Origin of the sequence: Phyllobacterium sp., from assembly GCF_037994425.1 — a bacterium.
Taxonomy (GTDB): domain Bacteria; phylum Pseudomonadota; class Alphaproteobacteria; order Rhizobiales; family Rhizobiaceae; genus Phyllobacterium.
In genome coordinates this window covers 1-49,762 of the sequence record NZ_JBBNAM010000440.1, presented here as the reverse complement: position 1 = coordinate 49,762, position 49,762 = coordinate 1, and the positions used below count along the sequence as shown (strand labels likewise).

Below are 49,762 nucleotides of genomic sequence, written 5' to 3'. Positions count from 1 at the left end.
AAGCAGCTTGTATTCCAGGCAATGAAAGATCGATCCGCCTTCTCGAAAAAGCCGGATTTCAGAGAGAAGGACTGCTCCGCTCTTACCTAAAGATAAACGGAATGTGGCAAGATCATCTCCTCTTCGCCCTGATTGAGGACGATGTGCGGGCTGGCAAGTGAAGGTGTATCGGTGGCTTTATTGGGACGACAGATGCTGAAAGGCTTATCGCGGGCTCTGGTCCTTTTGTTTATGCTGGTTGCGGCCCACTCCGCTGCCAATGCCTTCGAAACCATCAAAATCACCAAGGAAAGCACGGCACTCGACCTTTCGAAGGCGGTCGAGGTTTATCGCAACCAGGGCGAGACATTCCAGATTTCCACAGCGCCGGGTACGGACGGAATTGTTCGGCGCATCGAGGTTCAGGCAAACGACAAGCGCTCGACCGGCGACTGGGCGGCGTTCTCGCTCGCCAATCCGACGGATGAGCAAATCGATCGTCTGATCGTGGCTCCTCATTTTCGGCTCGTTGGGTCGCGCTTCATCTGGCCCGATCTCGGCTCGACGCGTATCACATCGATTACACCGAGCGAGGGATTTGCCCTCGATCGCCAGGCAAGCGATGACGCGGATATTTTCCTCATCACCCTCAATCCCGGCTCGGTGATCACGCTTGTCGCGGAACTTGCCTCGCCCAACCTGCCGCAGGTCTATGTCTGGGAGCCGAACGCCTATAAGGATACGGTCAATTCCTACACGCTTTATCGCGGTATCCTGCTTGGCATCGCCGGCCTGCTCGCGCTGTTTCTGACGATCCTTTTCGTCGTCAAGGGAACTTCGCTTTTCCCGGCAACGGCAGCGCTGGCATGGGCTGTTCTTGCCTATATCTGCGTTGATTTCGGGTTCTGGAGCAAGCTTATCGAGATTGCGCCCGGCAATGAACAGATGTGGCGAGCGGGCACGGAGGTGGCGCTGGCGGCGACGCTTGTCATCTTCCTTTTCACCTATCTGAACCTCAACCGCTGGCACGACAATTTCAGTTATGGCGCACTGACATGGATCCTCGGCCTTGGCATCGTCTCGGGTGTCGCCATCTTCGACCCACCAATCGCCGCCGGCATAGCCCGATTTTCCTTCGCGCTGACGATCCTGGCAGGTACTGTCCTGATCGGGTTCTTCTCGTTCCGTAGCTATGACCGGGCAATCATGCTGATCCCGACATGGATCCTCCTGCTGGTCTGGCTGACGGGCAGCTGGCTGACAGTCGCCGGCATCCTTGCCAACGATATTATCCAGCCGGCGCTCGCCGGTGGTCTCGTCCTCATCGTCCTCCTGATCGGCTTTACCGTCATGCAGCACGCCTTTTCGGGTGGCGCACTGCAACAGGGGCTTTTCTCTGACGTCGAGCGGCAGGCACTCGCCATCATCGGTTCGGGCGACATTGTCTGGGACTGGGACGTTCCGCGCGACCGTGTCGTGACGACGCCCGACCTTACCAATTTCCTTGGCGCATCGGCGAGTTCCCTGCACGGCGCCGTACGCAACTGGTTGCCGATGCTGCATTCGGATGATCGCGACCGCTTCCGCACCACCCTCGACGTTATCCTCGAGAACCGCCGCGGGCGCATTTCCCAGACCTTCCGCCTGCGCGCCAATGACGGCCACTATTACTGGTATTCGTTGAAGGCTCGCCCGGTCATCGGTTCGGACGGTGAAATCGTGCGTTGCGTCGGTACGCTGATCGACGTTACCGAGCAAAAGAAGGCCGAGGAGCGCCTGCTGCATGATGCCGTTCACGACAATCTGACCGGCCTTCCCAATCGCGAGCTCTTCCTTGATCGCCTTGGTTCGGTAATCACCATGGCGCAAACGGAAAGCAAAATCCGCCCGACGGTATTCATCATCGATATCGACCGGTTCAAGCAAGTCAATGATGGCCTCGGCCTTTCTGCCGGAGATACCTTCCTTCTGACCATATCGCGCCGCCTGCATCGCCTTTTGCGGCCACAGGATACCCTGAGCCGCCTTTCCGCCGACCAGTTCGGCTTGATCCTCGTATCGGAGAGCGAGCCTGCCAAGATCGCCGCATTCGCCGACGCTGTGAAACAGGCCATCCGCGCCCCGATCGCCTTTGCCAAGCGCGAGATCGTGCTCACCGCATCGCTCGGCCTCATCACCTGGACAAGCGGCAGCGCTGCCTCGCCAGAGGATCTGGTGAAGGATGCGGAACTTGCAATGTACCAGGCCAAGCGCTTTGGCGGCGACCGTATCGAACCGTTCCGTCCCGCCTTCCGCGCCGTGGGCAGCGATCGTCTACAGCTTGAGTCGGACCTGCGACGCGCACTTGAACGGCGCGAAATCCACATGGTCTATCAGCCGATCGTTCGGCTCGATGACAACAGCATTGCGGGCTTTGAAGCACTCATGCGCTGGGATCATCCGCGCCGCGGATCCATACCGCCGTCGGAGTTCATCCCGATCGCCGAAAGCTCGGGCCTGATCGTCCAACTCGGCTTGTTCGCGATGCAGAAGGCGGCCGAAGACCTCGTCAATTGGCGGCAGACCCTCGGAGCCACGCCACTCTTCGTTTCGGTAAATATTTCAAGCAGCCAATTGATCCGCCAGGACCTGATCGATGACGTCCGCTCGGTCCTTCTCCAGACCCAGATCGAGCCGGGCAGCCTGAAACTCGAACTCACTGAATCACTCATGATGGAAAACCCGGAACGCTCCGGCTATGTGCTTTCGAGCATCAAGGCGATGGGTGTTGGCGTTTCTCTCGATGATTTTGGCACCGGTTATTCGTCTCTCTCCTATCTTACCTCCTTCCCGTTCGACATGATCAAGATCGACCGTTCGTTCCTGAAAGCCGATCAGCCGCAAAAGGTGACGCTGCTGCGCTCCATGATCAGCATGGCGCATGATCTTGGCCTGGCCGTTGTCTCGGAGGGGATTGAAAGCGAGAGCGATGCGCTGCAATTGCGTCAGATGGGCTGCGAATACGCCCAGAGCTTCATGTTCAGCCCGCCCCTGGCGCTTGACGTCGCAACCAAGCTTCTGCGCGAGCAATTCCAGCAGTCCAAGGCGTCGTAAGATTCCAGTAAGCCGCCCTCGGATTTGACAAGCACACCGAGGGAGCAGCCGGGAAATGTCAGGCGTGCCCGGCGACCATGGCGAGGCGCGATGGATCGATGCCCATATAGGCGAGCAGGCGATCGTAGGTGCTCTCGATCTTCGTGTCGAAAAGGAGATCGTGCGGCGCCTGACAGGTGAGCCAACCGTTATTGGCGATCTCATTCTCAAGCTGGCCCGAGGCCCAGCCGGAATAGCCCAATGTCATCAAGGCCCTGCGCGGGCCGCGTCCACTCGAAATGGCGCGCAAAATATCCACGGTACCGGTAAGGCAGATTTCTTCGGCGACGGGCATGGTCGAATCCGTCAGGTAGTCGTCGGAATGAAGAACAAAGCCGCGACGCATTTCAACCGGGCCGCCATTGCGCACCAGAAAATCACGCGTCCGCTCCGGCATCATGATGACCTGTTGTTCATCAAGCACGCCAAGCTGGACAAGTATTTCGCCAAATTCCATTTCCTGGGCGCGATTGATGATGAGACCCATCGCGCCGTTGTCTGAATGAGCACAAATGTAGATGACAGAGCGCGCAAACCGGCTGTCTTCCATTCCCGGCATGGCGAGAAGGAATTGTCCGTTAAGAAAACCGGCCTCGTTGCTCACGTCTCTTAAGTTTCCCATAAGTATGAGGGTACCAAGGATTCTATAAATGACAACGCCCTCTGGTAACGAATTGTAAACGATGGCGATGCTGAAGCCGAAAAGTTCACTTAAACACGGGCTCGTCACGTAGATATGATGGGCAAATCCGGCCATCTCCTTGATCGGAACGAAAAGCGTTGTAATTGTCGCCGCATGAAAACAAAATTCCTTTGCATCCTCGTCGCATTGCTCTTTGCTCTTCCGGCAGCCGCAGCCAATTCAAGCTGGACCAGCACGCCGGGCGGCAAAGTCAGGATCATCGTCGACAATCCCACTGAAGCGGCACCGGAGGTTCGTGGCGCCATCCAGATCAATCTCGACCCAGGCTGGAAGACCTATTGGAAAGAACCGGGCGACGCAGGCGTCCCGCCCGAACTCGACCTCAGCGCGAGCACCAATATCAAGGGTTATGCGCTTTCCTTCCCAACGCCGCACCGCTTCGAGGATGGCGGAACCCAATGGGCCGGGTATAAGAAGCCCGTGGCACTCCCATTCACATTGACACTTGCCGACCCTGCCAAACCCGCCCACTTCACGGGCCATGCATTTTTGGGGATTTGCGAGACCATCTGCATTCCGGTCACTGCCGAATTCGACATTTCTATCGACGGCACGCCCAGCGACGCTCTCACCAAGACGCAGGTTTCGACAGCGTTCGGCCAATTGCCCGCGCCGGCATCCACGGCATTCGGGGTTCGCAGCGTCGCGCGCGACGACGACCATCTGGACTTTACGGCCGATCTTCCGGCAGGTGACGAGGACATCGACCTGTTTGTTGCGGGCGATGGCGGGGCCAATTTCGGCATGTCGAAACTGAAGTCCCGAGACGAGAAAAGCGCAATCTTTGCCGTGCCGGTTGTTTCGGGCACCCAGGCCAAACCAGGGCCGCTATATTATACGCTGGTGCAGGGCAACAAGGCGGTATCCGGCACGATCACCGTCAAGGAATAGCCATTAATTCCTCGACTTTTTCCTGACCGCGCCCTATCTGCGGTAAGCCTTATGCAATTCTCAAAAGGAGCAATTCATGACAATCAAGGTAGGTGAGCGTTTGCCCGACGCCACGTTCAAGACGAAGACCGATGAGGGCGTCAGCGAAGTGCGCTCGGACAACCTTTTCAAGGGCAAGAAGGTCGTCCTCTTTGCCGTTCCAGGCGCTTTCACGCCCACGTGCAGCATGAACCATCTCCCCGGCTACCTCGAAAACCGTGATGCGATACTCGCAAAGGGTGTCGATGCGATTGTTGTGGTTGCGGTCAACGATCCGCACGTCATGGGCGCATGGGCCAAGGCGACCAATGGCGAAGGCAAGATCCAGTACCTGTCTGACGGAAATGCGACCTTTACGAAGGCCGTTGGCCTCGATATCGACCTCGCGGCCGGGAATATGGGCGTTCGCTCAAAGCGTTATTCGATGCTCGTCGAGGACGGCGTCGTCAAACAACTCAACATTGAAGAGGCGCCTGGTCAGGCGGTAACATCGAGCGCTGCAACCTTGCTCGGACAGCTCTGAGCTTTGAAATCAATGGCGAGGGTCGGTTTACCGGCTTTCGCCGCTTTGAACGGCCGGCTTGCGTTTGAAGGGGGCCATGCCTGTACGTGCGAGTTCGTCGGCACGTTCGTTTTCCGGATGGCCCGCATGCCCCTTCACCCAATGCCATACGACCTTGTGGCGCTTGCGTGCTTCATCAAGCGCCTGCCAGAGTTCGGCATTCTTCACTGGCTTCTTGGCCGCGGTTTTCCAGCCATTGCGCTTCCATCCTTCGATCCAGGCCGAAATGCCGTCGCGGACATAGACGGAGTCGGTATAGAGATCGACTTGGCAGGGTTCCTTCAGCGCGTTTAGCGCAGCGATCGCTGCCATGAGTTCCATGCGGTTGTTGGTCGTCTCCGCCTCGCCGCCGTAAAGCTCCTTCTCGTTCCCGTTCCAGCGCAGGACGACACCCCAACCACCCGGCCCCGGATTGCCCGAACAGGCGCCGTCAGTGTAAGCCTCGATCTCCTTCACGCCTTTTGTCCTTCGAGCAAGAGGCCGTATTCCTCAGCCGACTTGATCTGCCGGTGGAACCGCATGCGACGCAGATATTCCATCGGGTCCTTCTTGACGACGAGGCTGCCCTCCGGCGTGTTCAGCCAGTCGTAGAGGCGGGTCAGCATGAAGCGCAGAGCCGAGCCACGTGCTAGGATCGGCAGGCTTGCCGCTTCGTCCGCCGAAAGGGAACGGATCGACGTATAACCACGCAGGAGCGCCGTTCCCTTGGTGAGATTGAAGGTATTGTCCTTCTCGAAGCACCAGGCATTGAGGCAGACGGCTACGTCGTAGGCCAAGAGATCAGTGCAGGCAAAGTAGAAATCGATCAGCCCGGAAAGCTGGCTGCCGAGAAAGAAGACATTGTCCGGAAAAAGATCGGCGTGAATGACGCCGTGGGGCAGATGCGACGGCCAGTTTGCCTCCAAGAAAGCGAGGTCGGCTTCGGTCTCGTTGGCAAGGCCCGGTTCGACGCTGTCCGCGCCAGCTTTCGAATTTTCCCATAAGGGCCGCCATCCTTCGACGGAGAGCGCGTTCTTGCGGCGCATGGGGAAATCCTCGCCCGCAAGGTGCATCCGCGCCAGCGCCTCGCCAACGGCGAAGCAATGCTGCACGGTCGGGCGGCGCATCCACATGCCTTCGAGGAAGGTGACGATGGCAGCGGGGCGGCCGGCAAGCTCACCGATACTCGAACCGGACTTCTGGTTGACCGGTAGCGGGCAGTTTATGCCCTTGCCAGCGAGGTGACGCATGAGGCCCAGAAAAAAAGGCAGGTCATTGCTGTTCACCCGCCTCTCGTACAGCGTCAGGATGAACGAGCCAGTACTTGTGTGAAGCAGGTAGTTTGAATTTTCGACACCCTCGGCGATCCCTTTATAGGAGAGCAGTTCGCCGATCTCATAGTCTTTGAGAAAATGCCCAAGATCGATTTCATTGATATCGGTATAGACGGCCATGGTCAGCGGCTTCCATTGACGAAGGCCATGTCGCGGCTCGTCAGTTCCACGTCACGCAGGTCGCGCATTACATGGAAGTTCTCGGTCTCGATTGTCGTTTCGGCAAGTTCGATGGAAACGGCGTAGCGCTCCGAAAAGAACTGGATGATCTCATCCACAATGATTTCCGGGGCAGAAGCGCCTGCGGAGAGCCCGACGATTGATATGTCCCCGACCGCGTCCCATTCGATGTCGGAAGCACGCTGCACCAGCATCGACTGGCTTGCCCCCGAACGTTCCGCGACTTCGACCAGGCGCTTCGAGTTTGAGGAGTTAGGCGCTCCAACAACAAGGAAGAGATCGCAACCGGGTGCTGCCGCCTTCACGGCGTCCTGGCGATTGGTCGTAGCATAGCAGATGGACTCGGCAGCGGGCGCCGTCAGGGCGGGAAAGCGCCGCTGCAGCGTTGCGATGATCCCGGCCGTATCATCAACGGAAAGGGTCGTTTGGGTTACGAAGCCGAGATTGTCCGGATCGGTGGGCAAATAGGCTTCAGCGTCCTCGATCGTCTCGATAAGCGTGACTGCGCCTTCCGGCAGTTGACCCATCGTGCCGATCACCTCGGGATGGCCGGAATGCCCCACAAGAATGACGTGGCGCCCGAGCCTCTGGTGGCGCATTGCCTGCTTGTGCACCTTTGACACCAGCGGACAGGTCGCGTCGAGATAGAAGAGATTCTTGTTTTCCGCATCGGCCGGGACCGATTTTGGCACACCATGCGCGGAAAAGACCACCGGTTGGTCGCGGTGCTCTGCTGGAATCTCGTCGAGTTCCTCGACGAAAACGGCGCCCCGCGCCTGCAGGCCCTCGACCACGTAGCGGTTGTGCACGATTTCGTGCCGCACGTAGACCGGCGCACCATATTTCTTCAGAGCCAGGACCACGATCTGGATCGCCCGATCCACCCCGGCGCAAAATCCGCGCGGTCCGCACAGGCGGATTGTCAGTGGTCTCTTTTCAGGCATCTTTTCAAGTCTCGCGGAACCAGTTTGAGTGCTTCTTGGACTTGGGCGGCAATCAGCGGGAAGTCAAGTCGGAAGACGATGTTCCATCAACACCCAGCTCGTTTTCCGGTCGCAGTTTATATCTTCGCCACAGGGAGATTGCCAAAATAACGACCAGGGTTGCAGCAAGGCCATACCACGTGACAGCGTATTGGAGATGGCTGTTGGGCAGATCGATGATCGTGACGCCGCCGACCGGCGCGCCACCCGGATTTGGCGCCTTGTCAGCGTCAATGAAGAAGGGCACGAGCTTGGCAGCGTCGATCCCCGACTGCCCGGCCATCGTCACGAGGTCCTTCCAGTAGTAGATATTGGCCTTCAGATCGTTGTCCGGGACGAGCGAGGACGGTTTGGCCGCCAGCGGGTTCCGGGCAAGGCCCGTAATCGTTACCTTTCCTTCGACCTGTCCCTCCGAACGCGTCGCCGGTTCCTTTCGGTCATAGGGAACGAAGCCGCGATTGACGAAAACGGCGCGGCCGTCGTCGAGCAGCAGCGGCGTATAGACATAGAAACCGGAGTAGCCATCGTAGGTCGCAAAGAAATGCCGTTCCTCACCATTGAGCAGCCGGCCAGAGACCGTAACCGTGCGATAGTCGACATCATTGCCGTTGGCCCATATCTTCTCGATATCCGCGAGTGGAACCGGGGCTGCATGGGTTCGCGCCTCGATTTCGGCCAGAAGCCCCTCCTTCCAGTAGAGGCGTTCGACCTGCCACGTGCCGAGCGCAATGAGGACGGCAAAGACCAGAATGCCAAGGATGATCGTGATCCATGGGAATTTCTGACCGCGTGCTGGCTCGGAAATCTTACTCATGAGCGGCGGGACGATCGAGCTGCCCTTCAGCGGCCTTGTGCTTGTACTGAAGGGCGATCAGGGCGCCCTTCATCCAGCGAAGGGTGGACAGGCAAAGCACCAGCGCCAGAGGAATCCATAATACGAAGTGCACCCACAGAGGCGGATCGACGTTGACCTCCATCCACAGCGCCAGCCCGACGACAATGAACCCGATCAGGAGCATGACCAGCACCGCCGGACCTTCGCCGGTATCGATAAACGAATAGTCGAGGCCGCAGCTTGCACATTTCGGCGCGGGCTTCAGGAATCCGTCGAAAAGCTTGCCTTGGCCACAGCGTGGGCATCGGGCCTTAACGCCCGCAGTGATCGGATCGACCGGCGGATAAAGGGCTGTGTCTTCATTCATTGGAACATGCGCTCAAGGATTGGTTCAATAGGTGCCGTAATCCGAACAAGCGTCCAAATCGTGGCCATCGCGCGATTAGTGACGGCAACGCGACCGTCTGTCCAGCCGTTAGAGCGTTTCCTGCCCTCAGCGAAACATCCGGCCGGGATCCGCCTGCCTCTTCGCGTCCTTACAAGAGAAAAGGGCGGCCATGTCGCCATGCCCGCCCCTCTGATTTCGATGATGGCCGCTTATTCGACAGCGATCGGAGCGCCCCAACCTGCCCAAACATAGATGGAGAAGAAGAGGAACAGCCAGACGACGTCAACGAAGTGCCAATACCAGGCCGCTGCCTCGAAGCCGAAATGCTTCTGCGGGGTAAAGTCGCCGCGGATCGACCGCAACAGGCAGACTGCAAGGAAAATCGTGCCGATGATCACGTGGAAACCATGGAAGCCGGTAGCCATGAAGAAGGTCGCGCCGTAGATCGAATCCTTGAACGCGAACGGCGCATGCACGTACTCGAAGCCCTGCACGAAGGTGAACAGCATGCCGAGCAGAACGGTCAGCGTGAGACCCGTAATCAGACCCTTGCGGTCATTGTGCAAGAGTGCGTGGTGCGCCCAGGTGACGGTCGTTCCCGAGAGAAGCAGGATGATCGTATTGTACAGCGGGAGATGCAATGGATCGAGAACCTCGATACCCTTGGGCGGCCAGACGCCACCGGTAAATGCGGTCCGGGCAACCTGCTCCGCTTCACCGGGGAACAGGCTTGCGTCGAAGAAGGCCCAGAACCAGGCAACGAAGAACATCACCTCGGAAGCAATGAACATGATCATGCCGTATCGCAGGTGCAGCGAGACGACACGGGTGTGATGGCCCTGCTTGCTCTCCTTGATCGTGTCCGACCACCAGCCGTACATCGTGTAAAGGATGATCACGAGCCCGATGAGGAAAATCCACGGCGTCGTCAGGTTGGCTCTGAACAGCACGAGTTCGCCGCCAGCGTGATAACGCATGAATGCGATCCCGCCGAGGGCCAGGATGAAAGCACCGACCGAGCCGAGGAACGGCCACGGACTTGGATCGATGATGTGGTAGTCGTGATGTTTCTGGTGTGCTTCGGCCATTCTAACCCCCGCAATTTCTGTTCATCTGTTAGCACCGACCAGGGCCGGCGCAAGTTCAAAGCTGTCCGGACGCGTTTTCCTTCTTCGCATCGGTGTTGGCGGCCAGGGGGGCCGGCATGGCGATGGGGAAGAACGTGTAGGACAGGGTGATGGTATTGACGCCCTTTAGCTCAGGCGAATTGACGATGTCCGGATCGACAAAGAATACAACCGGCATTTCGAGGTCTTCGCCAGGTTTCAGCACCGTATCGGTGAAGCAGAAGCACTCGACCTTGTTGAAATAGGCGCCGGCCGCCTGCGGCGTCACATTGAATGCTGCGCGGCCTGCTGTCGGGCTGTCGGCAATATTCTTCGCCTCATACTTGATGAGTGTGGTCTCGCCAATGTTCATCGTGACGTCACGTTGAACCGGCTCGAACTTCCAGGGAAGTCCGCCAGAGGTGTTCGCATCGAAACGCACGGTGATCTTCTTGTCGAGTATCGTGTCGGACATCTGCTCGACACGCTGCGTTGTCCCGCCATAGCCAGTGACCTGGCAGAACATTGCGTAAAGCGGCACCGCGGCAAACGCGATGCCCACCATTCCGAAGAAGAACGCTAGGCACGAGATCGCGATGGTGCGATCCGAAACCTTGCGTTTCTGCTCGGCCGGAGCATTCACGCTCCCTACGTTTTCCTCAGACATCGAACCACTCATCACATCGGCCGGATAAGAATATTGGCGCCGAGCTTCGCCCAGGTACCGACATAGACAATGATCACGAACGCAGCGAGTGCCAGGGCGAGTGCGATGGAGCGGCTGCGCTGCGCCTTCTTCTGCTTGTCGGTAAGGGTCACACGATCATTGCTCATATCAGGCACCTGCGAGGAGAAGTGCTTTACGCACAAGAATTTCGCCGAGAAGAACGGCATAAATACCGAAAAGGTATAGAATGGAGAAACCGAACATTTTTTTGGCTGGCTTGATCATTTCCTTGCCCACCGGCGCTCGCCACACCCTCAAGGCATAGGTGATGAAGACAACGCCCATCGCGACGGCGAACAGTCCATAGACCGGACCTGCGAAACCCATGATCCACGGCAGAACCGCAACGGGTGCCACAAGGAGCGTATAGAGCAGGATCTGGAATTTCGTCGATGCCGGCCCCATGACATTCGGCATCATCGGGATTTTCGCCTTTTCATAGTCGTCCGACATGAAGAGCGACAGCGCCCAGAAATGCGGCGGCGTCCACAGGAAGATGATCATGAACAGCACGATGCTTTCCATGCTCACCGAATTGGTAACGGCGGCCCAGCCGATCATGGGTGGGAACGAACCCGCGGCGCCGCCAATGACGATGTTCTGCGGCGTCGAACGCTTCAGCCACATCGTATAGATGACCGCATAGAAGAAAATCGTAAAGGCAAGCAGGAACGCTGAAAGGACATTGACGAAGAGACCGAGCGTTACAACCGAGAAGGCCGAAAGCAACAGCCCGAAGGTCAGCACTTCCTCGCGGCTGATGCGTCCGGCGGGGATCGGACGCTTGGCCGTGCGCTTCATGATTGCGTCGATATCCGCGTCGTACCACATGTTGAGCGCGCCCGAGGCCCCTGCCCCGACCGCGATGCAAAGGATGGCGATGCCGGCCAGGACGGGGTTGATATGTCCTGGCGCAGCCAACAAGCCGACAAGGGCGGTAAAGACCACAAGCGACATCACCCGCGGCTTGAGCAGGACGACATAGTCCGAAGCACTGGCCTCAGAGAGGCCGATGCTCGTATCCATGCTCGCGTTTTTCTCTACCAATGCCATTTGTTCGATCTTGCTGTAGTCCGATAGATTTTCGTCAGGCCGATCCGGACCACTGGTATCAACGGTCCGGATGCCCATCGTCTTACTTGATGCGCGGGAGCTGTTCCCACTGATGGAACGGCGGCGGCGAAGAAAGCTGCCATTCCAGCGTGGTCGCACCGACGCCCCATGGATTTGCACCCGCTTCACGCTTCTTGGCGAACGCCTCCAAGACACCGAAGAGGAAGATCAGCACGGCAACACCGGAAATGTACGAGCCGATCGACGATACTTCGTTCCAGCCGGCAAATGCATCCGGGTAGTCGATGTACCGGCGTGGCATGCCGGCGAGCCCGAGGAAATGCTGCGGGAAGAACACCAGGTTGACGCCAATGAACATCACCCAGAAGTGCGTGTTGGCGATGGCGTGATTGTACATGTAGCCAGTCATCTTCGGGAACCAGTAGTACCAGCCCGCAAAGATACCGAATACGGCGCCAAGCGAGAGCACGTAGTGGAAGTGCGCGATGACGTAGTAGGTATCGTGCATTGCGCGGTCGAGACCCGCATTGGCAAGCTGAACGCCCGTCACACCGCCGATGGTGAAGAGGAAGATGAACCCGATCGCCCAGATCATCGGCGGCTTGAATTCGATCGAACCGCCCCACATCGTTGCAATCCACGAAAAAATCTTCACGCCAGTCGGCACGGCAATGACCATCGTGGCGAACACGAAGTAGCGCTGCGTCTCGAGCGAGAGACCGACCGTGTACATGTGGTGTGCCCAGACGATGAACCCGACGACGCCAATGGCGACCATCGCATAGGCCATGCCGAGGTAACCGAAGATCGGCTTCTTCGAGAAGGTCGAGACGATGTGGCTGATGATGCCGAAGGCCGGCAGGATCATGATGTACACTTCCGGATGCCCGAAGAACCAGAACAGATGCTGGAACAGCAGCGGGTCGCCGCCACCTTCAGGCGAGAAGAAGGTCGTGCCGAAGTTGCGGTCAGTCAAAAGCATGGTGATACCGCCAGCCAGAACCGGCAGGGCCAGCAGCAGGAGGAAAGCAGTGATCAGAACCGACCAGGCGAACAGCGGCATCTTGTGCAGTGTCATGCCTGGAGCGCGCATGTTGAAGATCGTCGTGATGAAGTTGATCGCACCGAGGATCGACGACGCACCGGCAATGTGCAGCGACAGGATCGCGAAGTCCATCGCCGGTCCGGGCTGGCCCGAGGTCGAATAGGGCGGATAGATCGTCCAGCCACCGCCGGTGCCGAAGCCGCCGGCAGGACCCGGAACGAACATCGAAAGAATGAGCAGGAGGAGCGCGGGCGGGAGCAGCCAGAACGAGATGTTGTTCATGCGCGGGAACGCCATGTCCGGTGCACCGATCATGATCGGCACCATCCAGTTGGCAAAGCCACCGATCAGTGCCGGCATGACCATGAAGAAGATCATGATGAGGCCGTGCGCCGTCGAGAACACGTTGTACATCTGCTTGGCGCCATCGATGGCCGCATCGCCTTCGTAGCCGTAGACCATCGACGCAAGGCCATGGAATATCTGGATGCCGGGCTGCTGCAGCTCGGCGCGCATGGCGATCGAAAGAGACCCGCCAATGAGACCGGCCACGATTGCGAAGATCAGATACAGCGTACCTATATCCTTGTGGTTGGTCGAATAAACCCAACGCGTCCAGCCTGTCGGCTTGTGAGCGTCATGGGCTTCGTGAGCTGCAGAACCTGCCATCAAAGTGCTCCCGTTCCTAAATCTAGTCGCGTAACCAGCTCAGTTGCCGGCAACGTTCACGTTCTTGTCTGCGTCGATTTTGGCGGTCAACGCCTTGAATGCGCCCGGAAGATCCTTCCCGGCGGCGGCGAACCACGTATCGTACTGTTGTTGCGAGACTACATGGATCGCGATCGGCATGTAGGCATGGTCCTTGCCGCAAATCTGCGAGCACTGACCGTAGTAGATGCCTTCCTTTTGTGCCTTGAACCAGGTCTCGTTGCTGCGGCCGGTGACGGCGTCCATCTTCACCCCGAAAGCCGGCATGGAGAATGAATGGATCACGTCGGCGCCGGTAACCAGAAGGCGCACAGTCGTATTGACCGGCACGACCATTTCATTGTCGACTGCCAGGAGGCGCGGAAAGGCCTCGCGATCCTCTTTGCCAAGGCCGGCCCGGTCGGCGTCCTTCAGGAGCACCGAATCGAAGGAGACGGGGGCCTCGCCTGACTGGTATTCATAGCCCCAATACCATTGATAGCCGGTGGCCTTGATGGTCATCTTGGGCTCTTCGGAAGAATACTGGGCTGTAAGGAGCTGGAAGGAAGGAATCGCCAGGAAAAGCAGGATGACGACTGGACCGACGGTCCAAACGATCTCGACGGCCGTATTGTGGCTGGTCTTCGAGGGAACCGGATTGGCGCTCGCACGATAGCGAATCATCACCCAGGCCAGAAGCACCATCACGAAAAGCGTGATCGGCACGATAAACCACAAAGTATAGCGCTCGAACCAAACGATCTGCTCCATGATTGCAGAAGCAGCGGGCTGGAACGTCATCTGCCAAGGCTCAGGCTTTGCTGCATGAGCAGCCGTTCCGGCACCGAGCAGGCCACCCAGGACACCCATCAGCGTGACAAAATTCTTCTTCACCTAGAAATCTCCCGAATGAAGCTTTGATTCCATACGTTAAGACCGGGCGCAGGAAAGGCCCGGTTATATGCCGCGTTCAAACCACACATTAGCTTACATCGCAAGGAAGGCGAACGTGATCTCATGCGGCATTTTTGCGCGCGGCTTTCCCTTCCGATGGCATATGATGGCCTGAGCGGGCATGTTTTTTCGCATTCGCGATGTTTTTGCTGCCCAAGGCACAAAAGGGCTCACAATCCGGCCATTATTGCATTACACGACACATTCCACAGCCGCTGTATGCTGGGGAGTATTGGTGCGGCATTCTTTTCATCTTCGACGGGGAGGTTTAACGTCTGGATGATTCGTTTTGGAGCCTATATGTCGTTTTTTCCGCTACGCAGCATCGCCATCGGCCTGCTTACCCTGTCGTTGACCGCCCTTGCGGGTGCTGCCATGGCAGCGCAGCAAAGCGGCACGGTCAAGTCCACCCATGGAGCATGGTCGATCCTCTGCGATACGCCCGCGGGCGCCAAATCCGAACAGTGCGCACTGATACAGAACGTCGTCGCTGCCGACCGCCCCGAAATGGGCCTGTCGGTCGTAGTGCTTAAGACGGCTGATAACAAGGCCAAGATCCTGCGCGTTCTGGCGCCGCTTGGCGTACTTCTGCCGAATGGCCTCGGCCTCAACGTCGACGGCAAGGACATTGGACGCGCCTATTTCGTGCGCTGCTTCGAAGACGGATGCTACGCGGAGGTCATTCTGGAGGATCAACTGGTCCAGACCTTGAAGACCGGCAAGGCCGCCACTTTCATCGTGTTCCAGACACCCGAAGAAGGTATTGGCATTCCCGTCGAACTAAATGGATTCGGCGAAGGCTTCGACGCCCTTCCCTAACCTTGCACAATATTAATGTTGTCGTGAGCCGATCGAAGGCCTACATCCGGGTTCATGCACCTTGAACCTGGATGTTTTGTCATGAAGAGCCTTATCGACAGTTTTGACGCGCCACGCGAAAAAGTCCTTGAAACCGTCAAGCAAAGCCTCGTTGGCGCGGACGATGGCGAACTGTTCCTCGAATACAGGGAATCGGAAGGCCTCGTCTTTGACAATGGTCGCCTGAAGAATGGCTCGTTCAACCAGGATCAGGGCTTCGGCCTGCGCGCGGTAGCAGGCGAAGGCGTGGGCTATGCCCATGCCGGCGAGTTGTCACTCAGTGCCCTGAATAGGGCGGCCGATGCAGCTTCCGCCATCCGGACAGGCCATGCAGGCACCTATACCGCCGCCCCGCCCGGAACCAATCGCAGCCTTTACAGCGATGAAAATCCACTCGGCTCGCCGACATTCGAGGCAAAGGTAAAGTTGCTGCAGGAGATCGACGCGTATTTGCGTGACAAGGACCCGAAGGTACGGCAGGTTTCCGTATCGCTTGCCGCGTCGTGGCAGCAGGTGGAGATTTTGCGTGCCGACGGCCACTTCGTCCGCGACGTGCGTCCGCTGGTCCGCCTCAACGTCAGTGTCGTCGTCGGCGAGGGTGAGCGCCAGGAAAGCGGCTCGTTCGGCGCCGGGGGCCGCAAGGGCTTCGGTGAATTTATCGCGACCGACAAATGGCACCACGCGGCAGACGAAGCGCTGCGACAAGCACTTGTCAATCTCGAGGCGATCCCAGCTCCGGCGGGCACCATGGACATCGTTCTCGCGAGCGGCTGGCCGGGCGTCATGCTGCATGAAGCCGTCGGCCATGGCCTCGAAGGCGATTTCAATCGCAAGAAGACCTCGGCTTTTGCCGGCCTCCTCGGACAGAAGGTTGCATCGAAGGGCGTGACGGTTGTCGATGACGGGACAATTGCCGAACGTCGCGGATCACTGACGATCGATGATGAAGGCATGCCAACCAACAAGACAGTCCTGATCGAAGACGGTATCCTCGTCGGATACATGCAGGACCGGCAGAATGCCCGCCTGATGGGAATGCAACCAACCGGCAATGGCCGGCGCGAATCCTACGCGCATGTGCCGATGCCGCGCATGACCAACACCTACATGCTCGGCGGCGACAAGACCCCGGAGGAAATCGTTGCCTCGGTCAAGAAGGGCATCTATGCCGTTTCTTTCGGCGGCGGCCAGGTCGACATCACATCCGGTAAATTCGTCTTCGGCTGCACCGAAGCCTATCTGATCGAGGATGGCAAGGTCGGCGCGCCGATCAAGGGCGCCATGCTCATCGGCAACGGTCCGGACGCGATGCAGCGCATCTCGATGATTGGCAACGACCTTCAGCTCGATACGGGCATCGGCATGTGCGGCAAGGCGGGGCAATCCGTTCCCGTCGGCGTCGGCCAGCCGCATCTGCGCATGGACCAGATGACTGTCGGCGGAACCTCGGTGTAGTCGTCCTACTTTTTGCTGAGCAGCGCCACCGCCTCGACATGCGGCGACCAGAGGAATTGGTCGATCGGAACGACCCGGTCGATCCGGTAGCCGCCCTTGGTGAGGATGCTCAGATCTCGCGCCAGCGTCACGGGATTGCATGACACCGCCGCCACTTTCGGCACCGCTGATTTGGCGATCTCGCTACATTGTGCTTCAGCGCCAGCACGCGGCGGATCGAAAACGAGACCGCTGAACGGCGCAAGTTCCCGCGCGAGGAATGGCCTGCGGAAGAGATCACGGCGCTCGACTGTGACTGGCTTCAGTCCCTGCACCTGACGAACACTGCGATCGAGCGCGCCGACCGCAGCCTCATCGCCTTCGACTGCGTGGACAGCCGACTTTTCCGCGATACGCAAAGCGAAAGTGCCCGAGCCGGAAAAAAGGTCGAGGGTTTTCTTGGCCTTGGCAAGGTGGGCCGTCACCAATGCGGCCATCGCATTTTCGGCATCGACCGTCGCCTGCAGGAATCCCCCGGCAGGCAGAAAGACCGGCACTCTGCCGAACTGAACCATGGGCTTGCGGGGTTCAACGATGATCTCGCCCTCATAGGTAAGGCGCGCAAAACCCTTCTTGAGGACGAGCGCTGTCAAAGCCTGTCGCTTCGCCGCGTCTGGGGCCTTGCATCCGGACACCATGATATCGAGGCCCGAAGCTGTCGCCGTCACCGTCAATCGAAAAGGCTTCATGCCTCCCCCGACAACGGCAACGAGATCGCGAAGATCATCGAGCCGCGACACGATCTCCGGCACGGTGACCGGACATTCCGAAATATCGATCAGTTCGTGGCTCAAGTGTCGATTGAATCCTAGGACCGCGCCGTGATCGCTCGTCCGCGCGGCAAACACCGTCCGGCGCCGCGTATGCGGAGCGCAGGGCACCAGCGGCTCGAGATCGAAGACGAGACCCCGTCCTGCCAACGCCTCATGGACCAGGGAACGTTTCCACTCCCTATAGGGCGCCTCCTGCCAATGTTGCAGTGCGCAGCCCCCACACTCTTCAAAGTGCCGGCAGGCGGGCGCGATTCGCTCCGGCGAAGCTTCGAGCAGAGCCATCAGCGTGCCGCGCCCATGGTCGAGCGCGATATTGGCGCTCTCGCCCGGCAGCGAAAACGGAACATAGGCGATCCCGGCGGCCGTCGAGGCAATGCCGTCGCCTCCTGCTCCCATTTTCTCAATCGTAACCCGTGTGCTCATCAAACTTTTCTTTTCAATCCGGCGAGAAGATACTCACGGTTGCCGTCACCGCCTTCGATTGGCTAAGGACAAATTCCAAGCGCCTTCCAGTCCGGCATTGCATCAAGCCAGTTTCTTAGATCATCCGCCACCCGTTCGCCATCCCTTGGGTCACGCAACAGGCCGCCCTTGCCGATTGCCTCGCGGCCGGCTTCAAACTGCGGCTTGACAAGGAGGACGCAGTGCCCGCCCGGTTCAGCCAGATCCAGTGCGGGCGGCAAAGCGAGTTTGAGCGAGATGAAGCTTACATCCGAGACAACGAGATCGACCTTAGAGCCGCCAAGATGATCGCGCGTCAGCTCCCGCGCGTTCAGTGATTCGAGATTGCTGACACGCGGGTCATCGCGCAATCGCTCGTGCAATTGTCCGTGCCCGACATCGATGGCGACCACGTAATTTACGCCGCGCTCGATCAACACCTGCGTGAAGCCGCCGGTCGAAGCGCCTATATCGAGAGCGTTACGCCCCGCAACCGGAACCGCGAAATGATCGAGTCCTGCAATGAGCTTCAAGGCGGCGCGCGACACATAGGGGCTCGCCGGATCGTCAACACATATCGCGATGGTCTCGCCGACCACGGCACCCGGCTTGGTAACGACAGTACCCTCTACCTTGACGGTTCCGCGCACGATGGCATCGCGGGCGCGCGAACGGCTGGCAAAGAAGCCCTTCTCGACCAGCAGCTGGTCAAGCCGCATCGTCACGCGCGTGCTGGCGCAACCAGTTGATCACGTCCGAGCGCGCTGAACACTGCCTGCACGATGCCGGAACTGTCGAGCCCGGCGCGGGCATACATGGCTTCCGGCTTGGCATGATCCAGATAGACATCCGGCAGGGTCAGCGCGCGAACGCGACCCCCCTGGTCGAGAAGACCGTCATGACTGAGGAAGTGCAATACATGTGAGGCGAAGCCGCCGACAGCGCCTTCCTCGACGGTCACCAGCACTTGATGTTCGCGGGCGAGGCGGCGGATGAGATCTTCGTCGAGCGGCTTGGCAAACCGCGCATCGGCAACGGTGGTGGAAAGACCGGCAGCGTCGAGTTCCTCGGCGGCGGCAAGGCATTCCTGCAACCGTGTGCCGAACGAGAGGAGTGCGACCTTGGCGCCCTCGCGAAGGATGCGACCCCTGCCGATTTCCAGGATTGAGCCGCGCTCGGGCAAATCGACGCCAACGCCGTCGCCGCGTGGATAGCGGAAGGAAATGGGACCCTCGTCGTACGCGGCGGCTGTTCGGACCATGTGGCGAAGTTCGGCTTCATCCGATGCGGCCATGACGACGAAGCCCGGCAAGGCGGCAAGAAAGCCGGTGTCGAACGAACCGGCATGTGTCGCGCCATCCGCGCCGACCAGCCCCGCACGGTCGATCGGAAAGCGCACGGGCAGATTCTGCAGCGACACATCATGTACGACCTGGTCATATCCGCGCTGCAGGAACGTCGAATAGATTGCGGCAAAGGGTTTGAACCCCTCGCTCGCCATGCCGGCCGCAAAGGTCACCGCGTGCTGTTCGGCGATGCCGACGTCGAAGGTCCGCTCGGGAAAGGCCTCCCCGAAGAGATCGAGTCCGGTCCCACCCGGCATCGCCGCGGTAATCGCAACGATCTTGTTGTCGTGGCGCGCTTCCTCGATAAGGCTCGTTGCGAAGACCTTGGTGTAACTCGGCGCATTTGCAGGCGGTTTTGCCTGGGCGCCGGTGATCACGTCGAACTTGTTGACGCCATGATACTTGTCGGCGGCCGCTTCGGCAGGCGCATAGCCCTTGCCCTTTTGCGTGACGACATGGATCAGGACAGGGCCGTCCATCGTGTCGCGCACGTTCTTCAGAACCGGCAGCAGGTGGTCGAGATTGTGGCCGTCGATGGGGCCGACATAGTAGAAGCCCAGTTCCTCGAACATGGTCCCGCCCGTCCAGAAGCCGCGCGCATATTCCTCGGAAAGCCTCGCCTTTTCCTGGAGGAACTTCGGCAGTTTCTTTGCCAGTTGCTTTGCCGTCTCGCGGAAGGTGCGATAGGCGCGGCCGGAAACGAGGCGTGCCAGGTAGGCGCTCATCGCCCCGGTCGGCGGCGCGATCGACATGTCATTGTCATTGAGAATGACGATAAGGCGCGCATCGAGCGCACCGGCATTGTTCATCGCCTCATAGGCCATGCCGGCCGACATCGCGCCATCGCCGATAACCGAGATTACGTTGCGTCTGGTGCCGGCAAGATCGCTCGCGACTGCCATGCCGAGACCGGCGGAAATCGAGGTGGACGAATGCGCGGCGCCAAATGGATCGTACTCACTCTCGCTGCGCTTGGTGAAACCGGAGAGGCCACCCTCCTGGCGCAACGTGCGGATGCGGTCGCGGCGCCCGGTCAGGATCTTGTGCGGGTAGGCCTGATGGCCAACGTCCCAGATGATGCGGTCATGCGGCGTGTCGAACACGTGGTGGAGTGCAACCGTGAGTTCGACAACGCCAAGCCCGGCGCCGAGATGACCGCCTGTCGTCGATACGGCATCGACCAGTTCGTTGCGCAATTCCGCCGCCAACTGAGGCAAATCGGACTCCGGCAATCTGCGCAGGTCCGAAGGGATCTTGACGCGATCGAGCAGCGGTGTGTCAAAATTCTTGGCCAAGTTGCGAGGCTCCGGTTTAGAAAGTCTGCCGTTCCCTAGAGCAAATCCACCTGTGCGGCAAGAAGACGAGATTTCCTGCGTTCACATCAGTTTTCCGGCAGCGGGATGAATTCTTCTTCGTCGCCAGGCACGATATCGAAGCGGCCGGTCCGCCACTCTTCCTTGGCTTGCTCGATGCGCTCTTTGGACGAAGAGACGAAATTCCACCAGATATAGCGCTTGGATGACAACGCCGCGCCACCGAAAAGCATGAAATGCGCGCCCTCCGGCGCACCGATAATGATCTCACCGCCAGGTCGGAATGCCAGCAGGCGGTCAGCCGGGAATGTCTCGCCGGCAACTTCCACCGGCCCCTCGAGCGTATAGATGGCCCGCTCCTCGGCCGCCGTTCCCGGTATCTGGATGCGCTTTCCCGGGGCAAGCCGGATATCGACATAGAGTGTTTCGGCATGCTGTTTCACTGCCGACCGCGCACCGTGGAACGTTCCCATGACGACCCGCACGTCGATGCCGTTTTCGTTCAAGGAAGGAAGCTCGGCAACGCCGGTATTGGCAAAGGCCGGATCGATCTCTTCGAGATGGTCGGGCAGCGCCAGCCAGGTCTGGAGGCCGGAAATCGGCAGCGGCTCCTTGCGCAGTTCCTCCGGTGACCGTTCGGAATGCACGATGCCGCGACCCGCCGTCATCAGGTTCACGTCGCCTGGCCGGATGACCATTTCGGTGCCGAGGCTGTCGCGATGGCGTATCTGGCCGTCGAACAGATAGGTCACGGTCGACAGACCGATGTGGGGATGCGGGCGCACGTCGATCCCGTCGGTCGGGCGCAGGATCGCGGGCCCCATGCGGTCGAAGAAGATGAAGGGGCCAACCAGACGGCGCTTGGCGCTCGGCAGCGCACGGCGCACTTCAAGGCCGCCAATATCGCTGGTTCGGGGAATGATCAGTGTTTCTATGGCGTCCACCGCCGTTGCGTCGCCAGGTTCTGGGTCCTTGCAAGGGAAAAAGCTCATGGGCAATGCTCCTTGGGGTCACTTCATGACCGCATTGATACCAACCATAGAATTCCGGCGGGCCTTTGAACAGCGCGCTTATGTTAGTCTGGATCGAGCGGCTCGGTACCGACTGGCTGGCCATCGCGGCCGAGGCGAATCTTCTCGACCTTGTCTTCGGCCGCTTTCAACAAGGTATCGCAATGTTTCTTCAGCGCTTCGCCGCGTTCGTAGATGCGAATCGACTGTTCCAGCGGAACGTCGCCGCGCTCGAGGTCATCGACGATCTTTTCCAACTGGTCCAGCGCCTGCTCGAAGCTCATGGCGGCGATGTCGGAGTTGTTCTGTGCGTCGGCCATGGTCACCCTTCCATCAAGCGTTTGATATGCACGCCCGCTGAGAGCGACATTCCCTTGAGGTCGTAGCCGCCTTCAAGAAGGCTGACAAGGCGGTTTGAAGCAAAGCTCCCAGCTCTTTCCATGAGCATGGCGGTCGCCCAGTCGAAATCATCCTCGTAGAGATTTATTTCGGCAAGCGGGTCGCGGTGGTGGGCGTCAAAGCCTGCGGAAATGATAATGAGTTCCGGCTGAAATGCGTCGAGCGCCGGAAGAATCCGTGTCGTGAACGCTTCTCGGAAATGATCGCCGCCGGTCATCGGCGCAAGGGGCGCGTTGACGATGTTGCCTGCCCCCGTTTCGGATTTCGCGCCGGTACCGGGATAGAGCGGCATCTGATGCGTCGAACAATAGAGCACCGAGGGATCGTCCCAAAAGATATCCTGTGTGCCATTGCCGTGATGCACGTCCCAATCGACGATGGCGACACGTTCGACGCCGTGGGCCCTTTGTGCATGAAGCGCAGCAATCGCGGCATTGTTGAAAAGGCAAAAGCCCATGGCCTTGTTGTGTTCGGCGTGATGCCCGGGCGGGCGCGAGGCGACGAAGACATTGTCAGCTCTTCCCGCGAAAACGTCGTCGACCGCGGCGTTTGCCGCGCCTATCGCAGTCAGCGCCGCTTCCCAGCTTTTTGGGCTCACTGTTGTGTCGGCATCGACGCGCGTCAGCCCCTCATCGGGAATGCTGCTGCGGACACGCTCGAGAAACGCTTGCGGATGCGCGTAGAGGATCGTTGCTTCATCGCCCATCGGCGCTTCAACCCTGTCGAGACCGTCAAAAGCACCGTCCTCCAAGACCTTGCTCAAGGCGCGCAGTCGGTCGGGACGCTCGGGATGTCCCATCGGCGTAAGGTGTTCGAGGTAAATCGGATGCGTGTAGAGACGGGTGACCATGGGGACTTCCTGCGCTGTCAAAAGGGCACGAGCATGACCAAACACGCGCCGCGCAAATTTGCACCGGCCGCAGTCGCATATTCAAGGTGAAAGTGAGTTGCTTGGTACGAAAGTCGAATTGACGCGACTTATCACGTGATCTCGAATCGCTTCAACTCCTTCGCGATAGGTCGAGTTCGAGGCACTTCCAGAACTGCGCGCCATTAATACGATCGACGATTTTGTTGCGCACCGATTAAACGATCCGGAAAATTCCCAGTACTTTCTTTGCGGACCCGAGTCTTTTAGCCAGGATCGCAATCGTGAAGGGCGATCTTGATAAGGCGACTTCGATCCTCAAGGCCGGACTAGCCGACGGGAGTCAGGACCACGTGCCTGTCTATTATCCTCTCCTTCTTGCCCGCGACCAGAAAGGCCTAATGGAATTTTTGCGCGAGCAGCAATTGCGCTCGATCAAGGTGTGCTCAAGCTCGAAAAGTATTTCGAGCCGACGCCATTTCCAGTCGAACTCAAGGAGGGGACCTGATCCGCTAAGCCACGCTCAGCGCCTGCGCGAGATCGGCCACCAGATCGTCCGGATGTTCGATGCCGATCGATAGCCGGATCGTCGAATCGAGAACGCCGATGCGCTGGCGCACATCGACCGGCACGCCCGAATGCGTCATTGTCGCCGGATGGCTGGCAAGCGACTCAGTGCCACCGAGGCTCACGGCAAGCTTCAATATCTGCAGGGCGTTGAGGAACTTGAAGGCGGCCGGCTGGCCGCCGACAATATCGAACGAGAAGGTCGATCCCGCTCCCGTGCATTGCGCGGCAAAGGTCTTGCCGAGCGGCGACGCTGCGTCGTGGTAGGGAAGATAGTGGATTTTCTCGACCTTCGGGTGCTCGCGCAGGAAGTCGGCAACAAGGGCGGCGTTGTTGTTGGCCTTTTCCATGCGAATGCCGAGCGTTTCAAGCGAGCGCCCGAGCATCCAGCACGAATGCGGGTCGAGCTGCGTCCCGATTGCTCCACGTAGCGCCTTGACCTGCTTCATCACGGCTTTCGACCCGAGAGCGGCCCCGGCAATCAGATCAGAATGGCCGCCGACATATTTGGTCAGCGAATAGAGCGAGATATCAGCCCCGTGCTCGATTGGGCGCTGGAACACAGGTCCGAGCAGGGTGTTGTCGCAGGCAATTATCGGACGGTGCCCCTGCGTCTCGCTGATGGCGTCGGCGACCCGGCGGATCATCGCAACGTCGACGAGACTGTTCGTCGGGTTGGCGGGCGTTTCGATCAGGATTACAGAGACACGACCACGCTTCATCGCCTCTTCGGCGGCTGCCTGTACGGAGGTCTCGTTTACACCATCCGCAAAGCCGACGGCCGCAACGCCCATATTGAGAAAGGTCCTGGCAAGCAACGTTTCCGTTCCCCCATAGAGCGGCTGCGAATGGAGGATCGCATCGCCCGGACGGACGAAAGCAAGGAGTGTCGTGGCGATCGCGGACATGCCGGAAGAAAACAGGGCGCAACTTTCCGTGCGCTCATAAACGGCGAGCCTATCCTCGACGATCTCGCTGTTCGGATGGTTGAAGCGCGAGTAGACAAGACCTGCGCCTGTGCCTTCCGGAGGTTCGCGGCGTCCGGAGACGAAGTCGAAGAAATCCCTCCCTTCCTCCGCCGACTTGAACACGAAAGTCGAGGTGAGGAATACCGGCGGCTTCACCGCCCCTTCCGACAATTCCGGGTCATAACCGTAATTGAGCATCAGGGTTTCCGGATGCAGTTCGTGATTGCCGATGCGGGTTTTGGAGGGATGGGGAGCGGTCATGGCAGTCTCCTCGCTGGTATGAGCCTTACCAGCGAGACTATAGCAAATACAGCGACGGTTCCTTGCGAATTTGACCGGCCAATCGCAACAGTTTGATCGCTAGAGAATGTCCGTCTTGATGATCTGGATACCGAATCCTTCGAGGCCGACATAATGGCGCTCGCGCGATGACAGGAGCCGGATCGATGTGATGCCGAGATCTTTCAAGATCTGCGCGCCAAGACCGATCTGCCGCCACTCCTCCTCGCGCACCTTCGCTTCGGCATGGGCTTCGCGGTCCTGCAGTGTGGCGCGATTGCGGTCGTCATCGCGGCCAACGCCGACGGAACCTTCGCGCAGGTAGACGATCACGCCACGTTTTTCCTCGGCGATGCGGTTCATGATGCTGTCGAGTGTATTGCGCGCACCGAACACATCGCTCAGCACGTCCTCGCGCTGCAGGCGCACGGGAACATCCTCGCCGTCGCGAATATCACCATAGACGATCGCCGCATGATGCATCGGCTCCCAGGGCAACGCATAGGTGATCGCCTTGGCCTTGCCGGCGCAGGTATCGATGTCGTATTCGCCGATGCGCTCGATGAGGGTTTCCTTGCGCTGGCGATAGGCGATGAGGTCGGCGACCGTTACCTGATGCAGCTTGTTCGTCTCAGCGAAGGCTGCGACCTGGGGGCCGCGCATGACCGAGCCATCATCATTGACGAGTTCGCAGATGACGCCGACCGGCGGAAGTCCGGCAAGTTTGCAAAGATCGACGGCCGCTTCCGTATGGCCGGAACGCATCAATACGCCACCTTCGCGGGCGACAAGCGGGAAAATGTGTCCGGGCCGGACGAAATCTGCCGCACCTGCATTGGGATTGGCGAGGTTGCGGACGGTGAGCGTGCGGTCGTCGGCGGAAATGCCCGTCGTCGTGCCATGCTTGTAGTCCACCGTCACGGTGAAAGCAGTCGCGTGCGGGGCATCATTATCGGCAACCATCGGCGCAAGATTGAGACGTCGGGCATGGTCGCGCGGCATGGGCGTGCAGACGATGCCCGACGTGTGCCGGACGATGAAAGCCATCTTTTCGGGCGTGCAATGTACGGCCGCCACAATGAGATCGCCCTCGTTCTCACGCCCGTCATCATCCATGACGACGACGATTTCACCGCGCTCGAAGGCGCGCAGCGCATCAACGACCCGTTTTTGATTGTAAGCCATGGAAGCGCCCCTTCAAATGCGGCCGGTCTGGCCGCGATGCCTTAGATAGTGGTCTGCAATGGCACAAGCGACCATCGCTTCGCCGATCGGTACGGCGCGTATGCCCACGCACGGGTCGTGTCTGCCCTTCGTCATCACATCCACCTGATGGCCGTCGGCATCGATGCTGCGGCGCGGCGTCAGGATCGATGACGTCGGCTTTACGGCAAAGCGGGCAACGACAGGCGCGCCGCTCGAAATGCCGCCCAGTATACCGCCGGCATGATTGGAGAGGAATATCGGCTTGCCGTCATTGCCCATGCGCATCTCATCTGCGTTCTCTTCGCCGCTGAGCTTGGCCGATTCGAAGCCATCGCCGATTTCAACGCCCTTTACGGCGTTGATCGACATGAGGTAGCTGGCAATGTCCTGGTCGAGCTTGCCATAAACTGGCGCGCCAAGACCCGCGGGTACATTTTCCGCGACAACTTCGATGACAGCGCCGATCGACGAGCCTGCCTTGCGAATACCGTCGAGATAGGCAGCAAAGGTTTCGACCGAGCCGGCATCCGGCGTAAAGAACGGGTTGTTGTCGACCTCGGCCCAATCCCAGCGAGCGCGGTCGATCGAATGGATGCCCATACCGACCAGCGCGCCGCGCACGACGAGGCCGGGCACGATCTTGCGCGCAATGGCGCCGGCGGCAACGCGCGCCGCGGTCTCGCGCGCCGAGGAGCGCCCGCCACCACGATAGTCGCGAATGCCATACTTCACGTCATAGGTATAGTCGGCGTGACCGGGACGATACTGGCGGGCAATGTCGCCGTAATCCTTCGAACGTTGATCCGTATTGTCGATCATCATCGAAATCGGCGTGCCCGTAGAGATCATGGTGATACCATCATCCTGAAGCATCACGCCCGAGAGGACCTTCACCTGATCGGGCTCGCGCCGCTGCGTCGTATATTTCGATTGGCCCGGCTTGCGCTTGTCGAGATAGGCCTGAATTTCCGCCTCGGTAAATGCAATTCCGGGCGGACAGCCATCCACGACACAGCCCAGCGCGATGCCGTGGCTTTCGCCCCAGGTGGTGACACGGAAAAGATGACCGAACGTATTGTGCGACATGAGGGTTACCCGCCTTTGAGAGGCGTTTTATGAGTGTTTCCTCCCGCGGTCAAACCCGTCGCCGTTAAATTCTCAACCCAGCTGGAAGACCTGTGTACCGCCCTCAAATTTCTTCGCCGGCAACCGCGGCCGCCGACAAAGGACTTCGTGAACTATTCGCTTAGTCCAGAGTGACGCCCGTACTTTTGACGACGGGCTCCCATTTTGCAATTTCCGCCTTCACATGGTCCGCCAACGCCTCGGGCGTCGATCCCACGATCTGGGCGCTGAAATCGTTCATGCGCGCGATGACTTCCGGATTTTTGAGCGCAGCATTCGCAGCTTCGTTGAGCCTGGCGACCACCTCGGGTGGGGTTCCCGCCGGCGCGAACAGCGCATTCCAGGTATAGGTCTCATAACCTGGCACGGTCTCGGCAACAGTCGGCATATCGGGGAATGACGGCGCGCGTTCCTTGGTCGTAACGCCCAGGCCTTTCAGCGACTTGGCCTTTATGTGCGCCGAGGAGGACGGGAGGTTGTCGAACATGATCGATACCTGATTCCCGAGAAGGTCGTTCAGTGCCGGACCTGCGCCCTTATAGGGAATGTGCTCCATCTTCACGCCGGCCATGCTTTTGAAGAGTTCGCCGGAAAGGTGGAGCGGCGTGCCATTTCCCGACGATGCGTAGGAATACTTATCCGGATTGGCCTTCAGAAGCTCGATGAGTTCCTTCACGTTGTTGACCGGAAGTTGGGGATTGACCACCAGAACATTGGGAACGACGACGAGAAGTGAAACCGGCGCAAAATCGGTGACCGGATCATAGGGCTTCGTCTTCAGCATGAGCGGATTGAGAGCATGGGTCGCAACTGTTCCCATGAGGATGGTGTAGCCGTCGGCATCCGCCTTGGCGACTCGGGCCGCGCCGAGATTACCGCCGGCGCCGCCGACATTTTCGACGATCACCTGCTGCCCGAGGGATTTCGACATGTTGGCTGCCACAAGTCGGGCAACGAGATCGGTCGAACCACCCGCCGCAAAGGGGACGACGAGTGTAATCGCGCGCTCGGGGAATGTTTGCGCAGTTGCGGGCAATACGGATGCGACTACCGTACCGACGGTCAGTCCGAGAACAGTGCGCCTATTAAATCCCATGAAGAACTCCTCCCATGAACTTGATCGAGATTAGCAATCAAGAAAACATAGTTGGGCCAGGCAATAACGCAACCGTCTCGTCTACTTCTTGTACCGGAACACCCCAAACAATGCTGGCATCCGCTATGACGAGAGCCGCTCCCAGGCGGCTCTCCATAAGCTTCAAGGCGAACGTTTTCAGATTAATTTGTTGCTGGGGCTCGTGCAGGAGCGGGCGCTGTATAGAACGCATCAAGCGTTGTTTTCATGGGCTTTAGCGCGGCTTCAGAAAGGTACATCATGTGCCCTCCTTCAAAAACCTTCACCGGAATCTGCTTATCAAGCCCGCCAAATCTGATCTTCAGTTCCGTCGTGTAGAACGGGGTGGCGCTGTCGTAATAGCCCTGAAGCACAATTGCTTTTACCGTCGGATCCTTGTTGAGAAGGTCCCTCAAATCTGGAACCCCTTGCACAGGGACATCGTCCTTATAGTCGCAGCCGCAATGTCCACGATAGCCAGGATCGTATTCCGTGAAACTTTTCTCCATAAAGCGCGCATCCAGGATACGGGGGCCCGTGGGTTCCGGGACAGGCGGACTATCGGATCGCTCCTTCGAGAAATAGTTCATGTATGTTTTTAAATGGTGGCCAATTTCGTATAGTAGAAGTTTGTCTGTAACGCTATCGGGTTCGTAGTCGTCGGCCAACCACCGCGTATCGTACTGCGTGTTACGATTTGCCGGTGGAATCGAGGTCAGCCAACTACGAGTTAGTTTCCCCCAACCAACTTCTTTGCCCGTCATTCCTCTCAACTCCGCCAACAGAGGCTCTATTTCCTTTAGTGTCTTCTCATCGGGAGAGCGGTCCGTCCCTAACATATCCCAACGAAGCTTGTAAAACGGCATCAACCGCTCACTTAACTGCCTCAAATAGTCGGCATATTCATCAATGCTGCTCTCACGGTGCCATCGCTCTTCCGGTTTCCGAAAGTAACGATCGATCATGCCCCATACCGGGTTGTCGGAATAGTGCTTGACTGCAAATTGCTGGTCTTCATTGAGACTGGGATCGTCTCCAAAGCCCGGCGAGAAAAGTACCAGCCCCGAAAGCACATCTGTCGGCTTACCCGACGGATCGGGGTCGAAGTCTTTTGTACCTGCATCGACCAGCAAGCGACCCGCCGCCGCTATCCGGGCAGCACCGGCTGACTCTCCAAAGAGATATTTCGGAGAACTCTGCCGGTTGTACTTGTTGCTGTAGCTCGTCACAATATCCCGGGTAATCGCCGCGTCGCCACCATAGCTGTAGAACTCATTTCCAAATGGCTCAATTGGTCGCGAAAAGCCGGAACCAACGGGATCGACGAACACAAGATCACTTTGATCAAGCAGCGTCTCTTCATTGTCGATCACGGGAAATTTCAGGTCGGCCGCCTTGCGCGAAAGGTTGGGGCTGTCGATTTTCACGCGCTTTGGAGCAAATGATCCCATATGAAGGAAGAAGGAAGCATACCCAGCGCCGCCATTGAAAAAGAACGTCACTGGGCGTTTTTCCGCCGGCAGATCGTCACGCGTATAGGCCATGTAGAAGATTGACGCCTGCGGCTTTTTCTTGCCGTCGGCATCTTTCGGGCTCCACGCGATCAGGTGGCCGGCTCGTGCGGTTAACCACACGGTCTTGCCATTGATGGTCATGTTGTGGCGCTTGACAGATGTCCGCTCATTGACATTTGGCGTAGTGACCGCCGGATTTTCCTTCAAATAGAAGGCATAATCGGGTGGCGCGTAAAGTGCATAGGCCTCCTCATCGAGGCCAACGCCCCTCAGTACTGCCGCTGCGTCATCCCGCTTGCCTGCCTTTACCAGCGCGTCAGCATCACTGCGGGCCGCTGCTTGCGGGTCGGGCAGCGTAGTCGGAACAACATCGCCCGAGACCGGAACGGGCACGCCTTGAGCGACGGTCGTCGCGGTGGGTGCAGGACCGCCAAGCTGGTCAGTATCGCTGGTCGCGAAGCTGCTTGCAGCGGCATGCGGCGTATCGGATCCATCGTTGTTACAGGCTACAAGCCCTAAAAGAAGGGCCAAGAATAAGACTCTCACGATCATCAAATTTAGTTCCCAGTATTGGTTTTTTGCGTAACCAGGGTTTTCTTTCAAAGAGAGCGGCTGACGTCAATCCGACGAAAGTTGGATTTTTGCCCAACAAAAAATCAAGTATTGAAACCGCCGATTAAATAGGCGGCCAGCTTCCATTTACAGCAGCGGCGCCGCAACGCAGCGCGTTCGATTTCGTTGTGAGACCCTGCCAAACCGAAATAGTTTTGCCACGCGCTTGAGATCGTGCGCATAGGAGCGCTTACCAACTTAAAAAACCAATGAAAACAAGCATATTTGGTGGTCGCGTGGGATCGGCATACTTGCCGTGGCAAAGGAAATTGAAGCAAATCTTGCCGCGCCGTTGCCGCAAGTTCCGGCTTTGTACCGGCTAATCCAGCGCGGCCAAATGGCCGCTGACCATGGTTGTCGCCTTGGCGTCGTCGCCCTCGTCGGCATGTGCAAATGTGGTGGCGGACGCAAGGATGGTCAGCGCCAAGCGCGACGGCGACGTGCATGAATTGCTGCGCTCGGTGATCTTGCACGCTTGCAGAACAAGGCTTTTCAGCACCGGCGAACTCGAAGCGATGCTAAAGGAGCAAGACGACGATGGCCGATGACTCTGTAAGTCTCGTTCGCACCGACATTAACCGTAACGTACTTCAGCGCTTCCGTTCGTCCTGACAAGTTTGATGCGAACAGCTGACTTCAGCAATCCGTCGATAGTGGAAGGATTCGAGATGCGAATGAACCCAAAATTTGTCGCCGTTATCTCGCTCGTCGCTGCCAGCTTAGGCGCGTCGCCAAGTTCGGCACAAGACGGCAGTGAAACATTGGGCGGGCAGCCGCCAGCGGGTGCGACCGCCTCCGTCAAAGATTTCGACTACCAGATCAAGTACCAAAGGGCATTCGAAGCTGTCCTATGGAATATGCCTGCGATAGCGATTTACAGTTTCCGGCGGGCCGCGTTCACCGACCTTGGCATGAAGGACAATGACATCATCGCCTATTCCGCGCCCGCGACGCCAAAGCTTGAGGCGATCACTGCGAACAGTACAACGCCCTACATCTCGGCCTTTAGCGACCTTCGCAAAGGCCCCGTCGTGCTGGAGGTTCCGGCAGCGAGCGAAGAAGGCAGCGGCTACGGTCAGGTAGTAGACGCTTGGCAATTGACCATCGCTGATGTTGGGCCCTCTGGTCTTGACAAGGGTAAGGGAGGCAAACTGCTGTTCACCCCTCCCGGCTACGAGGGAACCATCCCAGCGGGCTATATTCCTGTTGCCTCACCGAATTATCGCATCGCCTTTGCCTTCCGGTCGATACGCGCACCGGGTAAAAGCGTGGCAGACGCTTACGCTTACGCCAAGCGGCTGCGTATGTACTACCTATCGGAGGCGAATAATCCCCCGGAGCAGCGCTTCATTGATCCCATCAACGAGCGCTATCCGACGCTGCCGTTCTATGACGAGCGGCATTTCGAAGATATGGCCGCGGTCATGAGTGTCGAGCCCGTGAAAGAGCAAGACAAAGTCATGATCGGGATGCTGAAGTCGCTGGGCATCGAGCCGGGTAAGCCCTATGCACCCGACGAAAAGACAAAAAAGGCGATGAGGCAGGCGGCGATCGATGCCTGGTTCTTCATGCAGGAATGGTTCGACAATATTCCCGAAGACCGTCTCTTTTGGCCGGATCGTCACTACGCCTCTCTACTCATGACAGATGCCAACCGACGCTTTACATTCGTCTATGACGATCACATCGATCTCATCAACCGCGCCGCTGAGTATTTCTGGTGCACATACATGCCGAAGGAACTGACCGACAACCCCGCGACCCAGTATTTGATGGCGATGGCTGACAAGGACGGCAAGCCGTTAGAAGCGGGAAAGCTCTATAAGTTGGACGTACCCGCCGAAATGCCCGTCAAGCAGTTCTGGGCCTTCACCGTCTACAACCGCGCCACCATGTCCTTCATCTACAGCGACTCCAATCGCACTACGCTTTCCTCCTACGACATTGACGGAATGAAGAAGAACGCCGATGGCGGCGTCACGATTTATGTCGGGCCGAAGGCCCCCACTGGCCTTGAATCGAACTGGATACCGACGGCAGGAAAGCGCCCGCTTCCTGCGATGCGGTTCTATGGGGGAACCGACGCTCTGAACAACAAGTCATTCAAGATGCCTGACATGGAGTTGGTGGAGTAAACGCGCCTGTGGGCGAATGTAATCCCAAGTACCGGCACTATTCGCCCCTGCTCCGGGCCGGGAACGCGGTAAAACGTGGGTTGTTCAAGAATTAGATGGGTGATCTGCGCCGGCGAGTCATTCAGCATCGAACGGCGGCAAGCCCGCCTCGGCTGGCTCGGTTTCGTTCTCGCCTTCATCGCGTTCAGCTGTCAGGCATACAAGACACTGATGCTGGGGTAGTTGCCGCCTGACAGCCATTTTTTCGGCGACGAGATTCGATTGCCAAACCTCAACTGCCGTTTCGCCACTGCCACGGCGGTATGGGGTTTTGGGTGCGCCATAGACCAACCTTCTTTGATCTGGCCCAGTTCTCTAAGCGATTCAACTTACCTTGTCGGTCTCTTGGCAAATGATCGTAGAACATGCGCATTACCCATGCGTGACCAAGAGTAACCATCCGCTCATTGACGTTTATCCACTCCTCGCCATTCGCGGATTTAACATAAATTGTAGCCAATGTTCTCCCGTAGCAGTCTATCCCATGCGCTTCCAGATGCACGTTTCGTCCACCGACCAGCTTTCTGAGACCGTATGTAGCGGTATCCCCCCAATGCTGGCCGTCCTCCGGGCAATCGATCGAATCCAGCCGGATTTTTATGTTGTCCCATCCCGTCGCAACGATGACTGTATCGCCATCGATGACGTATATGACTTTAGCCTTTGGAAAGCTTTCGATAAGCGCTCTTGCCGCATAGCCGTTTAGCGCTTTCTTTTTTTCTGTGCTGCGGTAACCGAGGACTTCGACTGGAGTCGAAAGGCGGGGTGATTGCTCGTTTAGCGCTGTCTTTGTGCTGCCGAAACCAACGACTCTGACTGGAGTCGATTTGCGGGCTGATGGCCCGTTTAGGTTTCCAAATAAGGCCCTGCAGATTGATTTAATTAAACGGAGCATTGCGAACTCAGGCGGATCACTTGGAGCGAAACTGAAAAATCAAAGGTGCGACCGCTCACAGTCTAAGGCACTGCCGCCCGTCATACAGATTTGCGAAACGTTAGGCTTGCGGTGCGAAGCCAAATATTTGCGCGAAGCTGCCAAAGGTAAGCTTTCCGCTCGACTCGCAAATTCCCCAACAAGATGGCTTTATCGCGTACGATTTGGCGCTCCAAAACGTTTGCAATGTATTCACCATGAGGTGGGATTTCTTGGGCGCCGATCCGCATATTTGTGGCAAATCTTGCCACGTCCTTGCCACGCGGCTAGTTCGATGGCTCTACCCTTTTGCTTTCATTAAATGAACCGCAAAGTCGCAATTGTTTTGCCACAAATCATCGCTCTAAGTGTGCGCGTTGACCGACCACCGATCTGATAAAGAGGAATTCGAAAATGCGCTTCTTTGTAGCAACATTCATGTTTGTCGCGTCCCTGTTCCCGGTCGGTGCACTTGCGGACGATGCGCAAGGGACGATTACCAAGATCGACGAGGACAACTCGACGATCACGCTCGACGATGGCAAAATTTATAAACTGCCGGGTGAGTTCGATCTCAGCGTCATTGAGAAGGGCATGAAGGTTACGTTGATGTTCGATGTCGTCAACAAGGAACGCTTCATCACCGATATCGAAGAAACGCAGGAATAGTCGCGGGCACGGAAATGCTGCGCACGGCTAAAGCCAGGTGAGCTGGCCGTGCTCGAGCCGCAGGATGTGATCCTGGGTGATGGCAAGGTTGGCCGCATCGTGGCCATCCAGCCCCTTGATCATCTGGAAAATCGTTCGAAGGCAGCCGCCATGGGTCACACACACGGTCGGACCCTTCACTTCCGACAACCAGCTCGCCACGCGCAAACCGAGCATCGCATAGCTCTCGGCCGTCGGTCCCGGCGGCACGAAGGTCCACTTGTCGCGCGCGCGCTCTTCAACGAGATCAGGCGTCTTTCTTGCAATATCCTCGATCATAAAGCCCTGCCAGTCACCGAAACTGACTTCCATCAGCCGCGGATCGGTGTGGTATGCCTTTGGATCGACACCCATGCGGGTGCGGATGCGCTCCATGGTTTCGCGCGTGCGGCGCAACGGGCTCGCGACAAAGTCAAAGCCTGCGCCATCGCCGATGAGCGATTTGATCAGATCGCCATTGCGATCGGCCTGGGCACGCCCACGTGCATTGATATCGATGTCTTCCTGACCCTGGATCCGTTCCGTCACATTCCAGTCCGTCTCGCCATGACGCGAGAAATAAATCAGCGTGTCGGGCGGGATCACTTCAATGCTCAATCTTTCACGACGGAAATGTCGGGGGCATCCACGGCTTTCATGCCGACAACGTGGTAGCCGCTGTCGACGTGATGTACTTCGCCGGTGACGGAGCGCGAAAGGTCGGAGAGGAAGTAAAGTCCTGCATCGCCCACTTCCTCGATGCTGACGGTACGGCGCAGCGGAGCATTATATTCGTTCCACTTGAGAATGTAGCGGAAATCGCCAATGCCCGAAGCCGCAAGGGTCTTGATCGGGCCGGCAGAGATGGCGTTCACGCGAATATTGTCGGGGCCAAGATCGACGGCGAGATATTTGACGCTCGCCTCAAGCGCTGCCTTGGCAACACCCATGACGTTGTAGTTCGGCATCACCTTCTCGGCGCCGTAATAGGTCAGTGTCAGGATGGAGCCGCCGCCGGTCATGAGCTTTTCGGCGCGCTTGGCAATCGCCGTCAGCGAATAGACCGAAATCAGCATCGTCTTGCTGAAGTTTGCCTCCGTCGTGTCGACATAACGGCCGGTCAGTTCGTCCTTGTCGGAAAACCCGATCGCATGGACCACGAAATCGAGCTTGCCCCACTCCTTCTCGAGAGCAGCAAAGCAGGCGTCTATGGTCGCTGCATCGCCGACATCGCAGTGGCCGCACAGAAAGGCACCGAGTTCCTCGGCAAGAGGCTCGACGCGCTTCTTCAAAGCATCGCCCTGATATGTGAATGCGAGTTCGGCGCCGGCATCGTGAGCTGCCTTGGCAATGCCCCAGGCGATCGACCTGTTGTTGGCCACGCCCATAATCAGGCCTCGTTTACCCTGCATCAAACCGGCTTTGGCGGTCATATACCAACCCTTCGTGAGACTTATAATTGATGTGCGGTATCGCACAGCCCGCGCCGGGCTTCAAGCATGCTCTCAATGTCGTTTTGGTTTTTCAGTGACCGGATTCGCGCAAGAATGCTTCGAGCGCGGGATCACCATTTTCGGGCAGCATGACGCGAACATGGGCGAAAAGATCGCCATGTCCGTCTACCTTCTTCGGCAAACCCTTGCCCTTGAGCCGCAAAACACGGTCTGAACTGGTCCATGGCGCTACTTTTACCGCCACCCGACCATTGAGCGTCTCGACTTCCTCGCGGGACCCAAGAACGGCGTCGCGCAGCGAAACCGGCAAGTCGACGTGGATGTCCCTGCCCTCGACACGGAATTTCGGATGCGGCCTGAAACGGATTGTTACCAGGGCGTCACCCGGGGTGCCACCCACAACCTCCTCGCCCTGCCCTTTCAGGCGAATCGTCTGGCCGTTCTCGACACCCGTCGGCAGCTTGATCGCCAGCCGCTTGCCATTCGGAAAGATCGCTTCCACCTTTTCGGCGCCCGCCGCCTGTTCAAGGGTAATATCGATCGTTGCCTGCAGGTCTGCGCCTTTACGTGGGCCAGCGCGGCGCGACCCGCCAAAGCCACCGCCCATACCGGCACCCTCGCCAAACAGGCTGCTCAATATGTCTTCCGCGCCGAAGCCCGAATTGCCCGCCGTGCTCGAGCGAAACTCGAAGCCGCCAGGGCGGTGGCGCCCGCCGCCAAAGCCGGCGAAGGGGTCACCCTCGCCGCCTGCGAAGCCTTCGAAACCATGCGGAACACGTTGCTTGCCTTCCGCGTCGATCTCACCGCGATCGAACTGGCCGCGGCGCTCTTTGTCGCCGACGATCTCATAGGCCTGGTTGATCTCGGAGAATTTTGACTGCGCCTTCGGATCATCCTGATTCTGGTCGGGATGGTATTTTTTGGCGAGTTTGCGAAACGCCGATTTTATTTCTTCAGGCTTCGCCGTCTTGGCGACGCCCAGCACGCTATAGGGATCGCGCATGTGTCTGCCTTTCCTCGCACGAGCGAGATGTCTTGGGATTCCGCAGCTATATGCTCATGAATAGGAAGAAATTCCAGAGATTTGAAGCAAAAAACTACGGAATTGGCTCGGCCGCTGCAACCACCTACATAGGACCGAACGATTTCAACGTCCATTGACCGCCATTCTGCATGCAGGTCTCGCCCTTATAGAGCATCACACCATCAAATGATTCGCGCGATGTCTGAAATTCGCGGCAAAGCTCGGTGTCGTTCTTCTTCTCGGCAATGGCCGTTATCGTGCCCTGACTGCCGGTTTCGGGGTTGGACCACGGGACCGGATTCTTTCCCCACTGGGTAAAATTGAGCGCCGAGACGATATTGCGGACAGTCGTCTGGTCGGATGAACCCTTTGCGTCGGCGACTTGCGCCGGAGCAACCGAACCGGTTACGGTTGTCTGATCTGGAACCGCTTTCTCGACGCTGAAATCCTTCATGGCACAGCCCTGCAGACTCAACACAACAACCATTGCGAGGCCGGCAAAGGGCCCGCTTATACGCCGTTTTTCTGCACCGAATTTCTTGCTATCAGATCGTGGAAACGCCAAACACATGCCTCTCTCTAACAGGGTCAATTCGAAATGACTATGGGACTATGGATTAAATGAAGTTAATAACAGATGACTTCACAGAGAATTCCGAACCGTTCGCGCTCTTCGAAGAATGGCTGGCGGACGCCACCAAAACTGAGCCAAATGATCCCAATGCCGTCGCGCTTGCCACAGTCGACGCCGCCGGCCTGCCCGACGTGCGCATGGTGCTCTTAAAGGGTTTCGACAGCCAAGGTTTTGTTTTCTATACGAATTTTGAAAGTCGAAAAGGAGAGGAAATCCTTGGTTCGATGAAGGCGGCCATGTGCTTCCACTGGAAGTCGCTGCGCCGGCAGGTACGGGTACGCGGACCGGTCGAGATCGTCAGCAAGGAAGAGGCGGACGCCTATTACGCAACACGGCCGCGCGGCAGTCGGATCGGCGCATGGGCTTCGAAACAGTCGCGGCCGCTCGAAAGCCGGTTCGCACTGGAAAAGGCCGTGGCCGAATTTACCGCCCGCTACGCGATCGGGGAAATTCCCCGTCCAGACTATTGGTCGGGGTTCCGAATCCGTCCGACTTCGATCGAGTTCTGGCACGACCGGCCATTCCGCCTGCACGACCGCGTTCACTTCAGCCGCGAAACGCCGCAGGGCGACTGGAACAAGACACGGCTCTATCCGTGAGCAGGACCGGGTCTAGAATTTAACCCTTCTTGCGTCCGAGGAAGGCCATGAACGCGCCGCGCGCCTCGTCCGACTGGAGGCGTTCGGCAAAGAGCTTTGCCTCAAGCTTGATGCGATCGACCGTATCCTGCCTCGGCATCCGTAACAGGTCGCGGGCGATCTGCATGGCTGGCGGCGGCTTTGACGCGATCTCGGTCGCCGCTTTCAAAACGGTTGCTTCCAGTTCTTCGGTCTCGACCAACCTGTAGACCAGGCCAGCTTCCTTGGCCTCGACTGCATTGAGTCCGTCGCCCATTGCGAGAAAAGCAAAGGCGCGCTGATGCCCCATCAGCGCCGGGCCAAGCAGGCTTGAAGCCGCCTCAGGTACCAGTCCGAGATCGACGAACGGCGTCTTGAAGTAGGATTGCGGGGTCGCGAAGCTCAAATCGCAATGAAGCTGGAGTGTGGAACCGAGACCGATGGCAAGGCCGTCGACGCCTGCAAGCAGCGGTTTCTTCGCATTGGCGACGGCAATGAGAAAGTCGATGACTTCGGTGCCCATTTGGCCGGTCGTGGCAAAGGCCATGAAATCCTGAAGGTCGTTGCCTGAAGAAAATGCGCCCGGTATGCCGAAGAAGACATTGGCGCGAATTTCCGGATCATCGTCGCTGTCGATGATCGCCTTCGACATTGCCGCATACATTGCGCGCGTTAGCGCATTCTTTTTCTCCGGCCGGTTCATGCGAATGACTTGAACCGCGCCGTGGCGCTCGACCTCGATATGATCCGACATGATGGTTCCTCTGTTAGGCAAGTGCCTTGCGTGCGGCGAGCAAGCTGGCAGCACCATGAATGACGCGGTCTTTCAGCGCTGACGTTTCCGCGAGAAGATTTTCGGCAAAGAACCGCGCTAGTGCCGTGCGCCCGGCATTGTCACTCCCGAGCGCTCCCTTGGCGAGATAGGTGGCACCACCCGCAAGACCGAAAAGGCGCAGGAACGGTGTCGCTCCCGCAAGGGCCTCACCGACCTTGCCCTCGGCGACTGCGTCTTGCAGCCAGGCTCCCGCCTGCGCAAGATCATCCAGTCCCGCCAGAAGCCGCGGCCCGGTCTCGCCGAACTCGGCAACGTTCGAGGCAGCGACAGCATTCGCCACGTCGCGCAATTCAGCAATGTAGGCCGCGAAATGTTGACCACCGCCAAGGGCGAGCTTGCGCTGAACGAGGTCGATGGCCTGTATGCCGTTGGTACCTTCATAAATCGGGGCGATGCGCGCGTCGCGCAGCAACTGCGCTGCGCCCGTTTCCTCGATATAGCCCATGCCGCCATGGACCTGGATGCCAATCGAGGCAACGTCCACGCCGATGTCGGTCGAGAATGCCTTGGCGACCGGCGTCAAAAGGTTGGCGCGGTCGGACCAGTGTCGAGCATCGTCGCCCTCGCCGGTCCTCGCCATGTCGATGGCGTGGGCGCAGGCATAGGCTATGCCACGTGCAGCGCCGGTCAGGCCCTTCATCGTCAGGAGGTTACGCTGGACATCAGGATGCTCGATGATCGGGCTCATGCCATCGCCCTTCCAGCCGGGCGCACGCATCTGGCGGCGCTCCTCGGCATAGGCGAGCGCCTTCTGATAGGCGGCTTCCGCCACAGCCACGCCCTGGATTCCGACGGCAAGCCGGGCGTTGTTCATCATGGTGAACATGCAGGCTAGACCCCGGTTCTCTTCGCCGATCAGCCAGCCCACCGCACCAGGCTCGCGGTCCCTGGCAAACCCGTCACCGTAAATCATCGTGCAGGTGGGCGAGCCATGGATACCCATCTTGTGCTCGACGCCGCCACAGAACACGTCGTTGCGGGCGCCGAGCGGTCCGGCGGCATTGACGAGGAACTTCGGAACGAGAAATAGCGAGATGCCTTTCGTCCCAGCCGGAGCGTCGGGAAGCCGCGCGAGAACGAGGTGAACGATGTTGTCGGTGAGGTCGTGTTCGCCATAGGTGATGAAAATCTTGCTGCCGAAAATGCGATAGGTACCATCGTCAGCCCGTTCAGCGCGCGTGCGCAGCGCGCCGACGTCGGAACCTGCCTGCGGCTCCGTCAGGTTCATCGTGCCCATCCACTCGCCAGATACAAGTTTCGGCAGATAGAGTTGTTTGAGATCGTCGGTTGCGTGGGCATCGAGCGCCTCAATAGCCCCAAGGGTCAGTGTGGGACCGATGCCGAAGGCCATCGAGCCTGAATTCCACATCTCGAAAGTCGCGATCGCGAGCATCATCGGCAGGCCCTGCCCACCAAACTCTTCGCGCCCCGTCAAGGCATTCCAGCCGCCCTCGATCCATTCGCGGTAGACGTCCTTCCAGCCAGTCGGCGTCGTAACCTCGCCATCCTTGAGAGGCGTACCATGCTGGTCACCAACTTCGAGCAGCGGCGCGACCCGCGTCGAAGCAAACCTGCCCGCCTCTTCAAGGATGGCATCGACGAGGTCGCCTGAAAGCTCGCCAAATCGGCCCTGTTCCATCGCGGCATCGAGACCGGCGGTCACTCTCAGGGTGTGGGCGATTTCCTCGACGGGCGCGCGGTACATGGTCACGTCTCCTCATGCGTGATGCTTTGTTGCGCTGCGCACATTGCAACCGCACGGGCGTGCAAGGCAAGTGTATTTTTACGTAAACGTAAGATATTTGCAGAATGGAGCGTTCGATTGCACATACCCCAGCGCGCCTAACGTGACGGCGCAGCGAGGCGAAGGAGACCGGCATCACGCTTGAAGCGCTCGGCAAGGAACGCCACGCAAAGCCTGACCTTGGCGGCGGCATGCTTGCTGTGTGGATAGACGGCGTGGATCGGGGCCGCTGGCAGTGGAAGTTCGGGAAGCACCACCTCAAGCCTTCCGGCTTCAATATCCTGCTGTACGTCCCAGATGGATTTGAGCACGAGCCCTGCACCCTTAAGCGCCCATGCGTGCGCCAGTTCCCCGTCGTTGCAGGCAAATGTACCGCGCACGCGAACGGTCCTGCCGTCGGCGAAACTCCAATGGTCGAGCGGCGGATTGCCGAAAACAATGCAGTCGTGTTCGACCAGTTGCTCCACTAATACGGGGCGGCCCCGCCGCTGCAAGTAATCGCGCGAACCGCAGATGACACGGACGTTCGGGGCGATCTGGCGTGCGATCAGGCTCGAGTCTGCAAGTTCGCCCACGCGAATTGCCAGATCGAATCCGCCGTCGATAATGTTGGCGACAGTATCCGATGCATCGAGATAGATGTGCAGATCCGGATGGAGCGCCTGGAACTCGCGCAGCAGCGGCACCAGCCTGCGACGTCCAAAAGCAACCGTCGACGTGATGCGCAGGGTTCCGGTCACAGTCTGCCGGCCTCGTGTGACCTGTAATTCCGCTTCCTCGATGTCGGCTAGGATTCGCACACAACGCGCATGGAACGACGCGCCCTCCTCGGTAAGCGCGAGTGTTCGTGTTGTGCGGCTTATCAAGCGCACCCCAAGACGTTCTTCCAGCCTCGCCAATTTGCGGCTGATAACAGCGAGCGAAAGACCAAGCTCGCGTCCGGCCGCCGAGAGCTAGCCAGCATCTACGACCCGTACGAATACCATCATATCGAAAAGATTATCAGCCATATTATTGCTGATATCACAATAAACTATCTCCAATACAAGCTATTCTTGCCAATTCGAAAGAGGGATAAACTTGTCGGTAAATCAACGTATAGGCAGGTGCGACGATGCAATCTCTCAGGAATAAACGCTTTTTGGTTGTCGGAGGCAGTTCGGGCATCGGGCTTGCCGTCGCCGCAAGGGCGGCTGAAGCAGGGGCGGCGGTCACGATCGCCTCGCGCTCGCAGGCCAAGCTCGAGACGGCACGCAGCACCATCGGCGAGGCCGTCGAAGCTAGCGCACTGGATACGGGTGATGAGCTAGCCATCGAACGCTTCTTTGCCAGTCACGAGCCCTGGGATCATATTGTTGTCTCGGCAGCACAGACGCTGACGGGATCCGTGCGCGGCCTTGGACTCGCCGACGCCAAAGCGGCGATGGAAAGCAAATTCTGGGGTGCGTATCGCGTGGCTCGCGGGGCAAGGTTGAATGAGGACGCTTCGCTGACATTTGTCTCGGGGTTCCTCAGCGTCAGGCCCTCGGCGACATCGGTTCTGCAGGGAGCCATCAATGCGGCACTCGAAGCACTGGCGCGGGGGCTTGCTCTCGAGCTTGCGCCGACAAGGGTCAATGCCGTATCGCCGGGGCTTATTGAGACGCCCCTCTGGTCCGAGATACCGGATGACAAGCGCGCCGCAATGTTCGCCAATGCGGTCGAGCGCCTACCGGTGCGCCGCATCGGGCAGCCCGATGACATTGCGAGCGCTATCCTATTCCTCGCCACGACGCCCTTCGCCAGCGGTTCGACCGTGCGCGTCGATGGCGGTGGTGCAATCGCATGACAGTCCCGGCCCTCGACCATATGACGCTCCGAACCCGGGACCTCGAAGCAACGCGCCTGTTTTTCGAGACTGTCCTTGGGCTTGCGCCCGGCTACCGGCCCGCCTTTTCGTTTCCCGGTTACTGGCTCTATGCGGGTGCCGAGCCTATCGTCCATCTCATTCCGGGCCATGGTGGCGCCGTTGACCGGAACGGCGAGCCAATCGACCACGTCGCATTTCGCCTTACTGACTACGATGCGATGCGCGGCAAGCTCGATGCGCTTGGCATCGGATATTCTCCGATGGAGTTGCCGGAACTCGGGGAGCGGCGTCTGTTCATCCAAACGCCAACTGGCATACTCATCGAACTGGTCTTTCGGAGTGCCACCGCAACCACCAGATCCGAATCCTAGCGGCGCTGCGATGCAGGGCCATTTCACAATTCTCCTTGGGGGTAACCATGAAGATCGATCTGAAAGGCAAGACCGCAATCGTGACAGGCTCGACCGCTGGCATAGGCCTTGCCATTGCCAAGGGTCTGGCTCGCGCGGGAGCCGAAGTGGTCTTGAATGGACGGACGCAGGCCAGCGTCGACAAGGCAATCGCTGAATTGCAACAAGCCGTCCCTGAGGTAAAGGTGCGCGGCATCGCCGCCGATCTCGGCACAGCCGAAGGTTGCGCAGCGCTCGTGGCCGAGGAACCTTCCGCAGATATTCTCGTCAACAACGTCGGCATTTTCGGCCCACAGGATTTCTTTGAGACGCCGGATGAGGAATGGGAGCGGTTCTTTGCCGTGAACGTGATGTCTGGCGTGCGCCTCTCGCGCTCCTACCTGCCGGGAATGGCTGAACGCAATTGGGGCCGAGTAATCTTTCTCTCGTCCGAGTCCGGATTGAATATCCCGGTCGACATGATCCACTACGGCGTCACGAAGACAGCGGATCTTGCCGTGTCGCGCGGGCTTGCCAAGCGGATGGCTGGCACGAACGTAACAGTGAATGCGGTATTGCCCGGTCCAACGCTCTCCGAAGGCGTACGTGACATGCTGAAGGATGACCAGGAAAAAACCGGAAAGCCGATGGAGCAAGTCGCGGCGGACTTTGTCAGCGCCAACCGGCCAAGCTCCATTCTTCGCCGCGCGGCAACCGTCGAGGAAGTGGCCAACATGGTTGTCTACGTTGCTTCCCCACTATCGTCGGCAACGACCGGCGCGGCCCTCCGGGTCGATGGCGGCGTCGTCGATACAATTGCCTGACGGGGCAACTTGCACGGAATTAGCGGTGACTAACGGAATATTAACCGCGATGCGCCGACCATCGTTGGTTAGTATGGGTTTGACCGCACCGTGTGAAGGATTCTCATTTGACGATCCGCGTGCCCAGATTTGCCATTGCAGTTGCCCTTGCGGCATTGTTCCTTGGCGATCTTGCGCAGGCGGCATCCGAATTCACCACGCCATGGTCGAACAAGCAGCGCGCCATCGTCCTCGACGGCTACGAGCACAATTCTTTCAATCTTGTCGAAATCGCCAAGGATTCGAGGATCGCAGCCTTCATCCACAAGGGATCGGATGGCCTGCCCGCAAACTACCAGTGCAAACGCATCACCGATGTGATGCAGCAGGAACTATGCAAGCGCATCTGGCGCAACTACGCCGTCTCGCGTGAGCTTTACCAGACGCGGCGGATACTGGCGAAAGCGCTCGGCCTCAAATGGGGTGCCTATCATCTCGCCCGTCCGGGCAATCCCATCGAGCAAGCTAACCATTTCGTTGACTATGCCGAGCCGAGCGATGACGAACTTGTCGCGATCGATATCGAAGACAACGATCCGGCAAAATTCATGTCGCTCCAGGACGCGGAAATTTTCGCCGAGCACATCAAGTTCAGGATCGGTCGCTATCCGGTGCTTTATACGAACGGCACGACTGCAAGATACATCGCCGACCATCGTCTGGAGTTTCCTATCCTGTCGCGCCTGCAGCTCTGGTATGCGCGTTATGAGAGCGATATCGCGCCGCATTTTCCCAAGGGCAACTGGCGCGACTATGCCCTTTGGCAATTCACCTCGCAGAGCAATTGCAGCAAGCAGAAGTGCCCCTATCGCCCGGCGGGAACCAATCGCGACATCGATGTCAACATAACGGACATGACGGTGGCGCAGCTTCGGCGCGCCTGGCCGCTGGGGCAGCTGGTCGATGCCATACCGCTGGACGATCTGCCCACGCCGGGCAATCGCCCGTCACCGCCTGAGGATATACTGATGGCTGCGGCGCAGCCGCCGCTCCTCGATTATCGGCACTTGAAGGAAATGGCGGGAGCGCTCAGAACCGTCGCAGCAAATTTCGTGGTGGGAGCTTCAGCGCTGCTTGAGAAGAACGATCCAAGCGCCGCCAAAGTCGACCAATCGATGACAGCTTCGATTTCGCTGAAGCACGATACGGACGAACGATTGACCGGTCTTTCAATCCGCAAGGCAACCATCGAGACGCTTTTGACAAGCCTTCGTGAGCCCTCGCGGCTGGCGCCCGCCTATCCAGGCATTGCTGTCACATCCTACTGCTTCAGATATGCAGCTCCCTTATCCGACCAGACCACGAACTGGCAGCTCGCCGCCTTGGGGCCGCTCCTATAGGGCGCTGGCCTCGCGCTCGATTGCACGCCAACCGATATCGCGCCTGTAAAAACCTTCCGGCCAATCGATCTTTGCGATCGCCGCATAGGCCGCCGCTTGGGCTGCGGCCACTGTGCGGCCCGTTGCTGTAACGTTCAACACGCGGCCACCATTGGCAACAAGCTCGCCATTCTTCTCGGCGGTACCCGCATGAAAAATCTCGACTGAACCATTGTCAGCGGCCGTATCCAATCCTCTGATAACGCTACCCTTTTCGGGCGCCGCCGGATAGCCCTTGGCCGCCATGACGACCGTCAGCGCCGGTTCATCGTTCCAACGCACCGAGACTTGGTCGAGCATGCCGTCGGCGGCTGCCTTCAGGAGCAGCAACAAGTCGTCCTTCAGGCGCAGCATCAGCACTTGGGTCTCCGGATCGCCGAAGCGCGTATTGAACTCGATCAGCTTCGGGCCATCCTTCGTGATCATCAGCCCGGCGAACAACACGCCGCTGAACGGCGCGCCGATTTCCGCCATGCCGCGCATGGTTGGCTCGATCAGTTCGCGCATCGTGCGATCGATCATCGCCTGCGTCATGACCGGCGCGGGAGAGTAAGCTCCCATTCCGCCGGTATTGACCCCCGTATCGCCATCGCCGACGCGCTTGTGATCCTGGGCGGTGCCGAATGGAACGGCAATCTTGCAATCGCAAAGACAGAAGAAGCTGGCCTCTTCGCCATCAAGATATTCTTCGACGACAACTTCCGCGCCTGCACCCCCGAATGCACCGGAAAAACAGGCGTCAACGGCGCCGAGCGCGTCCTGGAGTTCAAACGCCACGACAACCCCCTTGCCGGCGGCGAGACCGTCGGCCTTGACGACGATTGGCACGCCCTGCTGCCTGACATAGGCCTTGGCTGCGTCGGCCTGCGTGAATCGTTGGTATGCGCCTGTCGGAATGTCGAAGCGGGCGCAGAGGTCCTTCGTAAAACCTTTTGAGCCTTCAAGTCTTGCCGCTGCCCTGGATGGACCAAAAACCGATATGCCCGCAGCGCGAAGTTCGTCGGCAATTCCGGCAACCAGCGGCGCTTCGGGTCCGACTACGACAAAATCTATGGATTTGTCCTTACAAAACGCGATGACGTCCGCATGGTTTGCGGGATCGAGCGCAACGCATTCAGCAACAGTGGCGATGCCCGGATTGCCGGGCGCACAGTAAAGCTTCGTCAATACGGGCGATGCCGCGATCTTCCATGCCAGCGCGTGTTCGCGGCCACCGGACCCAATAAGCAGGACTTTCATCGACATCGTGCTCCGCATCTTTACGTGTTGCCGTTCGGTATGGCCTCAACACGCGAGGGTCAAGCGCCTCTCGCAAATTTGCCCGGAAAACCGTCTATAATGCTTGACTGCATCGATGTCCGCTGCAAGGTCAGGCCATGACACCTGAAAAAGACATTATTCAGTCGACGCAAACCCGTGGCCGCGTTTTCGACGCGCCATCGGGCCATTGGGTATACCGGACGCTGCCGAACTGGCTCTGGCCTTACGCACAGCTAGCGCGATGGGACCGGCCGATTGGCTGGTGGCTTTTGCTGTGGCCCTGCTGGTGGGGCGCTGCACTCGCTGCCAGCGCCGGCGCGAAGGTTGGTGACGCGATGTGGTCCGTACTGCCCTCGCCCTATCACCTCATTCTGTTTCTTGTCGGCGCCATCGCCATGCGCGGCGCTGGCTGCACCTATAATGACCTTGCCGATGAGGACATCGACAACAAGGTGGCGCGCACCCGGTCGCGGCCCCTTCCGTCAGGACAGGTAACGCGCAAACAGGCCAAGGTTTTTCTTGTCTTGCAGGCGCTGGTCGGATTGGGCGTGCTCCTGCAGTTCAATCGCTATACGATCTTTCTCGCGATCGCTTCGCTCGCTATCGTCGCGATCTACCCCTTCATGAAACGTATTACCAACTGGCCGCAACTGGTGCTCGGCCTTGCCTTTTCGTGGGGAGCCCTCGTCGGCTGGTCCGCGCATTTCGGCTCGCTCGATTGGCCTGCGCTCCTGCTCTATGCGGGATCGATCCTCTGGGTCATCGGCTATGACACGATCTATGCCCACCAGGACAAGGAGGACGATGCGCTGGTTGGCGTGCGCTCGACCGCCCGGCTCTTCGGCAGCCGCACCCGCGAAGCGCTCATGATCCTTTACGGGGGAGCGCTGGCGCTGTTTCTTTGGGCCTTTGCCATGGCGGAGGTTCCGATGCCTGCAGTCGCTGGCCTTCTGGCTGCCGGCGCGCACATGTACCGGCAGATTATGACACTTGATATCGACAACCCGTCAGAGTGCCTGCGCCTGTTCAAGTCGAACACGATCGTCGGCTGGCTGATCTTCCTCGGCCTCGTTTTTGGCGGCTTGTGGACGGTGGTCAAGCCGATATTCTGATTGCCAGGGTCAGGGCTTATCTCGATCCCTGGGCAATCACCTCCTGGCCGCCAATGACCAATCGCAAACCGAGATCGCCCACTTTTCGGCGGGCGAGAAACCGCGGCCTGCGACGGCGCGGTTCGCGGCCCTGCCGGCGTTCCTTCGGCGCAGAGACTGTGACGGGCCCGATACTCTGTTCAAGCTGCCGCGCCACGCCGTCTTCCTCGACCAGCATCATGGGCAGGCCGAACAGCGACGACCAGGCGCGCCAGTCGGCGGCAATGTCAATCAGATCGTGGGCTACCAGCAGTGGCACCGAAAGGTGCGGGTCAGTGTGCATGAGTTCGAGCGTGACGGTGATGTCGCCGATTTCGTCTTCGGTTGCGCGCGCCGTGACGCCCAAAAAGGCGCAAGCGGGTAAGGCGAGCGATATTGGCAGATGGCTGGCAGGCAAGAGGCGCTTTACGACCGCCCCCCGTTCATGCAGCGTAAAGGTGACATCGCCGCGGTCGTCGCGCGTGGCATAGGTGACCGTCTGTGGCAGGTGGAATGGGTCAAGCCGGAATTCCCGACCTGCCCAAACCGGCTTGGCTCCGGCTTTGTTCATGTGACGCCTTCTGTCGATCCTGAGAGCCGGTATTCCGGTCATCTCGTTTTCATTTCCCTGTAGAGCGGACCATTTTTGGTCTCGTATGGGGAAACAATAGGCGCCAATCCTGCCCATCCCGCTTAACGAACTGGGTTAACTGTTTCTCATCGAAAAGGATGGTTATCGAATACCAACCGGCTCCAAGGTTTTGGTAAGGCGGGTGAATGAAAGGTTGAGAGGGCGTGAGCTTCGAACCTACAGAACCTTGCCGGGATTCATGATCCCGGCAGGGTCAAAGGCTTTCTTGATCCGCCGCATCAGGTCGAGCGCAACCGGCGATTTCGTCTCGGCAACCTCCTTGCGCTTCAATTGCCCGACGCCGTGCTCGGCCGAGATTGACCCCCTATAGGCGCGAACAATATCATGAACGCGGGTATTAACCTCGACCCAGCGCGCAAGGAAAGCGTCCTTGTCGGCACCGATGGGCTGGGAGATATTGTAGTGAAGGTTGCCGTCACCCATGTGGCCGAAGCAGACAATGCGCGCGCCCGGGATGAGTTCCAGTACGGCCGCGTCGGCCTCGGTGATGAACGCGGGAATGGTGGCGACGGGTACGGAGATATCGTGCTTGATCGATCCGCCCTCCGGCTTCTGGGCAAGAGACATCGCCTCGCGCATATGCCAGAAGGACTTTTCCTGAGCGGTGCTGTCGGCGATCGTCGCGTCCTCGACGAGCCCTGCCTCGTAGGCTTCGGTGAGGATCGCCTCGATGGTTTCGCGCGCATCCTCGGCGGAGCGCGCTGAGGAAATGTCGATGAGGACGTACCACTGGTGGACGCCCTGCAACGGGTCGCGCACTCCATCCGTATGCGCCACCGAAAACTCCACTCCGATACGCGGCATTAGCTCAAAGCCGGTAAGCGACGGTCCTGCATGGCTTTGCGCGATCGCCAGCAGCGTCAAGGCGTCATGGGGGCTCGCGAGCCCGGCATAGGCGACGCCCTTGCCGCGCGGCAGGGGATAAAGCTTCATCACTGCCGCCGTAATCACGCCGAGCGTGCCTTCCGCGCCAACGAAGAGGTCCTTGAGGTCGTAGCCCGTATTGTCCTTCTTGACGTAGCGAAGGTCGTTGAGGATTTCGCCGGTCGGCAACACCACCTCGACGCCGAGGCAGAGTTCTCGTGTATTGCCATAGGCGAGGACGGCCGTACCACCGGCGTTCGATGAAAGGTTGCCGCCGATCTGGCACGATCCTTCCGACCCCAGCGAAAGCGGAAACAGCCTACCCTCGCGCTCGGCCGCTTCCTGTAGCGTCTGGAGAATGACGCCAGCCTCGACGATCGCAAGATTGCCTTGCGGGTCAATGGAGCGGATCCTGTTAAGGCGCGACAGGGACAGGATGACCTGATCGCCACTCGCATCCGGCATCTGCCCGCCAACCAAGCCCGTATTCCCACCCTGCGGCACGATCGCTGTGTGCGTTTCAGTCGCCAGCCTCAGGATCGCCGATACTTCATCGGTCGTTGAGGGTCGCAGCACAAGCGATGTTTTGCCGCCAAATTTTTCGCGCGGCTCAATAAGATAGGGCTCGATATCGCGGCTATCGCGCAACGCATTCCCGTTGCCGACGATGGCGACAAATCGTTCAAGAAGTTCAGGCGTCAAACTCATTTTATCTCATCCATTTCGGCAATTAACGTGGCACGGGGCGCGGCGGCGCGGACAAGCCGATCATTGATCGCTTCGCCGAGGCCGTTGAAAGGTATGGGCTC

The 49,762-nt window shown here is 58.7% G+C and carries 49 protein-coding genes and 2 pseudogenes; 14 read left to right on the top strand and 37 right to left on the bottom strand.

The window, feature by feature from the left end; translation table 11 throughout:
• A partial coding sequence (locus AAAB35_RS29125) for a GNAT family protein (RefSeq protein WP_340671821.1) occupies nucleotides 1-161 on the top strand: 161 nt, incomplete at its 5' end.
• A 70-nt stretch (nucleotides 162-231) separates the two neighbouring features.
• Nucleotides 232-3,072 (top strand): EAL domain-containing protein, encoded by a 2,841-nt coding sequence (locus AAAB35_RS29120; protein WP_340671820.1) that lies wholly within the window; start codon nucleotides 232-234, stop codon nucleotides 3,070-3,072.
• 58 nt (nucleotides 3,073-3,130) lie between these two features.
• Here the strand turns inward: AAAB35_RS29120 and AAAB35_RS29115 are convergent, their stop codons facing one another.
• The gene (locus AAAB35_RS29115; RefSeq protein ID WP_340671819.1) at nucleotides 3,131-3,733 is read right to left on the bottom strand and encodes a YqgE/AlgH family protein; all 603 of its coding nucleotides are present in this window, start codon (nucleotides 3,731-3,733) and stop codon (nucleotides 3,131-3,133) included.
• A 174-nt stretch (nucleotides 3,734-3,907) separates the two neighbouring features.
• On the opposite strand from AAAB35_RS29115, the gene AAAB35_RS29110 reads away from it, so the two are divergent.
• Together AAAB35_RS29110 and AAAB35_RS29105 are read left to right on the top strand one after the other, a co-directional pair.
• Nucleotides 3,908-4,705, top strand: coding sequence for a protein-disulfide reductase DsbD domain-containing protein (locus tag AAAB35_RS29110; RefSeq protein WP_340671814.1), 798 nt, complete (start codon nucleotides 3,908-3,910; stop codon nucleotides 4,703-4,705).
• Between the two features lie 76 nt (nucleotides 4,706-4,781).
• Complete coding sequence (locus AAAB35_RS29105; protein WP_340671813.1) at nucleotides 4,782-5,267, top strand: peroxiredoxin; 486 nt, start codon at nucleotides 4,782-4,784, stop codon at nucleotides 5,265-5,267.
• A 27-nt stretch (nucleotides 5,268-5,294) separates the two neighbouring features.
• Here the strand turns inward: AAAB35_RS29105 and rnhA are convergent, their stop codons facing one another.
• From rnhA to coxB, 11 genes are all read right to left on the bottom strand, one after another.
• Nucleotides 5,295-5,762, bottom strand: coding sequence for a ribonuclease HI (gene rnhA / locus AAAB35_RS29100; protein WP_340671812.1), 468 nt, complete (start codon nucleotides 5,760-5,762; stop codon nucleotides 5,295-5,297).
• Nucleotides 5,759-6,739, bottom strand: coding sequence for a homoserine kinase (locus tag AAAB35_RS29095; RefSeq protein WP_340671811.1), 981 nt, complete (start codon nucleotides 6,737-6,739; stop codon nucleotides 5,759-5,761). Before AAAB35_RS29095 ends, rnhA begins: the two co-directional genes overlap by 4 nt.
• 2 nt (nucleotides 6,740-6,741) lie before the next feature.
• On the bottom strand, nucleotides 6,742-7,743 hold the full coding sequence (gene ispH, locus AAAB35_RS29090; protein WP_340671810.1) for a 4-hydroxy-3-methylbut-2-enyl diphosphate reductase: 1,002 nt from the start codon (nucleotides 7,741-7,743) through the stop codon (nucleotides 6,742-6,744).
• A gap of 52 nt (nucleotides 7,744-7,795) precedes the next feature.
• Nucleotides 7,796-8,596 (bottom strand): SURF1 family protein, encoded by an 801-nt coding sequence (locus AAAB35_RS29085; RefSeq protein ID WP_340671809.1) that lies wholly within the window; start codon nucleotides 8,594-8,596, stop codon nucleotides 7,796-7,798.
• Entirely contained in the window at nucleotides 8,589-8,984 is a 396-nt protein-coding gene (locus AAAB35_RS29080) for a DUF983 domain-containing protein (RefSeq protein WP_340671808.1), read from the bottom strand. The genes AAAB35_RS29085 and AAAB35_RS29080 overlap by 8 nt, the downstream gene beginning before the upstream one ends.
• A gap of 230 nt (nucleotides 8,985-9,214) precedes the next feature.
• A complete protein-coding gene (locus AAAB35_RS29075) occupies nucleotides 9,215-10,093 on the bottom strand; it encodes a cytochrome c oxidase subunit 3 (RefSeq protein ID WP_340671807.1) in 879 nt (292 codons plus the stop codon).
• Nucleotides 10,094-10,148: 55 nt separating this feature from the next.
• On the bottom strand, nucleotides 10,149-10,778 hold the full coding sequence (locus AAAB35_RS29070; RefSeq protein WP_340671806.1) for a cytochrome c oxidase assembly protein: 630 nt from the start codon (nucleotides 10,776-10,778) through the stop codon (nucleotides 10,149-10,151).
• Nucleotides 10,779-10,789: 11 nt separating this feature from the next.
• A complete protein-coding gene (locus AAAB35_RS29065; RefSeq protein ID WP_027230073.1) occupies nucleotides 10,790-10,945 on the bottom strand; it encodes a hypothetical protein in 156 nt (51 codons plus the stop codon).
• Between the two features lies 1 nt (nucleotide 10,946).
• The gene (gene cyoE / locus AAAB35_RS29060; protein ID WP_340671818.1) at nucleotides 10,947-11,891 is read right to left on the bottom strand and encodes a heme o synthase; all 945 of its coding nucleotides are present in this window, start codon (nucleotides 11,889-11,891) and stop codon (nucleotides 10,947-10,949) included.
• 82 nt (nucleotides 11,892-11,973) lie between these two features.
• Complete coding sequence (ctaD, locus tag AAAB35_RS29055; RefSeq protein WP_340671805.1) at nucleotides 11,974-13,626, bottom strand: cytochrome c oxidase subunit I; 1,653 nt, start codon at nucleotides 13,624-13,626, stop codon at nucleotides 11,974-11,976.
• Nucleotides 13,627-13,665: 39 nt separating this feature from the next.
• Complete coding sequence (gene coxB / locus AAAB35_RS29050; RefSeq protein WP_340671817.1) at nucleotides 13,666-14,514, bottom strand: cytochrome c oxidase subunit II; 849 nt, start codon at nucleotides 14,512-14,514, stop codon at nucleotides 13,666-13,668.
• 384 nt (nucleotides 14,515-14,898) lie between these two features.
• Here coxB and AAAB35_RS29045 point away from each other — a divergent pair, with 384 nt between their 5' ends.
• The gene (locus AAAB35_RS29045) at nucleotides 14,899-15,417 is read left to right on the top strand and encodes an invasion associated locus B family protein (RefSeq protein WP_340671804.1); all 519 of its coding nucleotides are present in this window, start codon (nucleotides 14,899-14,901) and stop codon (nucleotides 15,415-15,417) included.
• Between the two features lie 81 nt (nucleotides 15,418-15,498).
• Nucleotides 15,499-16,911, top strand: a complete 1,413-nt coding sequence (gene tldD, locus AAAB35_RS29040; protein WP_340671803.1) for a metalloprotease TldD — start codon at nucleotides 15,499-15,501, stop codon at nucleotides 16,909-16,911.
• 5 nt (nucleotides 16,912-16,916) lie between these two features.
• Here the strand turns inward: tldD and AAAB35_RS29035 are convergent, their stop codons facing one another.
• The 12 genes from AAAB35_RS29035 to AAAB35_RS28980 all read right to left on the bottom strand — a co-directional run bounded on the left by AAAB35_RS29035 (nucleotide 16,917) and on the right by AAAB35_RS28980 (nucleotide 30,984).
• A complete protein-coding gene (locus AAAB35_RS29035; protein WP_340671802.1) occupies nucleotides 16,917-18,146 on the bottom strand; it encodes a class I SAM-dependent RNA methyltransferase in 1,230 nt (409 codons plus the stop codon).
• Between the two features lie 62 nt (nucleotides 18,147-18,208).
• Nucleotides 18,209-18,883 carry a TlyA family RNA methyltransferase gene (locus tag AAAB35_RS29030; RefSeq protein WP_340671801.1) on the bottom strand — a complete coding sequence of 225 codons (675 nt, stop codon included), beginning with the start codon at nucleotides 18,881-18,883 and terminating at the stop codon, nucleotides 18,209-18,211.
• 2 nt (nucleotides 18,884-18,885) lie between these two features.
• The gene (dxs, locus tag AAAB35_RS29025) at nucleotides 18,886-20,805 is read right to left on the bottom strand and encodes a 1-deoxy-D-xylulose-5-phosphate synthase (protein ID WP_340671800.1); all 1,920 of its coding nucleotides are present in this window, start codon (nucleotides 20,803-20,805) and stop codon (nucleotides 18,886-18,888) included.
• 86 nt (nucleotides 20,806-20,891) lie between these two features.
• Nucleotides 20,892-21,815 carry a pirin family protein gene (locus AAAB35_RS29020; RefSeq protein WP_340671799.1) on the bottom strand — a complete coding sequence of 308 codons (924 nt, stop codon included), beginning with the start codon at nucleotides 21,813-21,815 and terminating at the stop codon, nucleotides 20,892-20,894.
• 83 nt (nucleotides 21,816-21,898) lie between these two features.
• Complete coding sequence (locus tag AAAB35_RS29015; RefSeq protein WP_340671798.1) at nucleotides 21,899-22,153, bottom strand: exodeoxyribonuclease VII small subunit; 255 nt, start codon at nucleotides 22,151-22,153, stop codon at nucleotides 21,899-21,901.
• Between the two features lie 2 nt (nucleotides 22,154-22,155).
• Nucleotides 22,156-23,082, bottom strand: a complete 927-nt coding sequence (locus tag AAAB35_RS29010; RefSeq protein ID WP_340671797.1) for a histone deacetylase family protein — start codon at nucleotides 23,080-23,082, stop codon at nucleotides 22,156-22,158.
• 530 nt (nucleotides 23,083-23,612) lie between these two features.
• Complete coding sequence (locus AAAB35_RS29005; protein ID WP_340671796.1) at nucleotides 23,613-24,896, bottom strand: cystathionine gamma-synthase family protein; 1,284 nt, start codon at nucleotides 24,894-24,896, stop codon at nucleotides 23,613-23,615.
• Nucleotides 24,897-24,995: 99 nt separating this feature from the next.
• The gene (gene ribB / locus AAAB35_RS29000; protein WP_340671795.1) at nucleotides 24,996-26,099 is read right to left on the bottom strand and encodes a 3,4-dihydroxy-2-butanone-4-phosphate synthase; all 1,104 of its coding nucleotides are present in this window, start codon (nucleotides 26,097-26,099) and stop codon (nucleotides 24,996-24,998) included.
• 12 nt (nucleotides 26,100-26,111) lie between these two features.
• Nucleotides 26,112-27,206 carry a chorismate synthase gene (gene aroC / locus AAAB35_RS28995; RefSeq protein ID WP_340671794.1) on the bottom strand — a complete coding sequence of 365 codons (1,095 nt, stop codon included), beginning with the start codon at nucleotides 27,204-27,206 and terminating at the stop codon, nucleotides 26,112-26,114.
• A 160-nt stretch (nucleotides 27,207-27,366) separates the two neighbouring features.
• Complete coding sequence (locus AAAB35_RS28990) at nucleotides 27,367-28,341, bottom strand: tripartite tricarboxylate transporter substrate binding protein (RefSeq protein WP_340671793.1); 975 nt, start codon at nucleotides 28,339-28,341, stop codon at nucleotides 27,367-27,369.
• Between the two features lie 182 nt (nucleotides 28,342-28,523).
• Entirely contained in the window at nucleotides 28,524-30,425 is a 1,902-nt protein-coding gene (locus tag AAAB35_RS28985) for a hypothetical protein (RefSeq protein ID WP_340671792.1), read from the bottom strand.
• A 379-nt stretch (nucleotides 30,426-30,804) separates the two neighbouring features.
• On the bottom strand, nucleotides 30,805-30,984 hold the full coding sequence (locus AAAB35_RS28980; protein ID WP_340671791.1) for a hypothetical protein: 180 nt from the start codon (nucleotides 30,982-30,984) through the stop codon (nucleotides 30,805-30,807).
• A gap of 175 nt (nucleotides 30,985-31,159) precedes the next feature.
• Between AAAB35_RS28980 and AAAB35_RS28975 the strand changes: the two genes are divergently transcribed.
• Complete coding sequence (locus tag AAAB35_RS28975; protein ID WP_340671790.1) at nucleotides 31,160-32,620, top strand: DUF1214 domain-containing protein; 1,461 nt, start codon at nucleotides 31,160-31,162, stop codon at nucleotides 32,618-32,620.
• Between the two features lie 271 nt (nucleotides 32,621-32,891).
• On the opposite strand, the gene AAAB35_RS28970 is transcribed toward AAAB35_RS28975, so the two are convergent.
• Nucleotides 32,892-33,554 carry a thermonuclease family protein gene (locus AAAB35_RS28970; protein ID WP_340671789.1) on the bottom strand — a complete coding sequence of 221 codons (663 nt, stop codon included), beginning with the start codon at nucleotides 33,552-33,554 and terminating at the stop codon, nucleotides 32,892-32,894.
• Between the two features lie 432 nt (nucleotides 33,555-33,986).
• On the opposite strand from AAAB35_RS28970, the gene AAAB35_RS28965 reads away from it, so the two are divergent.
• Nucleotides 33,987-34,241, top strand: coding sequence for a DUF1344 domain-containing protein (locus AAAB35_RS28965; protein ID WP_340671788.1), 255 nt, complete (start codon nucleotides 33,987-33,989; stop codon nucleotides 34,239-34,241).
• A 27-nt stretch (nucleotides 34,242-34,268) separates the two neighbouring features.
• On the opposite strand, the gene AAAB35_RS28960 is transcribed toward AAAB35_RS28965, so the two are convergent.
• The 4 genes from AAAB35_RS28960 to AAAB35_RS28945 all read right to left on the bottom strand — a co-directional run bounded on the left by AAAB35_RS28960 (nucleotide 34,269) and on the right by AAAB35_RS28945 (nucleotide 37,191).
• Nucleotides 34,269-34,871: a histidine phosphatase family protein gene (locus AAAB35_RS28960; RefSeq protein ID WP_340671816.1), complete on the bottom strand. Its 603-nt coding sequence runs from the start codon at nucleotides 34,869-34,871 to the stop codon at nucleotides 34,269-34,271.
• A 2-nt stretch (nucleotides 34,872-34,873) separates the two neighbouring features.
• On the bottom strand, nucleotides 34,874-35,692 hold the full coding sequence (gene fabI, locus AAAB35_RS28955; RefSeq protein WP_340671787.1) for an enoyl-ACP reductase FabI: 819 nt from the start codon (nucleotides 35,690-35,692) through the stop codon (nucleotides 34,874-34,876).
• 91 nt (nucleotides 35,693-35,783) lie between these two features.
• Entirely contained in the window at nucleotides 35,784-36,716 is a 933-nt protein-coding gene (locus AAAB35_RS28950) for a DnaJ C-terminal domain-containing protein (RefSeq protein WP_340671786.1), read from the bottom strand.
• A 124-nt stretch (nucleotides 36,717-36,840) separates the two neighbouring features.
• On the bottom strand, nucleotides 36,841-37,191 hold the full coding sequence (locus AAAB35_RS28945) for an RT0821/Lpp0805 family surface protein (protein WP_340671785.1): 351 nt from the start codon (nucleotides 37,189-37,191) through the stop codon (nucleotides 36,841-36,843).
• A 167-nt stretch (nucleotides 37,192-37,358) separates the two neighbouring features.
• On the opposite strand from AAAB35_RS28945, the gene pdxH reads away from it, so the two are divergent.
• Nucleotides 37,359-37,970, top strand: coding sequence for a pyridoxamine 5'-phosphate oxidase (pdxH, locus tag AAAB35_RS28940; RefSeq protein ID WP_340671784.1), 612 nt, complete (start codon nucleotides 37,359-37,361; stop codon nucleotides 37,968-37,970).
• Nucleotides 37,971-37,989: 19 nt separating this feature from the next.
• Here pdxH and AAAB35_RS28935 read toward each other — a convergent pair whose 3' ends face one another.
• The 4 genes and pseudogenes from AAAB35_RS28935 to AAAB35_RS28920 all read right to left on the bottom strand — a co-directional run.
• A complete protein-coding gene (locus AAAB35_RS28935) occupies nucleotides 37,990-38,742 on the bottom strand; it encodes a crotonase/enoyl-CoA hydratase family protein (RefSeq protein WP_340671783.1) in 753 nt (250 codons plus the stop codon).
• A 13-nt stretch (nucleotides 38,743-38,755) separates the two neighbouring features.
• Nucleotides 38,756-40,528 carry an acyl-CoA dehydrogenase gene (locus AAAB35_RS28930; protein WP_340671782.1) on the bottom strand — a complete coding sequence of 591 codons (1,773 nt, stop codon included), beginning with the start codon at nucleotides 40,526-40,528 and terminating at the stop codon, nucleotides 38,756-38,758.
• 137 nt (nucleotides 40,529-40,665) lie between these two features.
• Nucleotides 40,666-41,307, bottom strand: a complete 642-nt coding sequence (locus AAAB35_RS28925) for a substrate binding domain-containing protein (protein ID WP_340671815.1) — start codon at nucleotides 41,305-41,307, stop codon at nucleotides 40,666-40,668.
• A gap of 93 nt (nucleotides 41,308-41,400) precedes the next feature.
• A pseudogene (locus AAAB35_RS28920) lies at nucleotides 41,401-41,508 on the bottom strand (LysR family transcriptional regulator); the annotation flags it as partial.
• Nucleotides 41,509-41,681: 173 nt separating this feature from the next.
• On the opposite strand from AAAB35_RS28920, the gene AAAB35_RS28915 reads away from it, so the two are divergent.
• The 4 genes from AAAB35_RS28915 (at nucleotide 41,682) to AAAB35_RS28900 (ending at nucleotide 45,008) form a co-directional block, all read left to right on the top strand.
• Nucleotides 41,682-42,395 (top strand): SDR family oxidoreductase, encoded by a 714-nt coding sequence (locus AAAB35_RS28915; RefSeq protein WP_340671781.1) that lies wholly within the window; start codon nucleotides 41,682-41,684, stop codon nucleotides 42,393-42,395.
• Complete coding sequence (locus AAAB35_RS28910) at nucleotides 42,392-42,787, top strand: VOC family protein (RefSeq protein WP_340671780.1); 396 nt, start codon at nucleotides 42,392-42,394, stop codon at nucleotides 42,785-42,787. The genes AAAB35_RS28915 and AAAB35_RS28910 overlap by 4 nt, the downstream gene beginning before the upstream one ends.
• Before the next feature lie 47 nt (nucleotides 42,788-42,834).
• Nucleotides 42,835-43,629 carry an SDR family oxidoreductase gene (locus AAAB35_RS28905; protein WP_340671779.1) on the top strand — a complete coding sequence of 265 codons (795 nt, stop codon included), beginning with the start codon at nucleotides 42,835-42,837 and terminating at the stop codon, nucleotides 43,627-43,629.
• Nucleotides 43,630-43,736: 107 nt separating this feature from the next.
• Nucleotides 43,737-45,008: a GH25 family lysozyme gene (locus AAAB35_RS28900; RefSeq protein WP_340671777.1), complete on the top strand. Its 1,272-nt coding sequence runs from the start codon at nucleotides 43,737-43,739 to the stop codon at nucleotides 45,006-45,008.
• Here the strand turns inward: AAAB35_RS28900 and purD are convergent.
• A complete protein-coding gene (gene purD, locus AAAB35_RS28895; protein WP_340671776.1) occupies nucleotides 45,003-46,286 on the bottom strand; it encodes a phosphoribosylamine--glycine ligase in 1,284 nt (427 codons plus the stop codon). The genes AAAB35_RS28900 and purD overlap by 6 nt on opposite strands.
• A gap of 137 nt (nucleotides 46,287-46,423) precedes the next feature.
• On the opposite strand from purD, the gene ubiA reads away from it, so the two are divergent.
• Nucleotides 46,424-47,419, top strand: coding sequence for a 4-hydroxybenzoate octaprenyltransferase (gene ubiA, locus AAAB35_RS28890; protein ID WP_340671775.1), 996 nt, complete (start codon nucleotides 46,424-46,426; stop codon nucleotides 47,417-47,419).
• A gap of 16 nt (nucleotides 47,420-47,435) precedes the next feature.
• Here the strand turns inward: ubiA and AAAB35_RS28885 are convergent, their stop codons facing one another.
• From AAAB35_RS28885 to AAAB35_RS28875, 3 genes and pseudogenes are all read right to left on the bottom strand, one after another.
• Nucleotides 47,436-48,008, bottom strand: a complete 573-nt coding sequence (locus tag AAAB35_RS28885; protein WP_340671773.1) for a DUF6101 family protein — start codon at nucleotides 48,006-48,008, stop codon at nucleotides 47,436-47,438.
• Nucleotides 48,009-48,245: 237 nt separating this feature from the next.
• Complete coding sequence (locus AAAB35_RS28880) at nucleotides 48,246-49,661, bottom strand: FAD-binding oxidoreductase (protein WP_340671772.1); 1,416 nt, start codon at nucleotides 49,659-49,661, stop codon at nucleotides 48,246-48,248.
• Nucleotides 49,658-49,762 (bottom strand): annotated as a pseudogene (locus tag AAAB35_RS28875) (translation factor Sua5); the annotation flags it as partial. The gene AAAB35_RS28880 and the pseudogene AAAB35_RS28875, both read right to left, overlap by 4 nt.

What these genes read in the sequence shown, in the direction of transcription:
- coxB (WP_340671817.1), bottom strand. Translation starts at nt 14,514, where the DNA reads ATGGGTGTCCTGGGTGGCCTGCTCGGTGCCGGAACGGCTGCTCATGCA.
- AAAB35_RS29085 (WP_340671809.1), bottom strand. Translation starts at nt 8,596, where the DNA reads ATGAGTAAGATTTCCGAGCCAGCACGCGGTCAGAAATTCCCATGGATC.
- AAAB35_RS29075 (WP_340671807.1), bottom strand. Translation starts at nt 10,093, where the DNA reads ATGGCCGAAGCACACCAGAAACATCACGACTACCACATCATCGATCCA.
- AAAB35_RS28945 (WP_340671785.1), bottom strand. Translation starts at nt 37,191, where the DNA reads ATGAAGGATTTCAGCGTCGAGAAAGCGGTTCCAGATCAGACAACCGTA.
- aroC (WP_340671794.1), bottom strand. Translation starts at nt 27,206, where the DNA reads ATGTCGCACAATACGTTCGGTCATCTTTTCCGTGTCACCACCTGGGGC.
- AAAB35_RS28985 (WP_340671792.1), bottom strand. Translation starts at nt 30,425, where the DNA reads ATGATCGTGAGAGTCTTATTCTTGGCCCTTCTTTTAGGGCTTGTAGCC.
- ribB (WP_340671795.1), bottom strand. Translation starts at nt 26,099, where the DNA reads ATGGCTTACAATCAAAAACGGGTCGTTGATGCGCTGCGCGCCTTCGAG.
- AAAB35_RS28970 (WP_340671789.1), bottom strand. Translation starts at nt 33,554, where the DNA reads ATGCTCCGTTTAATTAAATCAATCTGCAGGGCCTTATTTGGAAACCTA.
- cyoE (WP_340671818.1), bottom strand. Translation starts at nt 11,891, where the DNA reads ATGGCATTGGTAGAGAAAAACGCGAGCATGGATACGAGCATCGGCCTC.
- AAAB35_RS28935 (WP_340671783.1), bottom strand. Translation starts at nt 38,742, where the DNA reads ATGTCGGATCATATCGAGGTCGAGCGCCACGGCGCGGTTCAAGTCATT.
- AAAB35_RS29080 (WP_340671808.1), bottom strand. Translation starts at nt 8,984, where the DNA reads ATGAATGAAGACACAGCCCTTTATCCGCCGGTCGATCCGATCACTGCG.
- AAAB35_RS29045 (WP_340671804.1), top strand. Translation starts at nt 14,899, where the DNA reads ATGTCGTTTTTTCCGCTACGCAGCATCGCCATCGGCCTGCTTACCCTG.
- purD (WP_340671776.1), bottom strand. Translation starts at nt 46,286, where the DNA reads ATGAAAGTCCTGCTTATTGGGTCCGGTGGCCGCGAACACGCGCTGGCA.
- pdxH (WP_340671784.1), top strand. Translation starts at nt 37,359, where the DNA reads ATGAAGTTAATAACAGATGACTTCACAGAGAATTCCGAACCGTTCGCG.
- AAAB35_RS29095 (WP_340671811.1), bottom strand. Translation starts at nt 6,739, where the DNA reads ATGGCCGTCTATACCGATATCAATGAAATCGATCTTGGGCATTTTCTC.
- AAAB35_RS28915 (WP_340671781.1), top strand. Translation starts at nt 41,682, where the DNA reads ATGCAATCTCTCAGGAATAAACGCTTTTTGGTTGTCGGAGGCAGTTCG.
- ctaD (WP_340671805.1), bottom strand. Translation starts at nt 13,626, where the DNA reads ATGGCAGGTTCTGCAGCTCACGAAGCCCATGACGCTCACAAGCCGACA.
- ubiA (WP_340671775.1), top strand. Translation starts at nt 46,424, where the DNA reads ATGACACCTGAAAAAGACATTATTCAGTCGACGCAAACCCGTGGCCGC.
- AAAB35_RS29115 (WP_340671819.1), bottom strand. Translation starts at nt 3,733, where the DNA reads ATGGGAAACTTAAGAGACGTGAGCAACGAGGCCGGTTTTCTTAACGGA.
- AAAB35_RS29035 (WP_340671802.1), bottom strand. Translation starts at nt 18,146, where the DNA reads ATGAGCACACGGGTTACGATTGAGAAAATGGGAGCAGGAGGCGACGGC.
- AAAB35_RS28910 (WP_340671780.1), top strand. Translation starts at nt 42,392, where the DNA reads ATGACAGTCCCGGCCCTCGACCATATGACGCTCCGAACCCGGGACCTC.
- AAAB35_RS29015 (WP_340671798.1), bottom strand. Translation starts at nt 22,153, where the DNA reads ATGGCCGACGCACAGAACAACTCCGACATCGCCGCCATGAGCTTCGAG.
- AAAB35_RS28880 (WP_340671772.1), bottom strand. Translation starts at nt 49,661, where the DNA reads ATGAGTTTGACGCCTGAACTTCTTGAACGATTTGTCGCCATCGTCGGC.
- AAAB35_RS29030 (WP_340671801.1), bottom strand. Translation starts at nt 18,883, where the DNA reads ATGCGGCTTGACCAGCTGCTGGTCGAGAAGGGCTTCTTTGCCAGCCGT.
- AAAB35_RS28930 (WP_340671782.1), bottom strand. Translation starts at nt 40,528, where the DNA reads ATGTACCGCGCGCCCGTCGAGGAAATCGCCCACACCCTGAGAGTGACC.
- AAAB35_RS29110 (WP_340671814.1), top strand. Translation starts at nt 3,908, where the DNA reads ATGAAAACAAAATTCCTTTGCATCCTCGTCGCATTGCTCTTTGCTCTT.
- AAAB35_RS29120 (WP_340671820.1), top strand. Translation starts at nt 232, where the DNA reads ATGCTGGTTGCGGCCCACTCCGCTGCCAATGCCTTCGAAACCATCAAA.
- fabI (WP_340671787.1), bottom strand. Translation starts at nt 35,692, where the DNA reads ATGACCGCCAAAGCCGGTTTGATGCAGGGTAAACGAGGCCTGATTATG.
- ispH (WP_340671810.1), bottom strand. Translation starts at nt 7,743, where the DNA reads ATGCCTGAAAAGAGACCACTGACAATCCGCCTGTGCGGACCGCGCGGA.
- AAAB35_RS28885 (WP_340671773.1), bottom strand. Translation starts at nt 48,008, where the DNA reads ATGAACAAAGCCGGAGCCAAGCCGGTTTGGGCAGGTCGGGAATTCCGG.
- AAAB35_RS29065 (WP_027230073.1), bottom strand. Translation starts at nt 10,945, where the DNA reads ATGAGCAATGATCGTGTGACCCTTACCGACAAGCAGAAGAAGGCGCAG.
- AAAB35_RS28950 (WP_340671786.1), bottom strand. Translation starts at nt 36,716, where the DNA reads ATGCGCGATCCCTATAGCGTGCTGGGCGTCGCCAAGACGGCGAAGCCT.
- tldD (WP_340671803.1), top strand. Translation starts at nt 15,499, where the DNA reads ATGAAGAGCCTTATCGACAGTTTTGACGCGCCACGCGAAAAAGTCCTT.
- AAAB35_RS29070 (WP_340671806.1), bottom strand. Translation starts at nt 10,778, where the DNA reads ATGTCTGAGGAAAACGTAGGGAGCGTGAATGCTCCGGCCGAGCAGAAA.
- AAAB35_RS29020 (WP_340671799.1), bottom strand. Translation starts at nt 21,815, where the DNA reads ATGAGCTTTTTCCCTTGCAAGGACCCAGAACCTGGCGACGCAACGGCG.
- AAAB35_RS29105 (WP_340671813.1), top strand. Translation starts at nt 4,782, where the DNA reads ATGACAATCAAGGTAGGTGAGCGTTTGCCCGACGCCACGTTCAAGACG.
- AAAB35_RS28905 (WP_340671779.1), top strand. Translation starts at nt 42,835, where the DNA reads ATGAAGATCGATCTGAAAGGCAAGACCGCAATCGTGACAGGCTCGACC.
- AAAB35_RS28975 (WP_340671790.1), top strand. Translation starts at nt 31,160, where the DNA reads ATGAACCCAAAATTTGTCGCCGTTATCTCGCTCGTCGCTGCCAGCTTA.
- AAAB35_RS28990 (WP_340671793.1), bottom strand. Translation starts at nt 28,341, where the DNA reads ATGGGATTTAATAGGCGCACTGTTCTCGGACTGACCGTCGGTACGGTA.
- AAAB35_RS29005 (WP_340671796.1), bottom strand. Translation starts at nt 24,896, where the DNA reads ATGACCGCTCCCCATCCCTCCAAAACCCGCATCGGCAATCACGAACTG.
- AAAB35_RS29010 (WP_340671797.1), bottom strand. Translation starts at nt 23,082, where the DNA reads ATGGTCACCCGTCTCTACACGCATCCGATTTACCTCGAACACCTTACG.
- AAAB35_RS28965 (WP_340671788.1), top strand. Translation starts at nt 33,987, where the DNA reads ATGCGCTTCTTTGTAGCAACATTCATGTTTGTCGCGTCCCTGTTCCCG.